This is a genomic window from Tangfeifania diversioriginum (genome assembly GCF_900141875.1).
Lineage (GTDB): Bacteria > Bacteroidota > Bacteroidia > Bacteroidales > Prolixibacteraceae > Tangfeifania > Tangfeifania diversioriginum.
Window position 1 is genome coordinate 1 of the sequence record NZ_FQZE01000023.1, and the last position, 57671, is coordinate 57671.

50 protein-coding genes, 3 tRNA genes and 1 riboswitch (1 of these 54 running past the window's edge) are annotated in these 57671 nt (G+C 43.1%); of the genes, 33 read left to right on the plus strand and 20 right to left on the minus strand.

Translation table 11 applies throughout. The features are described 5' to 3' along the window. Window positions 1-153 precede the first annotated feature (153 nt). The 4 genes from glmM to BUC07_RS14090 form a co-directional block, all read right to left on the minus strand. Window positions 154-1536, minus strand: coding sequence for a phosphoglucosamine mutase (glmM, locus tag BUC07_RS14075; RefSeq protein WP_073170725.1), 1383 nt, complete (start codon window positions 1534-1536; stop codon window positions 154-156). 70 nt (window positions 1537-1606) lie between these two features. After that, window positions 1607-2248, minus strand: coding sequence for a hypothetical protein (locus BUC07_RS14080; RefSeq protein WP_139279595.1), 642 nt, complete (start codon window positions 2246-2248; stop codon window positions 1607-1609). A 38-nt stretch (window positions 2249-2286) separates the two neighbouring features. Beyond that, on the minus strand, window positions 2287-2778 hold the full coding sequence (locus BUC07_RS14085; RefSeq protein WP_073170731.1) for an RNA polymerase sigma factor: 492 nt from the start codon (window positions 2776-2778) through the stop codon (window positions 2287-2289). A 72-nt stretch (window positions 2779-2850) separates the two neighbouring features. Then, window positions 2851-3747 carry a pseudouridine synthase gene (locus BUC07_RS14090; RefSeq protein WP_217652707.1) on the minus strand — a complete coding sequence of 299 codons (897 nt, stop codon included), beginning with the start codon at window positions 3745-3747 and terminating at the stop codon, window positions 2851-2853. Between the two features lie 110 nt (window positions 3748-3857). Between BUC07_RS14090 and BUC07_RS14095 the strand changes: the two genes are divergently transcribed. Then, window positions 3858-4628: a TIGR00266 family protein gene (locus tag BUC07_RS14095; protein ID WP_073170734.1), complete on the plus strand. Its 771-nt coding sequence runs from the start codon at window positions 3858-3860 to the stop codon at window positions 4626-4628. Between the two features lie 94 nt (window positions 4629-4722). Here BUC07_RS14095 and BUC07_RS14100 read toward each other — a convergent pair whose 3' ends face one another. Further along, window positions 4723-6057 (minus strand): deoxyguanosinetriphosphate triphosphohydrolase, encoded by a 1335-nt coding sequence (locus BUC07_RS14100; RefSeq protein WP_073170737.1) that lies wholly within the window; start codon window positions 6055-6057, stop codon window positions 4723-4725. Between the two features lie 152 nt (window positions 6058-6209). Continuing rightward, complete coding sequence (locus BUC07_RS14105; RefSeq protein WP_073170740.1) at window positions 6210-6911, minus strand: M48 family metallopeptidase; 702 nt, start codon at window positions 6909-6911, stop codon at window positions 6210-6212. A gap of 37 nt (window positions 6912-6948) precedes the next feature. On the opposite strand from BUC07_RS14105, the gene BUC07_RS14110 reads away from it, so the two are divergent. The 6 genes from BUC07_RS14110 (at window position 6949) to BUC07_RS14135 (ending at window position 12299) form a co-directional block, all read left to right on the plus strand. Then, window positions 6949-7653 carry a hypothetical protein gene (locus BUC07_RS14110; protein WP_073170742.1) on the plus strand — a complete coding sequence of 235 codons (705 nt, stop codon included), beginning with the start codon at window positions 6949-6951 and terminating at the stop codon, window positions 7651-7653. 167 nt (window positions 7654-7820) lie between these two features. After that, window positions 7821-9044: an efflux RND transporter periplasmic adaptor subunit gene (locus tag BUC07_RS14115; protein ID WP_073170745.1), complete on the plus strand. Its 1224-nt coding sequence runs from the start codon at window positions 7821-7823 to the stop codon at window positions 9042-9044. 9 nt (window positions 9045-9053) lie between these two features. Then, on the plus strand, window positions 9054-10562 hold the full coding sequence (locus BUC07_RS14120; RefSeq protein WP_073170748.1) for a TolC family protein: 1509 nt from the start codon (window positions 9054-9056) through the stop codon (window positions 10560-10562). A 306-nt stretch (window positions 10563-10868) separates the two neighbouring features. After that, the gene (locus BUC07_RS14125) at window positions 10869-11300 is read left to right on the plus strand and encodes a hypothetical protein (protein WP_073170751.1); all 432 of its coding nucleotides are present in this window, start codon (window positions 10869-10871) and stop codon (window positions 11298-11300) included. Further along, on the plus strand, window positions 11257-11880 hold the full coding sequence (locus tag BUC07_RS14130; protein WP_139279596.1) for a hypothetical protein: 624 nt from the start codon (window positions 11257-11259) through the stop codon (window positions 11878-11880). The genes BUC07_RS14125 and BUC07_RS14130 overlap by 44 nt, the downstream gene beginning before the upstream one ends. Then, window positions 11877-12299, plus strand: a complete 423-nt coding sequence (locus BUC07_RS14135; RefSeq protein ID WP_073170756.1) for a protein-export chaperone SecB — start codon at window positions 11877-11879, stop codon at window positions 12297-12299. Before BUC07_RS14130 ends, BUC07_RS14135 begins: the two co-directional genes overlap by 4 nt. An 87-nt stretch (window positions 12300-12386) precedes the next feature. Here the strand turns inward: BUC07_RS14135 and BUC07_RS14140 are convergent. Then, window positions 12387-12460, minus strand: a tRNA-Ala gene (locus tag BUC07_RS14140). Between the two features lie 252 nt (window positions 12461-12712). Between BUC07_RS14140 and BUC07_RS14150 the strand changes: the two genes are divergently transcribed. Both BUC07_RS14150 and hflX read left to right on the plus strand, forming a co-directional pair. After that, window positions 12713-13402 carry an energy transducer TonB gene (locus BUC07_RS14150; protein WP_073170762.1) on the plus strand — a complete coding sequence of 230 codons (690 nt, stop codon included), beginning with the start codon at window positions 12713-12715 and terminating at the stop codon, window positions 13400-13402. Between the two features lie 111 nt (window positions 13403-13513). Next, window positions 13514-14719: a GTPase HflX gene (hflX, locus tag BUC07_RS14155; RefSeq protein ID WP_073170765.1), complete on the plus strand. Its 1206-nt coding sequence runs from the start codon at window positions 13514-13516 to the stop codon at window positions 14717-14719. 42 nt (window positions 14720-14761) lie between these two features. Here hflX and BUC07_RS14160 read toward each other — a convergent pair whose 3' ends face one another. Together BUC07_RS14160 and BUC07_RS14165 are read right to left on the minus strand one after the other, a co-directional pair. Continuing rightward, window positions 14762-16315, minus strand: a complete 1554-nt coding sequence (locus BUC07_RS14160) for a bifunctional GNAT family N-acetyltransferase/carbon-nitrogen hydrolase family protein (protein ID WP_175552538.1) — start codon at window positions 16313-16315, stop codon at window positions 14762-14764. A gap of 104 nt (window positions 16316-16419) precedes the next feature. Next, complete coding sequence (locus BUC07_RS14165; protein WP_073170768.1) at window positions 16420-17430, minus strand: aspartate-semialdehyde dehydrogenase; 1011 nt, start codon at window positions 17428-17430, stop codon at window positions 16420-16422. An 82-nt stretch (window positions 17431-17512) separates the two neighbouring features. Between BUC07_RS14165 and BUC07_RS14170 the strand changes: the two genes are divergently transcribed. The 7 genes from BUC07_RS14170 to BUC07_RS14200 all read left to right on the plus strand — a co-directional run bounded on the left by BUC07_RS14170 (window position 17513) and on the right by BUC07_RS14200 (window position 25192). Next, window positions 17513-18955, plus strand: a complete 1443-nt coding sequence (locus tag BUC07_RS14170) for a T9SS type B sorting domain-containing protein (RefSeq protein WP_073170771.1) — start codon at window positions 17513-17515, stop codon at window positions 18953-18955. Window positions 18956-19052: 97 nt separating this feature from the next. Beyond that, window positions 19053-20525, plus strand: coding sequence for a DUF5687 family protein (locus BUC07_RS14175; protein WP_073170773.1), 1473 nt, complete (start codon window positions 19053-19055; stop codon window positions 20523-20525). 13 nt (window positions 20526-20538) lie between these two features. Beyond that, on the plus strand, window positions 20539-21267 hold the full coding sequence (locus tag BUC07_RS14180) for an ABC transporter ATP-binding protein (RefSeq protein ID WP_073170944.1): 729 nt from the start codon (window positions 20539-20541) through the stop codon (window positions 21265-21267). A 50-nt stretch (window positions 21268-21317) separates the two neighbouring features. Further along, window positions 21318-21884 (plus strand): hypothetical protein, encoded by a 567-nt coding sequence (locus tag BUC07_RS14185; RefSeq protein ID WP_073170776.1) that lies wholly within the window; start codon window positions 21318-21320, stop codon window positions 21882-21884. 55 nt (window positions 21885-21939) lie between these two features. Next, the gene (locus BUC07_RS14190; RefSeq protein ID WP_073170779.1) at window positions 21940-23355 is read left to right on the plus strand and encodes an outer membrane beta-barrel protein; all 1416 of its coding nucleotides are present in this window, start codon (window positions 21940-21942) and stop codon (window positions 23353-23355) included. A 13-nt stretch (window positions 23356-23368) separates the two neighbouring features. Next, on the plus strand, window positions 23369-24664 hold the full coding sequence (locus BUC07_RS14195; protein WP_073170782.1) for a sialidase family protein: 1296 nt from the start codon (window positions 23369-23371) through the stop codon (window positions 24662-24664). 57 nt (window positions 24665-24721) lie between these two features. Next, window positions 24722-25192, plus strand: a complete 471-nt coding sequence (locus BUC07_RS14200; RefSeq protein ID WP_073170785.1) for a regulatory protein RecX — start codon at window positions 24722-24724, stop codon at window positions 25190-25192. A gap of 14 nt (window positions 25193-25206) precedes the next feature. Here the strand turns inward: BUC07_RS14200 and BUC07_RS14205 are convergent, their stop codons facing one another. From BUC07_RS14205 to BUC07_RS14215, 3 genes are all read right to left on the minus strand, one after another. Continuing rightward, window positions 25207-25905, minus strand: a complete 699-nt coding sequence (locus BUC07_RS14205) for a nucleotidyl transferase AbiEii/AbiGii toxin family protein (protein ID WP_073170787.1) — start codon at window positions 25903-25905, stop codon at window positions 25207-25209. Then, complete coding sequence (locus BUC07_RS14210; protein ID WP_073170790.1) at window positions 25898-26485, minus strand: type IV toxin-antitoxin system AbiEi family antitoxin domain-containing protein; 588 nt, start codon at window positions 26483-26485, stop codon at window positions 25898-25900. The genes BUC07_RS14205 and BUC07_RS14210 overlap by 8 nt, the downstream gene beginning before the upstream one ends. 92 nt (window positions 26486-26577) lie before the next feature. After that, window positions 26578-26841: a hypothetical protein gene (locus BUC07_RS14215; protein ID WP_073170793.1), complete on the minus strand. Its 264-nt coding sequence runs from the start codon at window positions 26839-26841 to the stop codon at window positions 26578-26580. Between the two features lie 45 nt (window positions 26842-26886). On the opposite strand from BUC07_RS14215, the gene prfB reads away from it, so the two are divergent. Both prfB and ppk1 read left to right on the plus strand, forming a co-directional pair. Beyond that, window positions 26887-27976, plus strand: a protein-coding gene (gene prfB, locus BUC07_RS14220) for a peptide chain release factor 2 (protein ID WP_139279597.1) whose coding sequence is annotated in 2 segments (ribosomal slippage) — window positions 26887-26949 and window positions 26951-27976 — 1089 coding nt in all. Because the reading frame shifts where the segments join, the coding sequence is not laid out codon by codon here. 98 nt (window positions 27977-28074) lie between these two features. Further along, window positions 28075-30477 carry a polyphosphate kinase 1 gene (gene ppk1, locus BUC07_RS14225; protein ID WP_073170799.1) on the plus strand — a complete coding sequence of 801 codons (2403 nt, stop codon included), beginning with the start codon at window positions 28075-28077 and terminating at the stop codon, window positions 30475-30477. 128 nt (window positions 30478-30605) lie between these two features. Here ppk1 and BUC07_RS14230 read toward each other — a convergent pair whose 3' ends face one another. After that, window positions 30606-31400 carry a hypothetical protein gene (locus BUC07_RS14230; protein WP_073170801.1) on the minus strand — a complete coding sequence of 265 codons (795 nt, stop codon included), beginning with the start codon at window positions 31398-31400 and terminating at the stop codon, window positions 30606-30608. A 59-nt stretch (window positions 31401-31459) separates the two neighbouring features. On the opposite strand from BUC07_RS14230, the gene BUC07_RS14235 reads away from it, so the two are divergent. The 9 genes from BUC07_RS14235 (at window position 31460) to BUC07_RS14275 (ending at window position 39975) form a co-directional block, all read left to right on the plus strand. Further along, a complete protein-coding gene (locus tag BUC07_RS14235; protein WP_073170804.1) occupies window positions 31460-31972 on the plus strand; it encodes a TrmH family RNA methyltransferase in 513 nt (170 codons plus the stop codon). A gap of 211 nt (window positions 31973-32183) precedes the next feature. Further along, window positions 32184-33524, plus strand: coding sequence for a carboxypeptidase-like regulatory domain-containing protein (locus BUC07_RS14240; RefSeq protein WP_073170807.1), 1341 nt, complete (start codon window positions 32184-32186; stop codon window positions 33522-33524). Then, window positions 33505-34146, plus strand: coding sequence for a hypothetical protein (locus BUC07_RS14245; RefSeq protein WP_073170810.1), 642 nt, complete (start codon window positions 33505-33507; stop codon window positions 34144-34146). The genes BUC07_RS14240 and BUC07_RS14245 overlap by 20 nt, the downstream gene beginning before the upstream one ends. Window positions 34147-34529: 383 nt before the next feature. Further along, entirely contained in the window at window positions 34530-35471 is a 942-nt protein-coding gene (locus BUC07_RS14250; RefSeq protein WP_175552539.1) for a hydrogen peroxide-inducible genes activator, read from the plus strand. A gap of 45 nt (window positions 35472-35516) precedes the next feature. Next, window positions 35517-35601, plus strand: a tRNA-Leu gene (locus BUC07_RS14255). Between the two features lie 79 nt (window positions 35602-35680). After that, complete coding sequence (gene tig, locus BUC07_RS14260; protein ID WP_073170813.1) at window positions 35681-37033, plus strand: trigger factor; 1353 nt, start codon at window positions 35681-35683, stop codon at window positions 37031-37033. Window positions 37034-37127: 94 nt separating this feature from the next. Continuing rightward, window positions 37128-37808, plus strand: coding sequence for an ATP-dependent Clp endopeptidase proteolytic subunit ClpP (gene clpP, locus BUC07_RS14265; RefSeq protein WP_073170816.1), 681 nt, complete (start codon window positions 37128-37130; stop codon window positions 37806-37808). Continuing rightward, complete coding sequence (clpX, locus tag BUC07_RS14270) at window positions 37808-39040, plus strand: ATP-dependent Clp protease ATP-binding subunit ClpX (RefSeq protein ID WP_245792711.1); 1233 nt, start codon at window positions 37808-37810, stop codon at window positions 39038-39040. The genes clpP and clpX overlap by 1 nt, the downstream gene beginning before the upstream one ends. Before the next feature lie 251 nt (window positions 39041-39291). Next, window positions 39292-39975 carry a fasciclin domain-containing protein gene (locus tag BUC07_RS14275; RefSeq protein ID WP_073170819.1) on the plus strand — a complete coding sequence of 228 codons (684 nt, stop codon included), beginning with the start codon at window positions 39292-39294 and terminating at the stop codon, window positions 39973-39975. 70 nt (window positions 39976-40045) lie between these two features. Here the strand turns inward: BUC07_RS14275 and BUC07_RS14280 are convergent, their stop codons facing one another. The 3 genes from BUC07_RS14280 to BUC07_RS14290 form a co-directional block, all read right to left on the minus strand. Then, the gene (locus BUC07_RS14280) at window positions 40046-40873 is read right to left on the minus strand and encodes an SAM-dependent methyltransferase (RefSeq protein ID WP_073170822.1); all 828 of its coding nucleotides are present in this window, start codon (window positions 40871-40873) and stop codon (window positions 40046-40048) included. A 188-nt stretch (window positions 40874-41061) separates the two neighbouring features. After that, a complete protein-coding gene (locus BUC07_RS21670; RefSeq protein ID WP_073170825.1) occupies window positions 41062-41358 on the minus strand; it encodes a GIY-YIG nuclease family protein in 297 nt (98 codons plus the stop codon). 77 nt (window positions 41359-41435) lie between these two features. After that, window positions 41436-41509: transfer RNA gene (locus BUC07_RS14290), tRNA-Ile, on the minus strand. A gap of 221 nt (window positions 41510-41730) precedes the next feature. Then, window positions 41731-41843: riboswitch (SAM riboswitch) on the plus strand. A gap of 220 nt (window positions 41844-42063) precedes the next feature. Between BUC07_RS14290 and BUC07_RS14295 the strand changes: the two genes are divergently transcribed. From BUC07_RS14295 to BUC07_RS14320, 6 genes are all read left to right on the plus strand, one after another. Continuing rightward, the gene (locus tag BUC07_RS14295; protein ID WP_073170828.1) at window positions 42064-43227 is read left to right on the plus strand and encodes a homocysteine biosynthesis protein; all 1164 of its coding nucleotides are present in this window, start codon (window positions 42064-42066) and stop codon (window positions 43225-43227) included. Beyond that, window positions 43220-43630: an NIL domain-containing protein gene (locus BUC07_RS14300; RefSeq protein WP_073170831.1), complete on the plus strand. Its 411-nt coding sequence runs from the start codon at window positions 43220-43222 to the stop codon at window positions 43628-43630. Before BUC07_RS14295 ends, BUC07_RS14300 begins: the two co-directional genes overlap by 8 nt. Then, window positions 43627-44406: a UPF0280 family protein gene (locus BUC07_RS14305; protein ID WP_073170834.1), complete on the plus strand. Its 780-nt coding sequence runs from the start codon at window positions 43627-43629 to the stop codon at window positions 44404-44406. The genes BUC07_RS14300 and BUC07_RS14305 overlap by 4 nt, the downstream gene beginning before the upstream one ends. A 76-nt stretch (window positions 44407-44482) precedes the next feature. Further along, the gene (gene metH / locus BUC07_RS14310; RefSeq protein WP_073170840.1) at window positions 44483-48139 is read left to right on the plus strand and encodes a methionine synthase; all 3657 of its coding nucleotides are present in this window, start codon (window positions 44483-44485) and stop codon (window positions 48137-48139) included. Window positions 48140-48375: 236 nt separating this feature from the next. Continuing rightward, the gene (locus tag BUC07_RS14315; protein WP_083578274.1) at window positions 48376-49518 is read left to right on the plus strand and encodes an ATP-binding protein; all 1143 of its coding nucleotides are present in this window, start codon (window positions 48376-48378) and stop codon (window positions 49516-49518) included. A 195-nt stretch (window positions 49519-49713) separates the two neighbouring features. Next, the gene (locus BUC07_RS14320) at window positions 49714-50658 is read left to right on the plus strand and encodes a CPBP family intramembrane glutamic endopeptidase (protein ID WP_073170843.1); all 945 of its coding nucleotides are present in this window, start codon (window positions 49714-49716) and stop codon (window positions 50656-50658) included. 8 nt (window positions 50659-50666) lie between these two features. On the opposite strand, the gene BUC07_RS14325 is transcribed toward BUC07_RS14320, so the two are convergent. From BUC07_RS14325 to BUC07_RS14340, 4 genes are all read right to left on the minus strand, one after another. After that, complete coding sequence (locus tag BUC07_RS14325) at window positions 50667-52532, minus strand: hypothetical protein (RefSeq protein WP_217652708.1); 1866 nt, start codon at window positions 52530-52532, stop codon at window positions 50667-50669. 14 nt (window positions 52533-52546) lie between these two features. Further along, window positions 52547-54934: a glycoside hydrolase family 31 protein gene (locus BUC07_RS14330; protein WP_073170849.1), complete on the minus strand. Its 2388-nt coding sequence runs from the start codon at window positions 54932-54934 to the stop codon at window positions 52547-52549. Window positions 54935-55017: 83 nt separating this feature from the next. Beyond that, window positions 55018-57540: a glycoside hydrolase family 2 TIM barrel-domain containing protein gene (locus tag BUC07_RS14335; RefSeq protein WP_073170851.1), complete on the minus strand. Its 2523-nt coding sequence runs from the start codon at window positions 57538-57540 to the stop codon at window positions 55018-55020. A gap of 85 nt (window positions 57541-57625) precedes the next feature. Next, window positions 57626-57671, minus strand: partial view of a hypothetical protein gene (locus BUC07_RS14340; RefSeq protein WP_073170854.1) — the final stretch only. Its footprint extends 695 nt past the window's final position; 46 of the gene's 741 nt are visible here — the last part of the coding sequence; its start codon lies beyond the right edge, outside the window; its stop codon occupies window positions 57626-57628.

Sequence of the window (57671 nt, forward strand, 5' to 3'; positions counted from 1 at the left end):
GCCACTTTTGGAGAGACTGAACTATTCATAAATTTTAAAAATATGAATAAAGTTCAGGTTAATCCCGACTTAGATGAAGTTGAACTTTTAAAAAAAGTTTTACTGAATCTTAGTCGCTATCGCGAGATAGGGATTATTTGTGAATAATCCGGGCTAAACGATCGATTTGATTTCTTCAATCATTTTTTGCGCCAACTTCTCCGTTTCCTCAACCGATCTTGCTTCGGAATAAATGCGGATAATCGGTTCGGTATTCGATTTGCGCAAATGCACCCACGAATTTTCAAAATCAATTTTCACCCCGTCGATGTCGTTTACCTTTTCGTGGCTGTATTTCTCTTTCATTTTTAGCAAAATAACATCCACATCAATTTCAGGTGTGAGTTCAATTTTATTTTTCGACATGAAATAGTCAGGGTAGGTTTTCCGCAGTTCTGAACATTTCATCCCCGATTTGGCGAGGTGCGTGAGAAACAAAGCAGCACCAACCAGCGCATCGCGTCCGTAGTGACTGGCCGGATAAATAACGCCGCCATTTCCTTCGCCGCCAATCACAGCGTTTGTTTCTTTCATTTTGGCCACCACATTTACTTCGCCAACTGCAGATGCAGTGTAAGTTTTCCCGTGCTTTTCGGTTACATCGCGCAGCACGCGGCTCGATGAAAGATTGGAAACTGTGCTGCCGGGAGTCTGGCTCAACACGTAATCGCTTACGGCGGCCAGCGTGTATTCTTCGCTGAACATGCTGCCATCTTCATTAATAATCACCAGCCGGTCCACATCCGGATCGACTACAAATCCCACATCCACATTGCTTTTGCCAATTATCGATGAAGTTTCTTTCAGGTTCTCCGGAATAGGTTCGGGTGTGTGTGCAAAATGGCCGGTGGTTTCGCAATTGATTTCCACTACGTTTTTTATTCCGAGTGCACTGAAAAGCGCCGGCATGGCAATTCCACCCACCGAATTCACGGCATCCACAGCCACGGAGAAACCGGCTTTTTGAATGGCTTCCACATCTACCAACTCCAAGTCCAGCACTTTCTGAACATGGATTTGCGTGTAATCTTTTTCAGAAACTTCTCCCAAATCATCCACTTCGGCAAATTCAAAATTTTCTGCTTCGGCATATTCAAGAATTTGAACGCCTTCTTCGGCATTCAAAAATTCGCCTTTTGAGTTCAGCAGTTTCAGGGCGTTCCACTGTTTCGGATTGTGGCTCGCCGTAAGAATCAGTCCGCCATCGGCATTTTCTTCGGTAACAGCAATTTCGGTAGTGGGTGTTGTGGCCAGCCCGATATTTACCACATTGCAGCCCATACCGGTTAAAGTGGCCACAACAAGCGCACTTACCATTTCGCCTGAAATGCGTGCATCGCGGCCTACAACTACTTTTATTTTTTGATTGTTTGAGTTTTGTTTGGCCCAGGTGGCATAGGCAGCAGTGAATTTCACCACGTCGAGCGGACTGAGACCTTCGCCGGGTTTGCCGCCAATTGTACCTCTGATCCCGGAAATTGATTTTATTAACGCCATTTTTGTTCCATTTTAGTTTAAGGAAACAAAATTAACAACCTTCCCCGAAATTCAGGAATTGAACAGGCAATTAAATAATCTCGTCGAGTTCGTTTAGCGTATTTTTCAGTTTATGAATGTAATTTCCGTAAAGGCGGCGAAATCCCCAGCGCATGAGCAGGAATATTCCGCCTACCATCAGTACCAAAACCACAAATCCCACCAGGATGGTAAGCAGTAGCATTGGCAGCGGAATATCGGACATGAGGACACCGTTGTCGGCGGCACTCTCTTCCATTCCGTTGTACAAACCGGTTATAAAAGAAACCGTCATGGCTGCCGACAGGAAAATAAGCGCCAGGAAAAACAACCGTTGATAAATTTTGAGGGTTTTAATTATTTTCACGAGCGTTTCGCGGAGGTTGCAGCTAATATCGCAGCTTTTCTTCACCCGGTAATATTTCACCACAAAATAGATGAATGTTACAAAAATTAATGCATTGGTGAAAATGCTCAGGAAGTTAAGCCACAGGGGTATTTCAAAGTCGCTTCCCATGCTCTCCAGTAACATGGGCGAAAAGAAAAAGTCGTCTAAAATAAAAAGGGCGATCAGGATAAAAAGTATTCCGAATCCAATTTTAATATTTCGGTCGATTCGTTCGATCAGATTACTGGTATGCTTACGGAGCATCTCTTCGATCTGGCTTTCGTTAAGTTCCTCTTTGGAACTCATTTTTTGCCAGGCCTTTTTTAAGTCATTCAGTTCCATAATCAATCCTCTTCTTTAACCATCAGTTTTTTTAGTTTCTTTTTAATGCGGTTCATTTTCACCCGCACATAGTTTTGTGTAATGCCAGTAATCTCCGCAATTTCTTCGTACTTTTTATTTTCCAGAAACAACAGGATTATCGATTTTTCAATTCCGCTCAGTTGTTTTACAGCCTTGTGCAAAAGTTTAATACTTTCTTCGGTTTCGGTATCGTAATTCTCATCCGCAATCTGAAAATTCTGGGACGACAAGCGGCTTTGATCGGGCCGGCGTTTACTTTTTTTGAACGAAGTGATAGCCGTATTCAGCGCCACTCGGTACATCCATGTTGTTACCTTCGATTCTTTCCGAAACGAGGGATACGATTTCCACAACTGCGCCACGATTTCCTGGAACAGATCATCTCTGTCGTCCTGAGAATCGCAATACAGGCTGCACACTTTGTAAATGATACCCTGGTTCTTCTGAATTATTTGCAAAAATTCCTTCTCCAAAACTGAACTATTAGTAAAAGGATAGCTAAAAAATTACATTTAAAATTCGAATTTAGATGGAATGAAACCGGACTATTTCATTTTTAAAAATTGCACCTCTTTTTTTGAAAGGATACGCCACCTGCCGCGCGGCAGATTTTTTTTGGTGAGGCCGGCAAAATATACACGGTCGAGTTTTTTCACTTTGTACCCCAGGTGCTCGAATATACGGCGCACAATCCGGTTGCGCCCCGAATGGATTTCAAGGCCGATCTCGGTTTTGTCGGCCGGATCGATAAAACTGACGGCATCGGCGGCAATTTTACCGTCTTCCAGCTCAACGCCATCGGCAATCTGGAGCACGTCGTTTTTGGTCACCGGTTTATTGAGCGTTACCTGGTATATTTTTTTCACTTTGTGGCTCGGGTGGGTCAGTTTGTCGGAAAGCTCGCCGTCGTTGGTCAGCAGCAAAACGCCGGTTGTGTTGCGGTCGAGGCGGCCCACCGGGTAAATACGTTCGTCGCAGGCATCTTTCACCAAATCCATCACCGTGCGGTCGGCATGCGGATCCTGGGTGGTGGTCATAAAATCTTTCGGTTTGTTGAGCAAGACGTAAACCTTTTTTTCGGCATTCAGCCTGCGCCCGTCAAACCGCACATCGTCGGACATTTTCACCTTCACCCCCATTTCGGTAACCGGTTCGCCGTTAACGGTTACCAGCCCTGCTGCAATGTATTTATCGGCCTCGCGCCTCGAGCAAACGCCTGAGTTGGCAATAAATCGGTTCAGGCGCATTTCTCCGGTGGTGGCTGTCCTTTCGGGCCTGCTCCGTGGCAGTTTCCCTGTTTTGGGTTTAACCCCTTCCGGCCTTTTTTTCAGCCTGATTACTTTTTTCCCTGAAGCTCGCTCTTTTCCTAACGATCTTTCATTTTTACCCTTTCTCCTGTTGTCCGACGCATCCCTGCGTCCTTTTCCCTGATTCCTGTTCATATTGACTTTCAAATTTTTGCAAAGGTCGGAAAAAATCTGCATTTATTTTCCTTACCGGAATAAAAACAAAAATTATAACTTTAGCTCCGCAAAATATAAAACATAAAATTATGCAATCGCACGAAATTGATTATAAAATTCTGGGCCACGATGTGCAGCTGGTAGAAGTGGAGCTCGATCCGGGCGAAACGGTAATTGCCGAAGCCGGCGCTATGCTTTACATGGACGATGAAATTGAATATACCGCCCGCATGGGCGACGGTTCCAACCCGCAAGCCGGTTTTTTCGATAAAATCCTTTCAGCCGGTTCGCGGTTGATTACAGGCGAGTCGCTGTTCCTCACCCATTTTACCAACCAGGGTTTTGGCAAAAAGCATGTGGCTTTTGCAGCACCTTATCCCGGAACCATCATCCCGCTTAACCTGGCTGCTTTCGGTGGAAACATAATTGTGCAACGTGATGCCTTTTTGTGTGCTGCACTGGGCACAAAAATTTCCATCACTTTCAGTAAGAAACTGGGCGCGGGCTTTTTTGGCGGCGAAGGCTTTGTTTTGCAGCAGTTGCAGGGCGACGGAAATGCGTTTGTTCATGCCGGCGGAACTGTTATCGAAAAAGAACTGAACAACGAAGTACTGAAAGTGGATACCGGCTGCATTGTGGGTTTTGAACCCACCATCGATTACAGCATCGAGAAAGCAGGGAATTTGCGTTCCATGGTTTTTGGCGGCGAGGGAATTTTCCTGGCCACCCTGCGCGGCACCGGAAAAGTGTGGCTGCAAAGTATGCCCATCCGAAAACTGATTCGTGAACTTTCGCCTGCCGGAGGAAATACCCGGAAAGAATCGCGTGGCGGGTTGCTGAATAATTTACTGGAGGGATAACATAAGTTGACAGTCGCAGTCACAGTAGGCAGTAGAAATTAAATTGTTAACCGGAGGTTCGTTTATTGTGACTGCGACTGAGAACTGCGACTTCTTAAATTACCCCCGGCAAACTGATTCCTTTAATTTTCCGGTACAAATCGAGGGCGAAAATGTCGGTCATTCCCGAGATGAAATCCACGGCCGACTGGATTTTGTGGTACAGGCTGTCGCTTTGCGGATGGTACTGTGCAGGTAGCAACGACAGGATTTTTTTGTTGTACCTGTCCTCCGGATTGATGACTGCCCCCACAAACTCATCGAGCAAGGTGCCGATAATTTTATAACCGGCAATTTCAATTTCAACCACGGTGCGGTGGGCATACACTTCTGAAAAAGAGATTTCTTTCACCTGTTTCATGGCCGCTGCCTGCCGGTTTTGCAGTGAACCCACCAGGCTTTTCGAAAAACTTCCGGTTAAAATAGCGTCGTAGTTTTCTTCAAAAATCCGCATGCTTTCGTGAATCAGCTTGCCAATAACACCGGCGCGCAGAAAGCTGATCTTCTCATTTTGGTCAGCTACTTTCTGCAATGTATTTTCAATTCGTTGCAACGTTTTTTGGTCTTGGACAGGATCATAAAAATTCAGGAACAATTCTTTTACACGTTCATATTTCAGAATTCCCAGTTTAAAGGCATCTTCCAAATCCATAATCTGGTAACAAATATCATCGGCGGCCTCCACCAGGTAAACCAGCGGATAGCGCTGAAACGAAAGTTCTTCTTCTGTTTTTTTCGGCACCTGCAGTTCTGTGGCAATTTTTTGAAATTGATCTTTTTCCGACTGAAAAAAGCCGAATTTCTGCTTGGTAGCCAGCGGCGATTCAAACGGGTATTTTACAATGCTGGCCAGCGTGGGATAAGTAAGCGCAAAACCGCCGGGCCGTTTCCCGGCAAACTGGTGGGAAAGCAGCCGCAAAGCATTGGCATTCCCGTCGAACCGGATAAAATCGCTCCATTCTCCCGGGGAAAGCTGGTTTTCAAACTCCTTCCCCGCCCCATTTTGAAAGAAGTTGGAAATGGCCGATTCGCCCGAGTGGCCAAATGGCGGGTTGCCTAAATCGTGGGCCAGGCACGCGGCCGAAACAATGGTGCCAACTTCCGGGGCAAGTATATTTTCCGGGTTTTCATCTGTCACTTTTTCTGAAAGTAAATTTCCCAGCGAGCGCCCCACACTGGCTACTTCTAAACTGTGCGTGAGCCGGTTGTGCACAAAAATATGTTCGGGCAGCGGAAAAACCTGCGTTTTATTCTGCATCCTGCGGAAAGGCGACGAAAAGATTATGCGGTCGTAATCGCGCTGAAACTGCGTCCTGTCCTCTGGTCTGGACGAAGTTTTCCACTCTTCCATTCCTAACCGCTTTGTTGAAAGTAATTGATTCCAGTTCATGCTTTAAAAAAATTACAGTAATTCAAGCTCCAAAAAACAAATAAATTTCAAATCTCAAAATTCAATTATCGAAACATTCTCACTGAAAATTTGGAATTTGAGACGTTGAGCATTGGAATTTAATTGAGATTTGGATTTTGTTTTTTGGATTTTCACAATGTGTATGTCGAATATTTTTTCACCTGTCTGGCCAGTTCACGCGCCCGGCACTCTGTAGCCTGATCGAGTTTCTCCCAGAACTTTTCGCTGTGGTTTTTTATTTCGGTATGCACCAGCTCGTGCAGCAGAATGTAGTCGATAAGTTCGTCGGGAAGTTTCATCATTTGCAGGTTGAGGCTGATATTGTTGCGCGACGAACAGCTTCCCCAGTTGCGTTTGTTGTTGCGGATGGTTACATTGTTATAGCTGAACCCGTGCTTTTGTGCCAGTTCTTTCAAACGCGGGGGCAGCAGCAGATGTGCCTCAACCCTGTAAACTTGTGTGAGTATTTGTTCAACTGCCATTCGCGCATTTTCCGACTGAAAGTCCTGAATGAAAATAATTACATCATCATTTTGAACATCTACTTTACCGGTTACAGGCCCTTTTTTCAAAAAAACCGAATGCTTTTTTGTTTTCATGAAAAAACCTTCGGTAAATGAAACTTGTTTTGCCCCGGCTTTCTCCTGCTGCTTTCGAATCCATGCTTCACTTTGCTCAAGAAAAGAAAGCACCTCTTTTTCTGATACAAAAAAGGGAAATGAAACCAGCACCGACTTATCGGGTTTTACACTGATTTTTAACTTTTTAGACCTTCGGTTCCGGTAAAAAGTTACCGGACCAATGCTTTTAAAGTGAACTACTTTGTTTGGCATTCGTTTCTATTAAAAATAAAATCAAAGATACCATATTATGGAACAGAACAAAAAATCAGAAGTGTTTACTAATCTCACCAAACACGTTACCATTGTTGCTGTTGAAGATAAAGTGCTGCCCGGCAGCCTTGTTTTTGAAGCCCAAAACCAGTTCCCCGGTTATTATCACGAAACCCCTACCAATCCGGAACCGGTGTACATCTACCTTGTGCTCGACAGGCAATACCCGCTGGAAGAAGTGCTTCGCGCCACGCAAAACATCGAAAAAGAGTATAAATGGGAGTTTGATTCCGGTAAAGGATATATGCGCATTGGTTCGCAATTCCTGAATGTTATTCGCGTCCGGCACCTGCCCGAACTCGACCTGGTGGAAAAAATACAGGAAGCCTACCAAAAGCAGGGGATTCATTTTTTAATGAATAAAAAGCTGCAAGGAAAACTGGAAGCTGAAGTGAAAATTGTAAAGTTTTTGATGCTCAAAAAATTGGGTGAAGGTGTTTACATCGAATCAAAAGACGATAATTTTGGGTATATTGAAATACCAAAATACCTTCCGCACGATGCATTCATTAAAGTTACAATGGACGTAAAATACAACTGGAGCGGCCACGAATTTGATGCAGCCTCTTGTTCGTTTTACAAAGACGGTAAACTCTATGAATCTGTGCGCATTCTTTCCAACAAAATAGATGCGGATTATTTGCTAAAAATAAGAAAACTATACCTGGAGAAAATCAGATAATTACTTCCCTGTTTTACCCTGAACATTTTATGCCACATTTCATCTGATGTTGATATTGGAATAAAAAAGGTTTTATTATTTTTGCCTTTCGCGAATTGCAAGTCTCTAATATTATTAATCCATCAGTTTTTTACCTTTATGTTTTACCAAAACCAACTAAATTAAAAATGGGAAGCCAAAAAAAAATCAAAGTTTTCCTGCTTGTTGCATTTGCCCTTATTGCATTAGCAGCAATAGCTTACTACTCACGACTGTTTGTCCCCAATACCGTAAAACCAGGCAGTTTCACCACCCAAATTGTTGAACGCGGTCAGGTTATTTCGGCAACCGACGCTACCGGAATTGTTGAATCGGAGAATGAAGTTTTGGTCTTAAGCCCCGGCACCGGCATAATTCAATCCATTTTGGCAGAGCCCGGAAGCCGTGTAAAAAAAGGAGATCTAATCCTGCAACTCAACACCGATGCGGTGAGCGATCAAATCGAAAACATTAAAGACCAGCTGGAAGTCAGGAGAAACAGCCTGAAACGAACCAGGTTAAACGCGCAAAGCACGCGGCTCGATTTGGAATATAACGAAGAAGTTAAAAAGTTAAGAATTGCCAATTTGGAATCGCAACTGGCCGATCAGAAACAACTGCTTGATGTGGGTGGTATTTCGCCCGCCCGGCTCGACCAGACCGAACAGGAAATTACGCTGGCAGAAAAAGATCTGAAAACTTTGGTTGAAAAGAATTCCATCAGGTTACAGCAGCTGGAAGCTGAAGAACAGGGCCTCCTGTTACAAATAGGAATGCAGGAGAAAAACCTGGACGAGCAAGAGCGCCTGCTGGAAAAAATGAGCATCAGGGCACCTTCTGACGGCATAATTCTTACCATAAACGGCCAGGAAGGAGAAAAAGTGGGAACCGACAACCTGCTGGTGCGTTTATCTGACCTTACTTCATTTAAAATTAGCGGTTCGGTTGAAGAACAACATGCCAAACAGCTAAAAACAGGGAACAAAGTAATTGTAATGGTTGACGGTGAACAACTGGAAGGAACTGTTGGAAATATTACACCACGCGTAGAAAACAATAAAGTTCAGTTCAATGTACATCTCCAACAGAGCAGCCACCCAAAACTTATTGCCAACCAGCAGGTACAAATCCAAATCATTAACAGCCTAAAAAACAACACACTAAGAATCAGAAAAATCCCGGATTTTGAAGACAGTAAAAAGCAGAAAAAATTTATAGTTGAAGGCGACAAAGCCATTCAGAAAGAATTTACCCTGGGCATTATTGGCAACGAATACTGTGAAATTCTGTCGGGACTGAACGAAGGAGATATAGTTGTAACGGAAGGCCTGAATGCGTTCAGGCACATCGATGAAATAGAAATTCAAAAGTAAACCCGAGAAATGAAAACGTTTTACTTACTGATAATAACGGGTTTAATATTTTTCACAAACCCGGTTTTCGCTCAAGTTGACAACATCAAAGACAGTTTAACATTAGAAGACGTAATTGATTTGGCGCTTACCCACTCACCCACTTCCAAGTACGTTCAAAACCAAAATGTGAACTATTTTTGGCGCTACCGGAATTTTAAAACCCGTTTCAGGCCACAGCTAACACTGTCGGGTGATTTGCCCAACTACACGCACACTACCCAGCCCATTACCCAACCCGACGGGAGTATCGAATTCAAACAGGTTTCCAATCTTGCAGCATCGGCCAACCTCTCGCTAAGCCAGTCCATCCCGCAGTTGGGAACAAATATTTGGGCAAGTACTTCAGCCCATGGAATCCGCAACTTAAACAAAAATGAAATCGGATTTTCAGGCAGTCCTTTTGTTATCGGTTTTAGCCAGCCCCTGTTTGCCTACAACTGGATGAAATGGTACCGAAAAACTGAACCCATGATTTACGACGAAGCCCAGAAACGTTACATTCAGCAAATTGAGGAAATTGCGCTGAATACTACCTACCGCTTTTTTAATTACCTGATGGTCCAGACCAATTATAAGCTGGCCGAAAATAATTTAAAAAACAGCAAGGATAACCTCCGGATTTCACAAACGAAAAAGGAACTGGGGCAAATTTCAGAAAATGATTTTTCACGAATCGAACTCTCGGTGTTAAATGCCCAAAAAGCCCTGAACCAGGCCAGCATGGACCTAAAAAATACTGATTTTGAACTAAAAAGATATGTTGGCCTTGAACAATCAATGGAAATCGATCTGGAAATCCCCCTGAACATCCGCTTTTTTGACATTGATGTGGACAAGGCGGTTCAAAAAGCAAGAGAAAACCGCCAGGAAACAACACTCTACCAGCGCCGCTTAATCAATGCCGACCGCGAACTGGCCCAGGCAAAAAACAGCACAGGCCTGAGCACCACCCTGCGCGGAAGCTTTGGATTATCGAACAGTGCCGAAACATTTACAGGCATTTACGACCAACCCGAACGCGACCGGATGTTACGCATTTCGTTAAGCATTCCCATTCTCGACTGGGGACGTTCGGCTTCAACTGTAAAACTGGCCGAATCGGAAAGAGAACTCACCATTTACAACGTAAATAAAGATATTGAAGAGTTTGACCGCTCGGTGATTGTGCAGGTTGAGCAGTTTGGCCTTTTGCAAGACCAGTTACGAACAGCCACTGAAGCTGATAAAGTTGCTGAGAACGGATACCAGATTGCACTCCGGAAATTCCAAAACGGAGAACTCAGTATCACCGATCTGAACATCGCCCTGCAGGAACGCGAGCAGGCAAAACGCGATTATATTCGTTCTATCCAAAGTTTCTGGGTGGCCTATTACCGGCTCAGGGTGCTTACCCTTTTCGATTTTGAAAAAGGACACAATATTACCTACGGAAACGAAATGCTCGATGACCAGAATGTGGGCGGGTTGTTTTTCTGAAAATGTATTTTTTCACTGAAAATAATAAGAGCTTAATGCGAAAAAATAAGGATGGCTCATTGAGCATCCTTCTTGTTTTATAACCAATTTTCAAAACAACTCCTTGAAAAAACATCCTGAATTTAAAGTGTTACAAGATAGTTTTGTTCGTGCCTGATTGAGTAAAATTGAATCTAATTTAGCAAATATTAAAACTATTGTGGTAATTTATTTTGTGCTGTCAATTATTGCAGGGGTAATTATTGGAATATCAATGGCAGGTATTTAAATTTTATTCTATATTTGTGAACTCCAATTTGAAGTTTTGTGAGTGAATTAATCCAAAAATCAAGCGAAAACTTTGACGCAATAGATAAGTTAATTGAACAGAATTTGAAAGCGCCTGTTATTCATTGTGCGTATTATAGTAGTCTTCAATTAATTATTCATTACAGTTATGAATATAGCAAATTAACAGAGGAAGAAGCACTTAGAGAAGTCAAATCAAAAGGTTCACACCTTTTTTATTTAAACATCTATGTAAAAGAAATAAGAAAGATAAATGCTCGAAATGCTTCTCAATTCTACAAATTTTTTACTAATTTTAAAAGAAAAAGAACTGAGGCAGACTATTACAACACTCAAATATTTGAATCTGACTTAAAACAGGCAAAGAAATTTGCGCAAGTTATTAGAGAATTTATAAGACTTATACATGATGAAGGAAAATGCGAAAACATATATAACATCAAAGCTTAAAGAACTGCTAAATTCAGTTCCTAATATTAAGGTCATATATAAAAATGATTCTCTTAGTCAAGAGCACTTAATTAAAGTTTTGCCGAAGGAGCAGTATGAGCACAATGAAGATTTTCATGAATTTGAAGAGAATATAATATTTGATTTTATTGATAATTATCCCACAGAAAGTCTTGTCTTTTTAACTGATGATGAATGGATTGATGTAAAGATTCCAGACGAAATATTTGTCGGTCAAGATTTTTACACTTACAAAGAACAAGAAGTCGAAGTTGAAATTATCGACAACAACGAAGAAGTAACCAAATTTGCTGACAATGAGTTGTTTGAATTTGACAGTGTTAATGAAGATGACATTGAGTTATCCGATGACATGTTTGAATCCTTTTATGGAATTTTTTCCAATTCAGTAGAGACAATAACAATTTCAAACGTTATTGATGAAGATTTTTATGGCACAGAAATTATTGAAGAATTTTGTTACTTTTTTAAAGAAAAAGACTTAAAAGAAAAAAATTCGGCAAATGATTCACAGTACGAATCCTCTTGTGAATATAACAACTACGCATTAGCAGCATGAAAAACGGACAAATAAGTCAGGCACCATTTAGATTAAAAAACTTTTTCTTTTCGGAAAGCAGCATAAAAATTGAACCTTCTACGAAGGCACAAAGTATAGATATTAGCATCCAGCCACAAGGACTAGTTAATGAATCTGAAAAAACTTTTGAACTTGAATTATTTGTTAATATTGAATCAAAAGATGGTCTCAAGATTTCAATTAAACTAATTGGAACCTTTGAATTTAAGGAAGTTGTCAAGAATGAAAATCTCAGTAATTATTTCTTCGTTAATGCTCCTGCAATTATTTTTCCTTATCTGAGAAGTTACATTTCTGCTCTCACTGCTCTCTCTGGAAGTAAAACAATTATTTTACCTCCAATGAACATGTCATCTTTAGGTAAACAATTAGAAGAAAACACCACCAGAAAAGAATAAAACACACCAAATTCTCATCTGGTTGCCTAAAAAGAAAAACGAACACCGTTAAAGTATTCATTTTCAATTCAATATAAAAATTATTCGTGGAGCATATCGGAATCGAACCGATGACCTCTTGACTGCCAGTCAAACGCTCTAGCCAACTGAGCTAATGCCCCAATAATTTTAGCGGCTGCAAATATAAAAAAATTCTTTCTCAAATAGAATTGTGGTAAAGTTTTTGTACCTTTTTAAAATAAAAACAACAAAAACAAAGTACGTTTCATGAACAGTGTTCATGGCTGACCGGTTGTCAGCATTTGAAATATAAAAAAATTTGATTTGTAAATGCCAATTATTTTTTATCTTTAACCCCTTCAATTTAGGGTTGCTTCAAAAGAAATTAATAAAATATAAAAAACAATAACGCTATGGAAGTAAAAAAATCACCAAAAGCCGATTTAGAGAACAAAAGGAACGTTTTCCTTTGGATCGGCCTTGTTGTTGCACTGGGCGTAGTACTTGCCGCTTTCGAGTACAAAACCAACCCCAAAGCAACCGAATCGCTGGGTGAGGTTCAAATGCAGGAAGTTGAGGAAGAAATTATCCCTATCACCCGCGAACAGGAAGTACAACCACCGCCACCACCACCACCGCCAAAAGTAGTTGAAGTACTCAACATTGTTGACGATGACGTGGAAATTGAAGACGAGCTGGTAATTGAAGATACGGAAGCAGATGATGAAACCATTGTGGATGTTGCTCCCGTAATTGAAACAGAAGAAGAAGAAGAGGAAGAAGAAGCAAAAGTATTCTTCATTGTTGAAGACATGCCTGAATTCCCGGGAGGAGAAATGGCCCTGAGGCAGTACATTGCCAACTCCATTAAATACCCGGTTATTGCACAGGAAAACGGAATCCAGGGGAAAGTGTATGTAACCTTTGTAGTAAACAAAGACGGTAGTGTAACCGATGCCCGCATTGCAAGGGGCGTTGACCCGTCGCTCGACAAAGAAGCACTGCGTGTGGTAAACACCCTACCGAAATGGAAACCCGGAAAACAACGTGGCGAACCGGTTCGCGTTTCTTATACAGTTCCGATAAACTTTGTATTACAATAAAAAGAAGAAACATATTATTGCACTCCTGGTCCCCGCGGGGCCGGGAGTTTTTTATGGTTTATACTGAACTTTTTCGGTGACAACCATATTATACTTTCAGAAACAGAATATATGATTGAAACCACTCCTGAAACAGAAAAAGCGGTTATTGTCGGACTGATTTATAAAGATCAGGACGAAAAACAGGCCACTGAATACCTCGACGAACTCGAATTTTTGGCCGATACCGCCGGCGCCGAGGTGGTGAAAAGATTCACCCAGAAACTCGACATGCCCAATGTGGCCACTTTTGTTGGACCCGGCAAGTTAGAAGAAATTGGCAACTACATAAAAGTAGTAGAAGCTGATACGATTATTTTCGACGATGAGCTATCTCCAACACAACTGCGGAACGTAGAACGAAAGCTGAGCTGCAAAGTACTCGACCGCACCAACCTCATTCTCGACATTTTTGCACGCCGTGCCAAAACAGCTCATGCCAAAACACAGGTTGAACTGGCGCAATATCAGTACCTTTTACCCAGGCTCACCCGCATGTGGACTCACCTTGAGCGGCAACGCGGGGGAATTGGGTTACGCGGCCCCGGGGAAACCCAGATTGAAACCGACCGCCGGATTATCCTCGATAAAATTTCGCGACTGAAAGAACAACTCAAAAAAATTGACAAGCAAAAAGCCACCCAGCGTAAAAACCGGGGCAAACTGGTACGTGTGGCTTTGGTAGGCTACACCAATGTAGGCAAATCAACCATTATGAATATGATGGCAAAATCGGATGTATTTGCCGAAAACAAACTTTTTGCCACGCTCGACACCACCGTGAGGAAAGTTGTAATTGTTAACCTCCCGTTTTTAATGGCCGACACCGTTGGGTTTATCCGCAAACTGCCGCATGATTTGGTAGAATCGTTCAAATCTACCCTCGACGAAGTACGCGAAGCTGACATTTTAGTGCATGTAGTGGATATTTCGCATCCGGGATTTGAGGAGCAAATTGATACGGTAAACAGTACCCTGGATGAAATCGAATCAGGAGAAAAGCCCGTTATTTATGCGTTCAATAAAATTGATGCCTACGAACATATTCATAAAGATGAAGATGACCTGACTCCAAAAACAAAGGAAAACTTCACGCTGGAGGAGTGGAAAAATTCGTGGATGGCAAAAAACAATACGCCTGCCATTTTCATTTCGGCAAAAAAGAAACAAAACATCGAAGAATTCAAAAAAATTATTTACGATGAGGTGAAACAAATTCACTCGCAACGCTTTCCGTTTAACGATTATCTTTACGATATAACCTGGGAAGAAGAATAACCTGCACAAAAACTTTCGTGACAAGTATTTTTTGACTGCAATCTAAACCCGCTTAGTATTTGCCGGCATTTTATCGGTATTGAGGCAAACCGAGTACAAATCGGTGCGCCGGTCTTTCAAATTACGGACTGCACCAAAATTGTGGAGCTCTTTCAGTAAATCCAAATCCACATCGGCAACCAGTATCATTTCCGTATTGGGTGTGGCTTCTGCTTTAATTCCGTTGGCCGGAAATGAAAAATCGCTTGGAGTAAATACCACCGACTGGGCAAACTGAATGTCCATATTTTCTACTTTTGGCAAATTGCCCACACAGCCGGCAATGGCCACGTAGCATTCATTTTCAATGGCACGCGAACGGGCACAGTACCTCACTCTCGAATAGCCGTTTTGCGTATCGGTAAGAAAGGGTACAAAAAGAATGCTCATCCCCTGCTGTGCCAAAATCCTCGACAGTTCGGGAAATTCCACGTCGTAACAAATCAGCACACCAACCGGTCCGCAGTCGGTTTCAAAAACTTCCACCAAATCACCGCCCGAAAGTCCCCACGTTTTAATTTCATCGGGCGTAACATGTACTTTTGTGTATGATTCATAGGTTCCGTTCCGGCGGCACAAGAACCCGGTATTGAAAAGCTTGTCGTCTTTCACCAGCGGAAAACTTCCGGTTACAATATTAATGTTGTAAGTAATGGCCAGGTTGATAAACCGCTCCAGAATTTCATCCGTATAATCGGCCAGCTTCCGGATGGCTTCGGCATAGCCCAGGTGGTTGTAATCGGCCATCAGCGGGGCATTAAAATACTCCGGGAAAAGAACAAAATCGCCGTTGTAACTGGCCACTGCATCCACAAAATATTCTACCTGGGTAAACAGTTCATCAATGTTATTGTAGAGCCGCATCTGCCACTGAACAAGTCCCAGCCGCACTACGGATTTATAACCGCTGGTCTTGTCCGAAACTTTCTGGTAATAAATATTGTCCCATTGCAACAGCACGGCATATTCCTCCGATTCCTTATCGCCTGATATATAACCCTTCAGGACTTTTTTTACGTGAAAATCGTTGGAAAGCTGAAAGTTAAGTACCGGATCATTGATTTCCTGGTATTTTACTTTCTGGATGTACTCTTTTGGCGACAGCTCAGAAGAATACTTGTAGTAGTTGGGAATGCGCCCGCCAAAAACAATTGCCTTCAGGTTCAGTTGCTCGCACAGTTCTTTTCGTGCATCGTACAACCGGCGGCCCAGCCTCATTCCACGGAATTCGGGCCGGATAAACACATCAATTCCGTAAAGTGTATTTCCCTTTGGGTTGTGCGTATTAAAGCTGTAATTGCCAATAATCTCTTCATATCTATGATCGTCGCCAAACAACTCATATTTTACAATAATAGATAACGCTGACCCCACAACAACTCCATCAACAACTACTGCGAGTTGGCCTTCCGGGAAAATTTTCACCAACTTCCGGATGTCCTTCTTCTCCCAGTAATCTTCCTGCCAGTTGGGATAGGCATCCAGCAACGATTTGTGCATTTCTTCATAATCGTCGATATTCAGCTGCCGCACTTCAACTTTACCAATATTATCCATGATTTGAGTGTTGTTTTTTATTTGTGTAAAAATAAAAAAGAAGCTGCCGGGAAAGTACTTTTCTGACAACTTCTTTTTTAAAAATTATTTCAATGAAGCTCTGGCTAACTCACTTCACCTTCTTTTATAAGCCATTCAGCTATTTGAACGGCATTTAATGCGGCCCCTTTTTTTATCTGATCGCCCACACACCAGTAAGTTATGTTATTCGGGTCGGCAATATCTTTACGGATGCGGCCCACATACACATCATCTTTACCAGCCACAAATAAAGGCATTGGATATTCATTTTTTGCAGGATTATCGATAACCGAAATGCCTTCGGTTTTTTCAAAAGCGTCTTTCACCTGCTCCACCGAAAGCGGTTGTTCTGTTTCTACCCAAATGGCCTCGGAGTGCGCACGGGCAACCGGAATGCGAACACAAGTTGCACTCACTTCGGCCTGGGTGTGCATAATTTTTTTGGTTTCCCAGTTCATTTTCATTTCCTCCTTGGTGTAATCGTTATCGAGGAAAACATCGATATGAGGAATAAGATTCATAGCAAGCTGGTACTGGAATTTGTTGGCTGTGGTTTCTTTTCCTTCGGCAACATCTTTCACCTGTTGTTCCAGCTCGGCAATTCCCTGTGCTCCGGCTCCGCTCGCGGCCTGGTAGGTGGCCACGCGAACTCGTTTTATTTTCGACAAATCTTCAATGGGTTTCAGCGACACAACCATTTGTATGGTTGAGCAGTTGGGATTGGCAATGATATTGCGCGGCCGGTTTCTCGAATCTTCCGCATTCACTTCGGGAACTACCAGCGGCACGTCATCGTCGTAACGAAAAGCGCTTGAATTGTCAATCATGATGGTTCCATGTTTGGTAATTGTTTCGGCAAACTCTTTGGATGTGCCTCCACCGGCCGATGTGAGGGCAATGTCAATCCCTTTAAAATCGTCGTTATGTTTTAATTCTTTCACGGTCAGTTTCTTTCCCCTGAACTCGTACTGTTTTCCGGCACTTCTCGACGAACCGAACAATACCAGTTCATCCAGCGGGAAATTCCGTTCATCCAAAACACGGAGAAATTCTTGTCCTACTGCTCCACTCACTCCTACAATTGCAACTTTCATTACGTAAACTTTTTAATTAAACTCAGTTTTCAGTTAAAATTAATTCCCGTAAAATTACTATTTTGCAATGAATTGAAACAAAATGACCCGTACTATTCTGAAAATATTAACAATCAGTTTTATGTGTTGTGGAAATTCGCTGGCAGCACAAGAAATCTGGCGCGAAAATTTTTCCGAGCCTGGAAAAGGGATTTGGGGAAGTGGAGAAAAATATATCGTATCCGATTTTTCCGGCATTACAACCTGGAACCTTGAATTTGATGAAAATGAACTGACACTAATTGATGCTGAGGATTATGCCAAAACGGTTTCTACTTCCGGCGGAAGGTTTGAAGTGCGTGATATTCATGGTGAAGTAGTGTGGCGCTCAGAATGGATTGATATCTCGGGTTTAGAAAAGGTGGATATTGAACTCACCGCTTCGGAAACGGGCAGTGGCGCCAACACCGAAACCAAATACCTGAAAACTTTTTACCGGTTGGATGAAGGTGAAGAAATTCCCTTTGCAGAATACAGCGCAAATGCCGGAAACTGGGGCTCGGTTCAGGCTGTCAGCAAAGGCCTGAAGGGCAATTCGCTGCAAATTGTTTGCTACCTTTCCAACCATTATGCCAACGATAAAGTGATTTTGGATGAAGTGGTGGTTGCTGCCGAAGAAAAATACTACCCGCCGGCTGAACCGGGCGAAATCATTTTAAATGAAATTTTGTTTAATCCGTTTCCCGATGGCGAAGATTATGTGGAGATTTACAATAATTCTAACCGTGTGATTCCTCTCGGAAAATTGTTTCTGGCGTCGCGCGACAAAGAATTTCAGCTGGAACAGATTTACGATTTATCTGGAAAAATCTACCTTATTCCCCCAAAAAGTTATGTGGCCATTACAAAAGATACGAGTGCTGTTTTTCCCTTTTTTCAGATTGAATGCAGCGAATGTTTTCAGCAGGTTGCGCGAATTCCATCATTCAACAACGACGACGATTACGTGGTTTTGCTGAATGAAAACCTCGAAATTCTGGATGAATTGTACTATAACGAAAGTATGCATACGCCGTTTCTGGCCGATGTGGAAGGCGTTTCGCTGGAACGGGTTTCCTTTTCAGAACCCACCAACGCCCCGGGCAACTGGCACTCGGCTTCTTCGGATGCAGGTTATGGGACACCGGGTTACGAAAACTCACAGACTGGCAGAGAATTGACCGGAAAACCAAAAGTGATTTTTGAGCCGGAAGCTTTTTCGCCCAACCTCGACGGGTACAACGATGAGTTTGTAGTTCGGTATGAAATGACGAAACCCGGTTACGTGGCCAACATCACTATTTTTGATGCAGCCGGGCGTTTTGTACAGCACCTGGCCAAAAATGAGATCCTGGGAACCACAGGAAAATTCGTCTGGAACGGTGAAGACGAAACCGGCAGCCGGCTACCGCTTGGCGTTTACGTGGTAATTGTGGAAATTTTTAATACCGAAGGGGAAGTTCACCGGTTTAAAGATGGCGTGGTGCTGACAGATATTTTGAAATAAAATGCGTTCCCGGAATTTGCCGTGTAATTATTTGCCAAAAATTGAACCAATAAAAAAATCATAGTTCTCAAATCAAACCAGTATTGTACTCAAAAACATGAAACGAAATTTTGCATTTTTTGCCTGGCGGGAATTTACCCGTTCGGCCTCCTTCGGGAAAAACATGGCCGCCAAAGGAGTACTCATTTTTCTGGCCATCTATTTTTCAGTATCCTTTCTATTTCTCGGTTTCAGTCTGAGCATGTTTCTCGCTGAAAAGTTTCCGGATCAGTCGGTTGTTTCCGCATTCAATTCCATGATTCTAATTTATGCAGGGACGGATTTGGTCATACGTATTTTCATTCAAAACCTGCCTACCTTCGGGTTTCAACCGTTTTTGGTGCTTCCGGTAAAAAAACGCCGCATCGCCCGGTACATGCTGAATAAATCGGTTTTCCATTTTTTCAACATTCTGCCGTTTTTCCTGGTGCTGCCTTTTATGTTTACTTCGGCGGTGAAAGAACTTTCGGGCATTAGTCTGCTGGTATGGTTTTCGGGGCTCTTCTTTTTGATTTTAATCAACCATTTTCTGGCCATTTTTTTAAAATGGAAAACCAACGAAGACGACCGGTTATTTTATGGTTTTCTGATACTGGCAGTGGCGATTTTTGCCCTCAATTATTTCGGAATAGTTGATTTTGCCGGAACTTTTGGGAATTTTTTCGATTGGGTAATTCAAAATCCTGTTGCCGTTTTTTTATTCCCGGGGACTGCTGCTTTGCTTTATTTTCTGAATGAGCAGTACATTCTTAACCGGTTTTACCCCGACGAGCTTTCGAAGAAGAAAAAACAAGCTGCGGCCCACGATTTTTCGTGGTTGGCACGGGTAGGAGAATACGGCAGAATGTTGTCGCTGGAGGTGAAAATGATTTTGCGCAACAAACGTCCGCGTACTTCGGCCATCATGTCGGTACTGTTTCTGCTTTATGGGTTGCTGCTTTACAAAGATTACGGCAACGAAATTCCGGAAATCATCCTGGTATTTGGCGGCATGTTTATGACGGGGATTTTCAGCATGTCGTACGGGCAGTTTTTTCCCGCCTGGCACAGCCGCTACTATCCGCTACTGATGACTCAGAACGTAAAAATGAAAGAGGTTTTGCAGTCGGCTTTTTTCCTGATGGCGGCCACCAATGTGGTGTTTTACCTGCTTTCGCTGGGCTACATGTTTATTTCACCAAAAGTACTGTACATTCATTTGGCCGTAATGCTTTACAATGTGGGCGTGAACTCGGTGGTGATTTTTGCGCTGGGCCTCAACAGCCGAAAATCCATCGACCTCGATACCCGCGCCATGTTCAACTACCAGGGAATGGGTGCCACACAGTGGCTTATCGCATTTCCCATTCTGCTTGGCCCCATGGCTGTTTACGGAATCATGGCTTTGGTTTTTGGAAAAATTGCGGCCTACTTCATTCTCGGCGGACTCGGTTTGGTTGGAATTATCCTGCACCCGCGTTTCATTACTTATTTTACCAGACAATATTTGCGCAAAAAACACAAAATGATTGCTGCTTACAAAAATTCTTAAAAAACAAAAAACTATGATACAAATAACTGATTTACAAAAGGCATACAACCAAAAAACGGTTTTGAACTTGCCCAAACTCACAATCAACCGCGGCGAAATTTTCGGGTTGGTAGGCAACAACGGTGCCGGAAAAACCACGCTGTTTTCACTCGTCCTCGACCTGATTCGTGCGACCAAAGGAAAAGTGACCAGCAACGAAGTGGAAGTGGCCCGCTTTGAAGAGTGGAAAACCTTCACCGGCGCGTACATCGACGAAAGTTTTACCATTGGCTACCTCACGCCCGATGAGTATTTTACATTTCTGGGCGAACTCCGGAATTTGAACAAAAATGACATTGAACTTTTCCTTTCAGGATTTGACGGTTTTTTTCATGACGAAATCCTGGGGAAAAAGAAGTTTATCCGCGACCTTTCCAAAGGAAACCAGAAAAAAGTGGGCGTGGCCGGCGCTTTTATGGGAAATCCCGATGTGGTCATTCTCGACGAACCTTTCGCCAACCTTGACCCCACTTCGCAATACAAACTGCGCGAACTGATAAAGGAATATGCAGCAAGCGGCGAAAAAACGCTGCTCATTTCCAGCCACGACCTCGACCACGTGGCCGATGTGTGTAGCCGTATCGTCATTCTTGAAAAAGGTGAAGTGGTAAAAGATGTACCCAAAACAGAAACCACACTGGCCGAACTGGAAGAATTTTTTACCGGAGAGAAAGAGGAAAAAACATTTTATGATGATTTGTAAAACTAAAGCAACCTTTTTGGCCTGCAAATCATCTTTCTGAAAAACCAAGAATGAAAAAACTGAAAACTTTACTTCTTGCAACTTTCCTCTTTTTCTGTGTTTTATCATCCAAAGCCGATGTCATTTACACTCCGGTTACCCACATGGGCGCTGTTGTTTCGCTGGAAGGAATTGCCAGCTACGAACTGGCTTTTTCGCGGTCAAACACATTGAATTTCTGGGGTGGTGCAGGTTTCGTTTTCCCGCTGGGCGGATTTTTTCATCCCGCTTACGGCACCGAGGCCGCAATTGAACTCCGGCAATATTTCAACAAAAACAGCTTTCAACGATTCAATCTGGGATTTTACGCGGGCCTGGCATACATGAATGCGCCGGAACTCTACCGCGGCAGTGCGATTGACCGGTACACTTCGGTAGGATTTGTACCCGGTTTAAAACTTACATACAAACTTCAACTGGCTCCCAAACTAATTGCTGAACCCTACATCAGCCTTTCGGTTCCTTTTTACGAAGAAAAATTCAGCGAAATTTTTGACGAAAATTCAGACGGCGGGTTTGTTGTAACACTTGGTTTGCGCATTGGTTTCAATCAGGTAAAAAAGCTTTTTGAAAAATAATGCCCCCAACGCAACCTCTTGTTCAATATTTGCATCTTGATTAAAAACGAAAAAAATGCGCTTTAAATTTATCCTTTGGGTTTTTCTGCTTTTAACGATTTTTCATAAGTATTCAATAGCTCAGGAACTGACTTTCGGGCCGGTCAACGGAATTAATTTTTCCAATATACGGGGCGAAATGACATACGATACCTGGAGTGCCAAACCCGGCCCGGTTAATGGCATTTTTGCCAAAGCTTCACTGGGCAACTGGCTGGCCCTGCGAACCGGCGCAGAATTTACAAGTTTTTATTACCAGGAAAAATGGAACTACACAAATTATTATGCCGATCCGGTTCCGTGGGATATTTCGTATAGCAGCAGTTCTTTTATGCCGGGCGGTTGTATCATAGGACCTTCTTCACCAGCCAAATGGGATTATCATTTTCTGCGGGTGCCGCTTATGCTGGAATGGAAAACCCCGGGAAAACTCAGCTTTGGCTTTGGTGCCGGGGCGCACTATTCTTTTCTGATGAATGATGAATATACCGGAAAAGACAAAGAACTGCATTCGGAAGAGCTTCGGGAAGAAAATTCTCCGCCCGGAACCGATTGGGGCTGGATGCTTTCGGCATCGCTGAATTATGCGTTAAACAGCCGGTGGAATATTTTTTTGGAAGGGCGTACAACTTATGGGAAAGAGGTTTATCGGGAAAGAATAAAGGGGAAAAACGGTTCTTCCGAATTGCTGTTCGGTGTGGGATTTTCTCCGTTTTCAAAACCGGTGAAAGAGCAGCAAGGCCCTGCGCCCGGTCGCCGGATTGAAATTATGCCCCACGCGGGTATCTCTTTTTCAAAATCGGCAGACCCGGACAAAAAAAGCGATTATGCTGTATTTTCGGGCTTAAATTCGGGTGTTTCTGTGAAAATTCGTGTTGACAGCTCTTTTTCAATAATTTCCGGAACATGGATTGAACCAAAAGGCTACCGTATTGAAAAGCCAAGTCAATCAAGAGTTTATTACAATTACACGCAAAACTCCGAACAGACAGTCAATTTTCGGTCGGATGTTTCACTCGGTTACCTGACCATTCCGCTGCTGGGAGAAGTTTCGTTCGGAAACCGGTTCACCACGAATATTCAGTTCGGATTGTATTATTCGTTGCTGCAAAATGCGATGGCAAAAGGAGAAGAAACCCGGGAATACAACTACGGAAACGGCTATCAAAAGCAGCGGGAATATTTCGCTCAAAATGTGGAAGGCTGGTTCAGAAACGATGATTTGGGCGCAATAACCGGTCTGCGATTTGAATACCGGATTCTTCCGAAAATCAAAATCTATACTGCTTTACAGGCAGCACTGGGATTTATTAAATTAGGCGATGACTCAGAGGATGAGACATCTGGACCTACTCCCACACAACTTAAGAATTTCAAAAACCGTACTGTAACGGCTTCTTTCGGACTGGCAATTCCTGTGGTTCAAAACTAAAAATTAACTCACAATGAAACGAATTCTTTTCTTCATACTTTCCATCCTGGTTTTTACCGCATGTGAACAATATCCAACACCAGGCACTCAGATTCTGAAACAATTCAGTTTTCAAATTATTGGAGCAAACCAATTTGCTGAAGCTGGAAATTATTTACCCGACAGCGTAGGAATTATTATCGATTTTAAGTCGCTCGTTCCAGCCGGAGAAAGACAATTTACAATGGAAATAGAAGTTGCTGAAGGTGGAGGCACAGTGGACCAAACGGTAGTTTATTCCGACAAAATCGGCATAATGAAAACCCGCTGGAAAGTGGGCTATACATCGAACGAACAAATTTTGAAAGTAAAAATTTACGATACGGAAGGTTTGTTTTCTGCAGAAACTGAAATTCGGGCAACTTCCTATTTTACCGACAAGCTGAACACAATTGATAAAGGATTTTTAGTGGGTATTGGTGGCATGGTGCGCGATACCATAAACCAACGTTCTATGCTCATTTCAGGTAGAAACCTGTATGTATTAACAGATGATTTTTTAAATTGGAAACGAATTGGTTATCCGTTCAGCACTTCGCTAAAGGAACTGGAAATAAACAGTAAAGGAGAAGTTTTTGCCGCCGGATGGAATGGGAATTTATACAAAACAAGCGATTGGGGTGAAAACTGGTATGATCTGGGTAAACCCATCCCCGAAAATCCTTACCATTATGAACTTACCATCACCAAAGACGACTACATCTGGGCAAATAAGTGGGAACACGGCATTTATTGTTCCAAAGACAATGGAATTACCTGGCAAAAAGATATTTCCGGTTTGGAGAAGCAGGAAGAACTGGGCCGTATTTTTACGTTTGCAGATACCTCACACATGGCCATTTCGTATCATAATTTAAACATTCTGCAAACATCGGATGATGGGCTAACCTGGAAACCGATAAATACACCGGAATATTCGTTAACCATGTTTGTTACCGATGAGAATGCTATCATTGCCCAAAATCAGGGTGGTTTCCGGTTGCATAAATCAACAGATGGGGGGCAAACATACAAGCAGTTTTTTTCACCACATGTGGCTTATGGCACTTCCTCTAAACATTTATACGACAAATTCGGAAACGATTATTATGTGCTGGCGCCGGGAGGCGGAGTCTGGAAAACAAAAGATTTTGAAGAATTTACAGAACTGTTTACATTTTCAAAACAACGCAATTTGTTTATCGACCATCAGGGAAATATTTATGCAAGTGGTTATAGTTATTCAAATGCAGCCAACGATCCTACCTTAATTTTGCCTGTTACAAATTAATTACGAAAGTTATTTACTTTTTGTAACTTGAGGCCAAATTTATCAATCCTTTTTCCGATGGAAACCGAACAAAAAACCGCACAGGAAATATTTGAGAAAATGGCCGCCCATTGCAGCCGCTCCGAGCAGTGCTCAACCGATATTCATAAAAAAATTACAACTGCCGGGCTGAGCAGTGATGAGGCAGATGAAATTATCGAAAAGCTGAAAGCCGAAAAGTTTATCGACGATGAGCGATATGTGCGTTCTTATGTTTCCGATAAATTCAAATTCAACAAATGGGGAAAGGTAAAAATACGCCACTACCTGAAAATGAAAGGCCTTTCGGATGAATTAATCCAGGCCGGGCTGAATAAAATTGAGACGGACAAGTACCACGAAACTCTCATCAAAACGATGAAAGAAAAAGCCCGCAAGGTGAAAAAGAAAAACAAATACGAAAAAATGGGGCAGATTATCCGGTTTGCCCAGAACCGCGGCTTCGAGCCCGAAATGATTCACCGCTATTTGAATGAGGTGGTGGATTGATGCGCATATCCTGCTTATTCAAAAATTGGAAATTTCTGATAAAACCTCAACAATTCAATGGTTTCTGGTCGCAACCTGGTGCGGACAAACTTTTTTAAATCATCTTCCATCAAATCACCCATTCCGTGTAAAATTCGTTTGTCGTCAATTTTATCCAGCCTGTCAATACATTTCTGAATATATTTCTCAAATGGCATTTCCATTCTGGATTCAACAATTTCTTTATTTACAGGCGTTTGGTTTTTCATAAAAAACCAGCTATCGAAAATATCACGGTTGGCAATAACTTCCCTGTCAAGAAGTGTACATAGTTTATGGGCAAACATGTCTTGTTTAACCATCACTTTCATGTTGATTCCCAGCAGATTTTTTATTTCGTAACGGTCATTGAAAACCCGCTTTGAAATTTCGATCTTCAGTTTCCGCTCACCAATTCCGTAATCCAAGACTATAACCGGCCCATTAAACTTTTTGGCTTCATCAAATATTTTCCCATGTTTTAATACAATGTTTCTAACCTTCTCATAAACCAGATTTTCTTTTTCTATATGAAGGAGGTTAAAATCCAAATCGACAGAAAAACGGGGTAAATCATAAAAATACATCAGTGCGGTACCTCCCTTAAATCCTAAACTTCCAGCCAGTTCAATATCGGAATAAATGGCTTTGAGCAATTGCACCAGAAAAAATTTATGTTTGTTGACATCAACCATTTTTAAAAATTTTGGTTACCCGTTCCGTCAGGGCTTTCGACTGATATCCGCTCAATAATTTATCAATTTTTTCTTTATCCAGTGGGTTTAAGTTATCGAAAAAAAAACCAGGATCAAGGTAAAGCAAGTCCAGAAAGGCTCTTTCAGGAGTGGCCATATTCACAAAATCTGGTTTTTGAACGATTCCTGAAGTATTCACGAGTACATTGTCCTTGATTTTACGAAACCGGTAAATCTGACCGTTTATCTCAATTTCCCGGCTCAGATAACTGACTGATGTTATGAACGAAGTGTATTGAAAAATAACGCCCGACCTTTGCAACACATATTCCAGGGAGATATATGAAGGTGTATAAACCGAACAGGCCAGCTCTTCCGGATTAAATCCCGGTTTGGCATAAATTCCTTTTCGCGGATTTTCCAGTTTTCCGGTACGTATATAATAATTCAGTTTTTGATTAAGCGAAATAAAATTCGTTTCTCCGGAAAGCATAGCAATTTCATTCAACCGAAATACCGATTTATTTGATTGATAAATGATAAAAAGTATTTCCCCTTTTATTATTTGTGAACTGAACATTTCAATATTTCATATATATAGTTCACAAATGTAAAATAATCTTAATTCATGAACAACTTTTACAAAAAGTTAATTTAAACATTTCTAAGGATTTACCCTTCAAGCCCGGCAAGAAACTCCCTGGTTGGCTGAATTACCAGGTGGCTGAAAGAATAGTCTTTCGTACTGCGCGTAACGATAGTCGTTAATTTTCCTTCCTCTGCACAAAATTTTTGCAACCCGTCTTCAAAATTCCTGAAATCAGAAAAAAGCAACTTTTTGACCGTCGATTTTCCTACCAGCAAAATTTCAATCAACTCAAGCAGCGCCATCAGCTGCCTTTTGGCTATTTTCGCCGATTCAAGTTTGCTTACCACGTAATTAATTGCTTACCTTTGCCATCCACAAAAAATTAGAAGAATATGATTTTAAAAGACCAGGTAAAAGACCTCCTGGAGCGCCGGGATGCGCTAAGGAGGCATCTTTGACTACGATGCAAAGTTAATTCAGCTAAAAGAAGAAGAACTCAAAACACAGGATCCTGAGTTTTGGTCGAACCCGAAAGAGGCCGAAGCCCAGATGAAAAACATCAAGTCGATAAAAGACTGGACAAAAGGCTTCGACGCGGTAAACCAGGCAGTTGAAGATTTTGAGGTGCTTTATGATTTTTTTGAAGAAGACGAAGCATCAGAAGAAGAAGTGGACAAAGCCTACCATTCAGCTGCCCTGAAAGTGGAAGCACTCGAAACCAAAAACATGCTGCGCAACGAAGAGGACAAACTCAGTGCTGTGCTGAAAATCAATGCCGGTGCCGGCGGAACCGAAAGCAACGACTGGGCCGAAATGCTTTTCCGCATGTACACCCGCTGGTGCGAAAACAACAACTACAAAGTTAAAATCGACAATATGCAGCACGGCGACGAAGCCGGAATTAAAAGCTGCACCATAGAAGTAGAAGGCGAATATGCCTACGGGTACCTGAAAAGCGAAAACGGCGTGCACCGCCTGGTGCGGTTGTCGCCTTTCAACGCCCAAAACAAGCGCATGACTTCATTCACCTCGGTGTATGTAGCTCCACTGGTGGACGATTCCATCGATATAGAAATCAACCCGGCGGATATTACCTGGGATACTTTTCGCAGTGGTGGTGCCGGCGGCCAGAATGTGAACAAAGTGGAAACCGGCGTGCGTTTGCACCACGAACCCACAGGCATTGTAATTGAAAACACCGAAAGCCGCTCGCAGGGCGGGAATAAAGAAAATGCACTGCGCCTGCTGAAATCGCAACTCTACGAAATGGAACTCCGGAAGCGCCAGGAAAAAACCATGGAAATTGAGTCGCAGAAAAAGAAGATTGAGTGGGGCTCGCAAATCCGGTCGTACGTGCTGCAACCCTACAAAATGGTAAAAGACCTGCGCACCAACTACGAAACCGGGAATGTGGATGCGGTGCTCGACGGCGAGCTCGACGGCCTGATAAAGGCCTATCTCATGGAATTTGGCGGGCAGTAATTACCTCAAATCTTTGCCGATCAGCTTTCTTTTCCTATTTTTAAGAAGAAATCAACAAGAACAAGGATTATTCGTTTACTTCTTAAAAGTAATCTGGTATGTATTCAAATGAAAACTTCATAAACAGGGAAATCAGCTGGCTTTCGTTTAACGAGCGGGTCTTGCAGGAAGCAGAAGACCCGAAGACACCCTTGTTCGAACGCATTCGGTTTATCGGGATCTTTTCCAATAACCTCGATGAGTTTTTCCGTGTGCGCGTGGCTACAGTACGCCGCATGGTTGACATTGGCAAAGACGAAGAAAACCTGCTGGGAGACCTCACCCCCCGCGAGCTTCACGATAAAATTCATGAAATAGTACTGGAGCAGCAGTATAAAGTGCAGTCCATTTTCAGAGACATTCTCGACGAACTGAACAAAAACAATATTTTCATTTTAGATGAAAAAGAGCTGAACCTCTCGCAGGGAATATTTGTGAAAAAATATTTTTATGAAAAAGTATTGCCCAACCTGGTGCCCATCATGTTGAGCAAAAAAAACAAATTCCCTTACCTGCGCGATCGCTCGGTTTACCTGGCCGTAAAACTCTCGAAAAAAAACGACCCATCAGATTTTGCCTATTCGCTAATCAGGATTCCCGGCATTTCTGTTCCCCGGTTTCTGGTGCTTCCCAAAGAGCGCAAAAAAAATTATGTGATGATGCTCGACGATGTCATCCGCTACTGTTTCGACGATCTGTTTTTCTATTTCGATTACGATGCGTATGAAGCCTACACCGTAAAAATTACACGCGACGCCGAATTGGATATTGACGACGATATTTCGAAAAGTTTCATTGAAAAAATGAGCAGCAGCGTAAAAAAACGCAAAAAAGGAAAACCCGTGCGCTTGCTTTACGACAGGGAAATCCCCAAAGACCTGCTGGATTTCATCCTGAAAAAGATGAAACTGACCAACCAGGAAAATTCCGTTCCGGGAGGAAGGTACCACAATCATAAAGATTTTATGAACTTCCCCGAAGTTGGCGAAAAGAAACATTACTATCCCAAACTGCCACCATTCAGGAACAGGCAACTGCCGCCACATACCAGTATTTTGCGCGTTCTCCGCCAAAAAGATGTAATGCTGCACTTCCCTTATCAAACATTCAATCATTTTATCGACTTTTTACGCGAAGCGGCCATCGATCCACAGGTGAAAGAAATTGGTCTGACCGTTTACCGCGTGGCCGAAGGTTCGAAAGTGATGAACGCTCTGCTCAATGCAATTCGAAATGGGAAAGTGGTGACGGTAGTAGTTGAACTTCAGGCACGATTCGACGAAGAGAACAACATCTACTGGTCCAATAAACTCCAGGAAGAAGGCGCCTACGTAATCAACGGAGTGCCGGGGGTAAAAGTCCACAGCAAGCTGGCGTGGGTGAAACGCGAAGAAGACGGCAACTACCGAAATTATGCCTATATCGGGACAGGAAATTTCCACGAAGGAACGGCCAATGTGTATGCCGACGACGGGCTGCTCACTGCCGATCCGCGCCTGGCTGACGAGGTGGAGCAAGTGTTCGATTTTTTCAAGCACAACTACAAACATTACCATTACAAACATTTGGTAGTTAGCCCGTTTTACATGCGCGATCATTTCATTCAGAATATCGAGCGGGAAATTGAACTGGCCAAACAAGGAAAAGATGCCTGGATAATTTTGAAAATGAACAGCCTCATCGATCCGGGAATGATGAAAAAAATCTACAAAGCTGCCGAAGCCGGAGTAAAAATAGAATTGATTGTCAGAGGCATTTTCGGGCTTCAGCTGGATAAAGAAAAATTCAGAAAGAATATTTCTGCCATAAGTATTGTGGACAAGTATTTGGAGCACTCACGTATATTTCTGTTTGGAAACGATGGCGATGAAAAAATGTACATCTCATCGGCCGACTGGATGCCCCGAAACCTGAACCGCCGGATTGAAGTGGCCTGCCCCGTTTACAACGATGAAATTAAATCGGAATTGAAAGAGATGCTGAAAATTCAGCTGAGAGACAATACCAAAGCCCGCATTCTCGACCCTCAGCTTCAAAATAATTACAATAACCGGAGCCAGGATTCAAAATACCGGGCCCAGGAAGATTACTACAATTACATTAAAAAGAAACATCATTTTATTATGAAACTTTATCATAATCCACGTTGTGCAAAAAGCCGTGCCGGGTTGAAATACCTCGAAGAAAAAGGCTATGATGTAGAAATTAAAAAATACCTGACCGAAGGCATAACCGAAAATGAACTGCGCGAACTGGTTGAAAAAACCGGTAAAAAGCCGTTCGAATTTGTGCGTACCCAGGAAAAAATTTTCAAAGAAAATTACAAAGGAAAAGAATATTTGGATAAAGAATGGCTGAAAATACTGGCCAAAAATCCACGGCTGCTAAAACGCCCCATAGTTGTGAACGGCGACAAGGCTGTGCTCGCCGACCCGCCGCAGGCTGTGGAAGAAATAATTTAGTGGCTGTATATAACAATATTGCATTTATTACACAATAGCCCTCCCCATGATTTTCGCAGAAAAGCCATTTTAAAATCTGCGTTTATCAGCGCAATCAGCGGGAACATAATAGTTGGGACAGACATAAATTAATTAACATTCAACTGTCTCTGCAGCACCGCAATTTCAGCTTCCAGCTGATTTCTTTGCTTTAAAGCTTTTGAAAGCTCAAGCGCATCTTTAACGGCTTGCTTGTCGTAACTTTCAAGAATAATGTAATAATATTCATCGCCCAGGAAAACGGCTTTCAGGCGGCGGTCGATATTGTTCGCAATAAATTCCATCACGCCGTTGTCCTTTCCGTTGCGGTAGGTCACTTTTTCCCATTTGGCTTCCATAAAATCACTCCGGTGATTGTCCACGGTCCCAATGGGAATTTCTTCGGTTTTGGCATCATCTCCCTGATCGTAAACGCGCAACGCCGTGTGATTCAGCCAGTTTTCACCGTGATAATTACTGCTCAAATATATTTCGCCGCGCTCATCGAGGTGCACTTTTATGTAGGAGCGATCCCACGCCCGCTCAAAATTTTGCCGTTTGTGAATGTACTGCGTATATCGGTCAAACTCGGTTTTCTCTTTTTGAAAAGGTTTTTCAAGCTCTTCAATATTCACATTCAATGAATCGAGTTGTGCTTCTTTGCGGTGAAGCAAATCGAACTGCACTTCAGTCCTCAGGTTTTTTGCTGCGTTAACCGCATAAGCCGCTTTGGGGTACAATTGTGGGATGCTGTCGAGGTGGCGCAACGCAGCAGTGGTGTCATTTTTTTGCAGAAGCGATTGTGCCTGTTGCATTTTCTGCCTGGCTTTGTCTTCGTCGGAAGGGCCGCAGGAAACCATGAAAATGGCAACAAAAAATAAAATTGTATAATCTGAAATCCTCATTTTTTCGTTGTTTTGTACAAAATTACTATTTTATCCTGATAACAAAACATAGCAGCAGCATGAATACCAACTCGGTGAGATTTTTTCAGGAGAAACAGCTTAACCCTGTTTCCCAAAACTGCGAGCTCATTCTGGCTGCATGGGAAATTAAAAATCCTTCCAACCTGGGGCAAACCATCAGGCTTGCACACAATGCGGGAGCCCAAAAAGTTTATTTCATAAACAACTGCCCGGTTTTCAGGGAGTCGAAAATCAAAAAAACAGCCGGGTTTTCATTCGACCAAATGAACTGGAAAATCTTATCAGAAGAAGAATTTTTCGCGGGAATTGAGGAAGACCAGCAACTTGTTGTGCTGGAAACCTGTTCCGGTTCCGAAAATATTTTTGAAGCAGATCTCCCTGAAAAGATAATCCTGCTGGCCGGCAACGAATCGCACGGCCTGCCACCCGAAATCATTCAAAAAAGCAAAAAGAAAATTTTCATTCCCATGCCGGGAGGTTGCAAATCGATGAATATTTCGCATGCGTTGGCAGTTGCTTCCTTTGAATGGTACCGGCAACAAACTGTTTGAGTAAAACTGACACACATCCGACCATTAAAAAAAATTTGTTTTTATTGCTTGAATGCCATAAATTTATATAGCAGTTAAAAGATGTTAAACCCTGTTTTGGCACCCTAAGAACAGGATAACAACCAAAGATAATGCAAATTATTTTTCCAAATATCAACAAACTTACTGGGTAAGCCTCCCTGCCTGGTGAAATCATTTAAAAATAAACGCTATGACCAAAACAAATCTTTTCTTTTTGTACCAAAAATTTATGCGGATTACCCTGTTACTATTTTTAGTATTACATGCAAATACCTCTTACGCCCAGTGGCTGAAGTTTGTTGGCAGTGTAGTTGACATTGAAACCAACCAACCGATTCCGTACGCCAATATTTCGGTTTTTAATATGCCGGTTGGAACCTGTACAAATTCCTACGGAGACTTTATGCTGAACCTGCCGGACAGCCTGGCGAGAGACAGACTGGATATTTCGTGTATCGGGTATAAAAGCCGATCCTTACCCATAGATTCACTTATTGGGAATGATACCCTGCTTTTTTTGCTTGAACCCAAAGCATATCAGATTGAAGATGTGGTGGTTGTACCCGGCGAAAATGATGTACATTCCCTCATAAAAAATGTAATCTCCAAAATCAACAACAACTATTCCCGAAGAAAATATTTTCTGGAAGCATTTTTCAGGCACAGGGTTTATAATATTAAGGAAAACAACAGGACAGTCCGGTTATCGGAAGCTGCCGTATCCATTCATCAAAACCACTATTCTGATGACCGGAAAAAGGTGCAAATTAATGAAATAAGAAACAGTAACAACTATGCCGAACTAAGTACTTCTGCAGGGCAAAAACTTTTATACACTGCTTTGGGCGGAAATCAAAACCCCATCTACCGGTCATTGAAGGTGGAGCGGTTGGCACAAAAACGTTTTCTACGAAAACTATCTAAAAACAAACATTACTCGGTATCGTTGAAAGACATTAGTTTTTTTGACGATGCCCTGATGTATGTAATAGAATTTAAACAGGAATCCTGGGAGTTTCTGTTTAAAAAATATTACACAACACATACCTACAGAAAGTATCGTTATTATGTGAATGCAAATGACTTTGCCATTTTAAAAGCTGAAGATATTGATATTAGTTATAATTCCCAGATGATTGGTATGAAAAATGATTCCGTTGGCAGAAACGATTTTATCCAGTACAGGAAATTTGATGAAAAGTATTACCCTACGTATGTCCATTTCTACGGAATGATACCTGATATGGTGGCTAAAAACGACACGGCAAATTTCTACATGCATGAAGCAGATCTTATGGTAAATGAAATTGCCAGGCGCAGGAGAGACTATGACCGGATTAAAAGCAGGAATATTATGAATAAAAATACAACCCTTTGGGATTTGGAATACGAGTATAATCCTGAATTCTGGGAAAATTACAACCTGTTGCTCGACCACCCGTTAAATCCGGAATACAAAAAAGACCTTGAATTTGAAGAACCACTGGATAAACAGTTTAAACAAGAAACCCATGTTAAAAGCAGAAATTAAAGACATACTGGAAAAACCGGCCTGGGTGTTATTAATCGCGGCAACACTGTTTTATCTAACCGGGCTTTTCCTGTTCAGCCATTTTGTTTGGAGTAGCAATATCTATGAATATAATTATACGGCAGAGACCGGATTTGAGAATTATATCGATATGGTGAGGAGGATTGATTTTGTCAGGTATGTATTGTCTCCTGTGTATATTTTTTCCCTTTCAGGAATTGCAATGGGGTTAATCAAAATCGGGTTAATGGTGCACAATATTGAATTGGGAAATAAGCTTTTATTCAAAATTATTCTCATTGCTACCTTTTTCCTTTCACTTCCGCTTTTGGTAAAATCGGTATGGTTTGTACTTATACAGGGAAGTTACACGATGAACGAGGTCAAGTATTCTTACCCGCTGTCGGTATTATATTTTTTTGACCCCGCCGAGTTGCATGAAAAACTGGTGAAGGCATTGGGAAGGTTGAACCTTTACCACCTGGCATTTATGCTATTTATTGCCTGGTGTATCAGAATTTATACCAACCACTCTTTAGTGCGTCTTTTCGGCATTGTGATTTATACTTACGGATTGGGCTTTTTGCTGCTTCAAATGATAATGATCCTTATTTTTATGTAGTTATGAAAAAAATTTATGTGCGATCATTATACTTTATTACGGCTAAGAGCTGATTTTCCGGCCCGCTTTCGAAGAATTGGTCCTCTGTTAAATATTCACCTGGTAGCAGGTACCTCGCCCCCGTCCCGTAACCATAAAAGCGTTGATGTCAGCGAGATATTGAAGATTTTGCCAGTTATAAATCTCCATGAGCCGAATACAGATTATTTGCGGCTCAAACAGATTAAATTTCATGAGCCGAAAACACGAATGAATCGGCTCATTACCGGATTATCTTTCACATGGAATTGCCAGTTAATATTTTGTTGCCAAACCACTTTATCCCACCTTTCTTATTGCATCAGGCAATTAATTTCTATTTTTAGGGTCAAATTTTATACGCCATGATTACGCTGACCCAGTTGGAATATATTGTAGCGGTGGATACGTATCGCCATTTTGGCAAAGCCGCCGAGTCGTGTTTTATCACCCAGCCCACACTTTCCATGCAAATAAAAAAGCTGGAAGAGGAACTTGAGATCATCATTTTCGACCGCAGCAAACAACCGCTGATACCAACCGATGTGGGACAGCGAATTATCGATCAGGCACGGGTAATCCTGAAACAATCGGAAGAAATCGACAACATCGTAAAAGAACACAAAAACCAGGTTACCGGGCTGTTGCGCATTGGAATAATTCCCACACTCGCCCCTTACCTGCTGCCGGTTTTTATTGGCAGGTACAAAAAAAATTATCCCAACATTTTTATAAAAGTTGTTGAGCAAACCACCGATAATATTGTTGACCTGCTGAACCGCGACCTGATTGATGTAGGAATTTTGGTTACTCCGCTGAAAGAGGAAAAAATTATTGAAAAGCCGATATTTTACGAGGAAATGTTGATTTACACCAATCCCAGCCATAAGCTCCACAGGCAAAAACAAATTACCATAAAAGACATTGCCACCCCGGAAATATGGCTGCTTAGCGACGGGCACTGCTTTCGCGATCAAGTGGTCAACCTCTGCTCCTTCCTCGGGACGGTTGACAGTGAATTGCCTTTCCATTTTGAAGCCGGCTCGCTGGAAACCCTCATGAACATTGTTGATCGCGAAGGCGGAATTACCCTTATCCCGGAGCTGGCTAAATTCAGCATGCACGAAACTCGTTTGACCAATGTTCGCTCGTTTACAAATTTTCATCCGTTACGCGAAGTGAGCCTGGTCTATTCCCGCCATTTTGCCAAACATAAACTCATCAACCTGCTCTGGCGCGAAATACAGGAAGACATTCCGAAAAATATGAAGGACGACTCCAGGGGCACTGTGGTTGAGTGGAAATAATTTTCCGCATTCAAAAAAAATATTTACCTTTGCGCCCTGTTTTTCGCGGACGTGGCGGAATTGGTAGACGCGCCAGACTTAGGATCTGGTGCCTTTCGGCGTGGGGGTTCGAGTCCCTTCGTCCGCACCAGCACCGCCGGCATTCATTTTAAAAAACGATTGCCGGCGGTGATTTATGTATTTACAGGAATTAATATTTAATAGTCAATATGAACATCACCAGGGAAAATACCGACAATGTTAATGCAGTTTTAAAAGTGCTGATTGAAAAACCGGATTACGAGAAACCGGTTGAAAACAAACTTAAAGAGTACCGGCAAAAAGCCGATATTCCGGGGTTCAGACCCGGAAAAGCACCAATGGGGCTCATTAAGAAACGATTTGGAAAATCTGTGCTCCTCGACGAAGTGAACAACCTGCTGTCGCAAAAACTCACCAGTTATTTGATGGAAGAAAAACTCCAGATACTGGGCGAACCGCTTGCCAACGAAGATCAGCAAAAAGCCATTGACTGGGATAATGATGAAAACTTCGAATTTGTTTTCGACATTGCCCTGGCACCCGAAATTGAGGTTCCGTTAGATGAAAAAGACAAAATCAACTACTATAAAATCAAGGTTTCCGACGACATGGTCAATGAACAGATTGACATGATTAAATCGCAAATGGGCCAAAACAAGGAAATCGATGAAGTAAAAGAAGATGGATTGGTACGCGGCGATTTTGTTGAACTCGACAATGAAGGCAACGAAAAAGAAGACGGTATAAAACCGGAAGGTGTTTTGCTTGCCATCGATTTAATCAAAGATAAAGACATTCAGAAAGAATTTATCGGCAAGAAGAAAGGTGATGTCATCGTTTTCGATCCTGTAAAAGCTTACGAGGACGTGCACGAGGTGCAGCACATGCTGAACATCAGCCACGAGCAGGCACACGATTTGAACAGCGAATTCAAGTTCACTATTAATGAAACCCTTGAATTTGAGAAAGCTGAACTGAACGAAGAACTCTACAAAAAAATATATGGCGAAGACACTGACATTAAAACAGAAGAAGATCTCCGCAACCGCCTGAAAGAAGAACTGGCTTCAAACCTTGTTCACTCTTCAGAACAACGCTTTGCCATGGACGTGCGCGACACATTGATTGAAAAAGTGAACCCCGAACTGCCGGAAGCTTTTCTGAAACGCTGGCTGAGGGTGGCCAACAAAGATGTTACCGAAGAGCAAATTGAAAATGATTTCGACGGTTTCCTGAAAGACCTGAGATGGCAACTGATTAAAGACTTCATTATTAAAGAAAATGAATTGAAAGTGGAGGAAGAAGAAGCTTTTAACTTTGCCAAACAACTGGCACAGGCACAATATGCCCAGTACGGCATTCCAAATGTTCCGGACGACCAGCTCGAATCGTTTGCTAAAATGATTCTTGAAAAACAGGAAGAAAAAGAACGCCTTTACAACAAACTGCTTGAAGATAAGGTAGTGGGTGTAGTAAAAGACAAAGTTTCGCTAAATGAAAAAGAGGTAACGCAGGAAGAATTTACCGAACTATCTAAATAAACTTTGCTGCACGTATCAGCAAACAACTTTTTTGTAACTTTGTAGTTTAGCGAAATTAAATTGCAAAGTTACTTTCATTATAAGAGAGAATAACATGGACAAACATAACGAATTTAGAAAATACGCAACAAAACACGAAGGCATCAGCAGTTCAACGCTCGACCGTTTCAGCTCAGCCTACGGAAATTACATTTCGCCCACCATTATTGAAGAGCGACAACTGAACGTGGCTTCAATGGATGTGTTTTCACGGTTAATGATGGATCGCATTATTTTCCTCGGTGTTCCGATTGACGATACGGTGGCCAACATTATTCAGGCACAGTTGCTGTTCCTGGAATCAACCGATCCCTCGAAAGATATCCAGATATATTTCAACACCCCGGGCGGTCATGTACATGCCGGATTGGGAATTTACGACACCATGCAGTACATTTCGGCCGATGTGGCTACCATTTGTACCGGGATGGCCGCCTCAATGGGCGCAGTTTTGCTTACCGCCGGAGCCAAAGGAAAACGTTCGGCACTGCGCCATTCACGTGTGATGATTCACCAGCCGATGGGTGGTGCCCAGGGACAAGCATCCGACATTGAAATTACGGCACGCGAGATTCTGAAAATTAAAAAAGAGTTGTATGCCATCATTGCCAAACATTCAGGAAAATCTATCAAACAGGTGGAAAAAGATGCCGACCGCGATTACTGGATGACTTCTGAAGAAGCAGTGAAATATGGCATGATCGACGAAATTCTGGAAAGAGAAAAGAAAATATAATGGCAACAAAAAAAGAAATGGATAAGTGTTCATTTTGTGGCCGCGAAAAAAAGGAAGTTAACCTGTTAATTGCCGGGATTGACGGGCACATCTGCGACCGTTGTGCCGAGCAGGCCTATTCCATCATTCAGGAAGAAATAAAACAAGACAGTTCTTTCAACCTCGATGGGGTGCAGCTTTTAAAACCAAGGCAAATAAAGGAATTTGTCGATCAATATGTTATCGGTCAGGATGAAGCAAAAAAAATTATTTCGGTAGCGGTTTACAACCACTACAAACGGCTCACCCAGCCTGTTGATGAAGATGAAACAGAGATTGAAAAATCGAACATCATTTTGGTGGGTGAAACCGGGACAGGAAAAACACTGCTGGCGCGCACCATTGCCAAAATGCTGCATGTGCCGTTTACCATTGTAGATGCCACTGTTTTAACCGAAGCCGGATACGTAGGCGAAGACATCGAAAGCATTTTAACACGCCTTCTGCAAGCTGCCGATTACAACACCGAAGCAGCTGAACGCGGGATTGTTTTTGTGGATGAAATCGATAAAATCGCCCGCAAAAGCGATAACCCGTCAATCACCCGCGATGTTTCGGGAGAAGGCGTTCAACAGGGACTGCTGAAACTTTTGGAAGGTTCGGTTATTAACGTGCCGCCACAGGGAGGCCGCAAACACCCGGAACAAAAACTCATTCCGGTGGACACCAAAAATATACTGTTTATCTGCGGCGGGGCATTCGATGGCATAGAGCGAAAAATAGCCAACCGCCTGAACACCAAAGTGATTGGCTACAGCGCCGCCAAAGAAGTGGATCGTATCGAGCGCGAAAACCTGCTGCAGTACATCGCTCCGCAGGATTTAAAATCGTTCGGGCTGATTCCCGAAATCATTGGCCGTTTGCCGGTGCTGGTCCACCTCGATCCGCTCAACAGAGAAGTACTCCGGAACATTCTCACCGAACCTAAAAATTCGGTCATAAAGCAATACAAAAAACTGTTCCAGATTGACAACATTGAGCTGGAATTCGAGGAGGAAGCACTGCAGTATATTGTTGAAAAAGCGGTGGAGTTCAAACTGGGTGCACGCGGATTGCGTTCAATTTGCGAAAGCATTATGAACGATGCCATGTATGAAATGCCTTCGGAAAAAACCGACAAGCTTAGCATCTCAAAAGAATATGCTAAAAACAAAATGGATCGGACGAGTATTCGCAGGCTAAAAGCAAGTTAATTATCAGCTTAAAATATTAATTGAAGAAACCGGGATTTACGTTCCGGTTTTTTTCTTTCCAAACATGCGAAACCTTATCTAAAACTACAAAATGCATATTTAACATTTTTTAACAATCAATTGATTGCCCAGTAAAATATGAGAAATTAATTAGTAATTAACTTTTTATTAGAATACTATTAGGATTTTATAAAACTTTTTATCATCCATTATCGTTCTTTTGTTGGTTTTTAAATATAAATTATTAAACAATGAAAAAACAGAATTTTAAAAAGATGATGAACTTAAGAAGTTTTGCTCTTATCGCAATTTTTGCCGTTGCCGTATTCGCAACAAGTTGTAACAAGGCTGATGACGGGTACATACCCGAAGATGTAGCTGCCAGTCAGGATTTGGAGCTTAAAAAAGGGAAACCAGACAATGTTGGCCCAAAAGGTGCGCCGGCTCCCGGTGAATTCACCATTGCCGAGATTGTTGTCGCATCTGCTAATCCAAAAGCCCCAAATAAAGAGGCAGAATTTACATTACTTCTCGCAGCTCTTGAGTATACCAATCTTACCGGAGTTTTTACTGGTGGAGGGCAATATACTGTATTTGCACCAACAGATCAGGCGTTTATAAATTTAGCGACTACGCTCGGAGTAGATCCAAGTAATCCTTTTGAAGAAATTGATAACTTATTAGGTGAAGGAACTGTTGCCAATGTGCTTCTCTACCATGTAACCGAAGGGCGCAGAGCGGCAAACAGTGTTGTGCCACCGAGGGGAACAAAAACTATTGAAACGTTGCTTGAAGGTGCTTCTTTTTCGGTTTTCACTGAAGATGGAAATGTATTCATTGATGCAATCGGAAATGAAGCTCAAATACTTGCTACTAATATTTCCGCCTCAAATGGTATTGTTCATGAGATTAACACAGTTCTTTTACCGCTTTAATAATTCAACCATAATATGATACTAAATGAAGGCTGTCTGGATTTACCGGGCAGCCTTTTTCACAAAACAGCTATTCCAAAACAGCCTTCCAGTTTTCTACTGTTTTGTTTTCCCCGGCATGAATCTGGATAATTCCTTCAATTTTCTCACCCTTCACCTGACCGCTGTAAATAAATTTCTTTTGAGTTGAACTATCAGTTGCAGTGAAACTGATTCTCTCGCCCGAAAGAAAATTGTTTTCAACTTTTAAAGATGAATCGTCTGACAAAACAGTGAGATAAATATCCTGAAATTTTTGCCGGGCTCTCATTTCAAATCTTTCGCCACCGGACTCCCAGCTCCAGGTACCTTCCACATTTGCCGGGATTACCCAGAAGAATACTGAGTGGTCGTTCACCCTCACATGTTTATCAGCTTTCCAGTCGTCCATGCTAAAATCGTGTGAAACAAGGCGCGAACCCGGTTCAAGTTTTTCAAGCAGTGAAGGACGCAGTTTAATGTTAATGGTAGGAAAAAGGTACATGGTAATCACATTGGCTTTGCTGAAATCGGTATCGTAAATATTTTCTTCCACAAATACCACTTTATCAGTCACGCCCTCTTTTTCGGCATTTTCACGCGCTTCCTTAATACGCTGCGGATCCAAATCCACCCCATGCGCAAAAGCGCCACGTTTTGCAGCAGCTATAACAATCCGGCCGTCGCCGCATCCAAGGTCAATGACATAATCGCCCGGACCAACACCCGCCATGTCGAGTATTTCTTCAACCACAAAATCGGGTGTGGGCACATAAGCTACATCCAGGCTCTGGGCAGGTGAATAGATGAAGAAAAACAGAAATGCAATCAGGCCGAAAAATGATTTGATTTTTAAATTTAGCAAATTTCGATTTCTCATAATACGGAAGCTAGTTCATACAAATTTAAAAACCTGTTTTTACATTTTCCTTTTTATTATCAGAAAATTGCATTCAGCAGCGAACAAAAAAAAAGAGATGCAAAATCATAATTTGCAACTCTTTGATTTTCTGTGGGCCCACCTGGGCTTGAACCAGGGACCACCTGTTCCGATAGCTATCGGAAGAGTCAGGTGCTCGTCTCGTAATTCAGCTTGCTTTGAAGTTCCGGGTATTGTTTTAGGTTTCTGATAAATATTTTACTCTTCATTGATTTTATTTTTCGCTCCATTCGGATTGCATGAGGATAGTCATTCGCTTCAATCGAGAGAAAAACTTCCCAATCATTAGCCATTGCAGTATACCGGTGTTTACCGTAACTATGATCATTGTGTTTTTCAAGCCGTTTTTCAACATTGTCATTTGTTGCGCCAACATAGAACTTGTTTAATTTTTCACTAAACAGGATATAGCATGAAGCGCTCATAGGTTAATAGTTGAAATTATAAAAGTCATAAAATAATAAAAGCATTTCCATATCTGAAAATGCTTTGTTGTTTTCTGTGGGCCCACCTGGGCTTGAACCAGGGACCACCTGATTATGAGTCAGGTGCTCTAACCAACTGAGCTATAGGCCCTATAAGTTTCGGGATTAATGTTCAAAATTTAAAAAATATAAATCCTGAACTTAAATCCGAAATTCGGAGTGCAAGTTTACAACTTTGTACGAAAATACACAAGCAAAATTTCTGAAAACAAAGCCTCCGGCACACTTTTCTTTTTCAAAATCAAAAATATTTGATTTCCCGAAAAATCAGCTAACTTTGTAATATATCAAATATTCTTCGCACAGGGTGTTTGATTATACAGAAGAGTGGAGAGATCGGGCTCTGTGAAACTCTGGCAACCAACCGTCTGTCGGATGACGGATGACAAGGTGCCAATACCCGGCCGGAAACGGAATTATAATTGAAACGCTATCATGAAACAACTGCATTACAAATTATTTTACTCTACTTATTTACACGGGGCAAATATGTGCATGCACCGGCGGTTTTAACCGCGTTACAGAATATTACCATTATTATTATCATTATTACGATATTGAAGAAAGAAGACAAAAATAAATGACCAATGATTCCTTCAGCAGGCATCTTCGGGCTCCCGTCTTCCGACTTCCAACTTTTCTATTATGTCAAAAATAAAAACCTACGCAGAAATTAATCAGAAACTCAAAAGCGGCAAAGCTGTGGTATTAACTGCCGAAGAAGTTTCAAAACTGGCACAAACAGCCAGCCCGGAAGAGATTGTTGAAAGAGTAGATGTGGTAACCACTGCCACCTTTGGCGCGATGTGCTCATCCGGTGCCATAATCAATTTTGGCCATGCCAGTCCACCCATCCGCATGGAAAAAATCAGGTTAAACGGCGTGCCCTGCTACGAAGGACTGGCTGCTGTGGATTCCTACATCGGCGCAGCGGCCTGCAATCCCGACAACCCTGAATATGGCGGTGCACACGTTATTCAGGACCTGCTGGAAGGGAAAGATGTGCTGCTTGAAGCATGGGGCAAGGGAACCGACTGCTATCCGCGAAAATACATCAAAACAAAAATCAACATCGAAACCATTAACGAATTTACGCTTTTCAACCCGCGAAATGCCTACCAGAACTACAACGTGGCGGTGAACACTACAAAAAAAATGATTCACACTTACATGGGAACATTGCTGCCCAATCTTCGAAATGCAACCTACTCAACATCAGGCGAATTGAGCCCACTCCTGAATGATCCGGATCTCAGAACAATCGGCATTGGTACACGAATATTCCTGGGTGGTGCACAAGGATTTGTAGTTTGGAACGGCACCCAGTTTCACACCACCAAACCGAAAAATGAATTCGGCGTTCCCGTTACCAATGCAGCTACAATTTCGGTAATTGGAAATCTGAAAGAGATGTCGTCCGGGTACATTCAGGGCGCTTATTACGAAAAATACGGCGTGAGCATGTTCGTAGGAATCGGGGTTCCTATTCCGGTTTTGGATGCCGACATTGCCCGCCGCGTTTCAATCAACAACAGTCAGATAGAAACTTCGGTACTCGATTACGGGACAGTCGGTCAACCCAAACTCGGACAGGTTTCCTATGAAGAACTGCAATCGGGATTCATAAAAATAAAAGGTAAGAAAGTACGGACAGCACCGGTGGCCAGTTTATCGAAAGCACGGGAAATTGCCGGGGAACTGAAAGAGTGGCTGCAAAACGGAAAGTTCGAAATCACACAACCTGTGCAACATTTCCCGCAAAACACTTCGCTGAATAGTTTAAAAGAAACGGAGGCCGACAATGATTAAGAAAAGATACATCCTGAATTTTCCACCCGAAAGCGGAGACAAGGCTTTTACCTATCACCTCGTAAAAGATTACGACATTCGCATTAACATTCTCAAAGCCGAAGTTTTTCCCGGAAAAAGAGGAAGCTTACTTCTTGAACTTCAAGGCAAAAGAAATAACATTGAGAATGGGGTAAAGTACATTCAGTCGCATAAAATTACATGTGAACCACTCGATAAACGCATTCATTTTAAAGAAGAAAATTGCATCGATTGCGGCAACTGCACCGCCGTGTGCTTTGCCGGTGCCCTCACCATGAACAGGGAATCGTGGAAGCTTGAATTTGACAAAAACAAATGTGTGGTTTGTGAGTTGTGTATTCCGGCCTGCCCGTTAAACCTTTTTGAAATTGATTTTAGATGAATAAAGATTTAGAAAAACTATTTCAGCAAAAATTTGAAGAACGGACCTATCGCAGCCAGTTCAACACTTCCCGTTTTGCAGGTTTCAAAATTAAATTTCAGGAAACCGATTTGTGGATTGGCGTTGATCCGGAGTCTTTCAAACCCGGGATGAAAAATGTGGCGCTGAATAAAATAAAAGAATTGCGCGATAAACTCGACAACTACATCCAATCCGACCCCTTTTTTAAGAAAAGCCTGAAACCGTTTCAGCCCAATGAAAATGCACCCGGGGAAGCAATTGAAATGGCTCAGGCAGCCGGCAAGGCCGGAATCGGGCCAATGGCAACAGTGGCAGGACTCTTTGCCCGCGAAGTGGGGAATGAAATTATTCAGAACTTTTCGGTTGGGGAGTTGGTTATTGAAAACGGCGGTGACATTTTTGCCTTGTTGAAAAAAAACCTCGTTCTTTCCGTTTTTGCAGGTGATTCCCCATTGTCAGAACGAATCGGGCTCGAAATAACAACGGGAACCAGTCCGCTGGGAATTTGCACATCAGCCGGCACAGTGGGACCATCGCTAAGTTATGGAAAAGCCGATGCGGTAGTTGTGGTTGCTGAAGATGCGTTGACAGCCGATGCTTTTGCCACCGCATTTGGCAACAAGGTAAAATCGCCCAATGATGTGGAAAAAGTGATTAGCCTCGCAGAAAAATCTCCCGAAATACTTTCATTGTTAATTATTTGTGAAGACAAAATTGGAGTACGGGGTGAATTTGAAATAAAAATATTGAAATAGAAAATTTAACCGCAAAGGCGCTGTGACGCAAAGAAAAACTCCGCGAAATTGTGTCTCTGCAGTAAAAAACAGGAAAATGGTTATTCAAAAAGAACTTCAATCCCGGGTATTGGTGATGGACGGCGCAATGGGGACACTTATTCAGGAATATAAACTGACGGAAGCAGATTACCGGGGTGAAAAGCTCAAAAATGCGGAACACGATCAACAGGGAAATAACGACATCCTCTCGTTGACGCATCCTGAAATAATTTCTGCGATTCACGAAAAATACCTGGAGGCGGGTGCGGATATCATTTTAACAAACACGTTCAATGCCAACCGTATTTCGCAGTCCGATTACAACACGCAGGATTTGGTGTATGAGATGAACAAAGCCTCGGCCATGATTGCCCGCAAAGCAGCAGATAATTTCACCAAAAATAATCCAGAAAAACCCCGGTTTGCAGCCGGCACACTCGGCCCCACCAACAAAACGTTGTCGCTTTCCCCTGACGTAAACGACCCGGGTTACCGGGCAGTCACATTCGACGATATCAAAACCGCTTACCGCGAACAGGTTGAAGGGCTTATTGACGGAGGCGCTGATCTGATTCTTATTGAAACGATATTCGACACATTGAATGCCAAGGCAGCCATTTTTGCTGTTGAAGAAGCGCTGGAAGAACGCGGAATGCGCCTGCCACTAATGATTTCGGGCACCATTACTGATGCCAGCGGAAGAACACTTTCGGGACAAACGCTCGGTGCGTTTCTGAATTCGCTTTCACACATCGACCTGCTGAGTATCGGGTTGAACTGTTCACTGGGGGCCAGCGAACTGGAACCTTACGTAAAAGAATTGTCGCAAAAAGCACCATTTAATATCAGCGCCCACCCCAATGCCGGACTGCCCAATCAGTTTGGCGAGTATGATGAGACACCTGAAATTATGAGTGCCCACATAAAAGATTACCTCGACAACAGTTATGTCAATATCATTGGCGGTTGCTGCGGAACCACACCCGACCACATCCGGGAATTCGCCAAAATGGCTGCAATGGCAAAGCCACATCATTTAGCCGACAAAAGCAGCAATACAAAACTAAGTGGCCTTGAACCGGTAGAACTCACCAGCGAAACCAATTTTGTAAATATTGGCGAACGCTGCAATGTGGCCGGTTCGCGTAAATTTGCACGTCTTATCCGCGAACAAAAATACGAGGAAGCGTTGGCAATTGCCCGCGATCAGGTGGAAAACGGAGCACAGGTAATCGATGTGAACATGGACGACGCCATGCTTGATGCCGAAAAAGAGATGGTTACTTTTCTGAACCTGATGATGGCAGAACCCGACATTGCCAAACTTCCCGTAATGGTCGATTCTTCAAAGTGGCATGTTATTGAAGCCGGATTGAAATGCCTGCAGGGAAAGGCAATTGTCAATTCCATCAGCATGAAAGAGGGCGAAGAAAGTTTTATTGAACAGGCAAAAAAAATAAAGCGCTATGGAGCAGCTGTTGTAGTAATGGCTTTCGACGAAAAAGGCCAGGCCGATTCGTATGAACGACGAATCGAAATTTGCAGGCGCGCCTACAACCTTCTTACTGAAAAAGTAAATTTCCCGCCCCAGGACATCATTTTCGATCCGAACGTACTGACTATCGGAACCGGAATTGAGGAGCACAACAACTACGCTGTCGATTTTATTGAAACAGTAAAATGGATTAAGGAAAATCTGCCACACGCCAAAACCAGCGGGGGCATCAGCAATGTTTCGTTTTCGTTCAGGGGAAACAATTTGGTTCGAGAAGCCATGCACTCCGTTTTCCTGTTTCACGCCATTAAGGCGGGGCTCGATATGGGAATCGTAAACCCGGGAATGTTGCAAATTTATGATGAAATTCCAAAAGAGCTGCTCGAAAAAACAGAGGACCTCGTACTGAACCGCCGGCCAGATGCAACGGAACGCTTACTCGAATTTGCCGAAGACTACAAAAGCGAAGGCAAAAAAGAGGAGAAAAAAGATGTGTGGCGCGAAAAACCACTGGAAAAACGGATTTCCCACTCGCTTGTAAAAGGAATTCCTGATTTTGTCAATGAAGACATGGCCGAAGCCATTAAAATATATCAGCCGGCACTGAATGTAATCGAAGGTCCGCTGATGGACGGGATGAACATTGTGGGCGATTTGTTTGGCAGCGGAAAAATGTTCCTGCCGCAGGTAATTAAATCGGCCCGCGTAATGAAAAAAGCAGTGGCCTACCTCCTGCCCTACATTGAAGCCGACAAAGCCAAAATGAAAGACACCAGCAAGCAAAAGAAAGTGCTGCTGGCCACCGTAAAAGGCGATGTGCACGACATCGGGAAAAACATTGTGGGCGTGGTTTTGGGTTGCAACAATTACGAAATCATCGATTTGGGCGTGATGGTCCCCACCGAGAAAATACTCGACACTGCCCAAAAAGAGGAAGTGGATATTATTGGGTTGAGCGGATTGATCACTCCTTCCCTGGAAATTATGGTGGACATTGCCAAAGAGATGGAACGCCGGAAAATGGATTTGCCGCTGCTGATAGGCGGTGCTACCACATCAAAAATTCATACCGCTGTTAAAATCGAGCCTGAATATTCGCACCCGGTCGTTCATGTAAAAGATGCATCCCTGGCAGTTAACGTCACCTCGAATTTAATTGCCCGGAATGAAAAGTACATACAGAAAATAAAAGACGATTACAACCAGATGCGCAAATTCCAGGGGCAGCGTAAACCCAAAGAATACCTGACACTGGAGCAGGCGCGCGAAAACAAACAGCAAATTGACTGGGACAGTTCGCCACTCTACAAACCCAATTTTACCGGGGTGAAGCATCTCGTTGATTATCCGTTGGAAGAATTACGGGAATACATCGACTGGACCTTCTTTTTCCTCACCTGGGGAATGAAAGGAATCTATCCGCAAATTTTTGATGATGAAAAACAGGGCGAACAGGCGCGGAAGTTGTATGCCGAAGCCAACGAATTTCTGGATGAAATTATTGAAAAGAAAATGCTGCAGGCCAATGCTTCTTTTGCCATCTGGCCGGCTAATGCTGACGGAGACGATGTCGTTCTTTTTGAGGATGAAAACCGGCAAAATGAAATCGGTCGTTTTTTGCATTTCCGACAACAGGAAAAGAAAAAAGGAGGTTCACCCAACCTCTGCCTCTCCGATTTTGTAGCACCAATACATTCCAATAAAGCGGATTACGTTGGTGGATTTGCCACTACGGCCGGCATTGGCATTGAACCATGGAAGGAGGAATTCCGCAAAGACCACAACGACTACAAAGCCATTATGCTGGAAGCGCTGGCCGACCGGCTGAGTGAAGCGTTTGCAGAGTTGCTGCATTTACGCGTTCGTAAAGAGTTCTGGGGGTATGCACCCGACGAAAACCTTTCGCACGAAGAACTGCTGAAAGTGAAATACCAGGGAATCCGCCCGGCATTGGGTTACCCGGCCTGCCCGGAACATTCAGAAAAAGAGAGTTTGTTTGATTTGCTAAAAGCTGAGGAGATCGGCATGAAACTGACGGAACATTATGCCATGTATCCCAACGCCTCGGTTTCGGGGCAGTATTTTGCGCATCCCGAATCGCGCTATTTCAGCCTCGAAAAAGTGAGCCGCGACCAGGTGGCCGATTATGCCCGCCGTAAAGGAAAACCGGTGGAGTTTGTGGAGAAATTTCTGCCAACTAATTTGAATTACAAATAGCGCCCCCTCCAACTCCCGCAAGCTGGCGGGGAGGGAAAGAAAAAATGGCCAGCATGTGCTTCATAAGTCAAATGAAGGTGTAAAATAAAAAATAATAACCACTTCTCAACCTTGAAAATCTAAAGTCTGACTTTAGGATTTCAAGGTTAATTTTTATTATTTACTGTGAAAATCTAAAATTTAGATTTAGAATTTCACAAAATTTACCTACTTTTGATACAAATGACAAAGAAAAAATGGAAATTTTCAGGCCAGATTTTTTAAAAGAAATTGAAATTTCAATTCGGAATAATCCGGTTACGGCGATTATGGGACCACGACAATGTGGAAAAACGACCCTGGCACGGGTTGTTGCCCAATCAACAGAAAGTACCATATTCGACCTAGAAGACCCGGCAGATTTCGATTTGTTGAGCAATACTCCCAAAATCATTCTGCAGCAACAAAAAGGGTTGATCATTTTAGATGAAATACAGCGTATTCCGGAGTTATTTCCCCTTCTCCGGGTTCTGGCCGATGAAGCTGACTCCACCAGAAAATTTCTGATACTTGGCAGCGCTTCCCCCGAATTAATTCAAAAATCATCGGAAAGCCTCGCCGGACGAATTGGATTTATTAACCTTACAGGATTCAAGTTGAATGAAGTAGGGACTGAAAACCTGGAAAAGCTTTGGGAAAGGGGTGGTTTCCCCCGCTCCTACCTTGCACCGGATGATGAGCAAAGTTTTTTATGGAGAGAAAATTTCATACAAACATTTCTGGAAAGGGACATTTCAAATTATGGATTCAACATACCTGCTGTAACATTGCGACGATTCTGGCTGATGCTTGCGCACTATCATGGTCAGGTTTGGAATGGCGCTGAATTTGCCCGGTCGATGGGAGTTTCGGAGCCTACTGCAAAAAAATACCTCGATATTCTTACCGGAACATTTATGATACGCCAGCTTCAACCCTGGCATGAAAATTTAAAAAAAAGGCAGGTAAAGTCTCCCAAAATTTACATCCGCGACAGTGGCGTATTACATGCCCTTTTGTCGCTCGAAGGAAATAAAATATTCACGCACATAAAAGTTGGCGCTTCGTGGGAAGGATTTGTAATTGAACAGCTTCTTCAACAATTAAAATCACGCGATTATTATTTCTGGCGGACCCACTCAGGGCTGGAGCTCGATTTGATGGTAGTAAAAAATGCAAAAAAACTGGGTTTCGAAATTAAATTTTCTGAATCGCCGAAAGTAACCCGTTCCATGCATTCTGTTATTGAAAACCTAAACCTCGATAAACTTTACCTGGTTTACAGAGGTGAACGGAGATTGATGCTGGCCGAAAACATTTATGCGCTGCCGGCAGCAGCTATTCCCGGACATAAGTTTTAATGGCCTTTTTCCAATAATTCCAATTGTTTTTCAAACTGAGCCTTAAGTGAAATTTTTAAAATACAAGGGTTAATGCCCACGTAGTGATCCCTTCGGGACGATAGACAATTGAAAAGGCTTAAAGAATGAAATGATTTCAAGGCTCATTCAATTGCTAATCGGTATAAAAACTATCTTTGCCTCAAAATTTTTAATATGGTTTTTACTGCTTTTCGGGGAATGAAACCGTTCCCGCAACTGATGTTTTCGGCATTTGTAATTATTGTAAGCTTTTTGCTGTTCATGCTCGTTTCGCTGGTGGCGGCCATCCCGCTTTTCGGTCTCGATTCCATGATGAGTATTCCCTCCGCAAGCAACATGAACGATCCGGAGAGCATTAAAATGCTGAAATACTTTCAGGTTGTTCAATCGTTCGGGCTTTTCATTGTTCCCCCAATTATTCTGGGCTGGCTTTTTCACGGCAAAATTACCAACTACCTGAACCTGGACAAAAGAACAAACGCTGCGTCCATATTTCTGGTAACACTCCTGATAATATTCGCCCTGCCACTCATCAATTTTATTGGCGAATGGAACACCCAAATGAATTTTCCGGAATGGTTATCGGGTGTGGAACGCTGGATGAAAAATGCCGAGGAAAACGCTGCCGAACTTACCGAAGTCTTTTTGAAAGTTGAGACCACCAGCGGGTTGTTGTTCAACCTGTTTATGATTGCTTTGCTGCCGGCCATTGGTGAGGAGTTGCTGTTTCGGGGAGTAATTCAGCGTATTTTTACAAGAATGATGCAAAACCACCACTGGGGTATTTGGATTTCAGCTATCCTGTTCAGTGCACTGCATATGCAGTTTTATGGTTTTGTACCTCGCATGCTGCTGGGTGTTTTGTTCGGCTACCTACTGGTTTGGAGCGGGTCCATGTGGCTGCCCATTATTGCTCATTTTATCAACAACGGGTTCGCGGTGATTGCCATGTATTTGGTCGATAAAAATATGGTCAATCCGAAAGTGGAAAGCATCGGTTCCTCGCCGGATGAATACCTCGCCATCGGTTTCAGCCTGATTGCAGTAGTCCTTATAATGTGGCTCATAAAAAAAGAGAACCGAAAAAATGCTTTCGGCTCCCTTCAATCAAACAAGTAATTTATTTTTCAGAAAGTAAACGCCCTGAACGAATGCGGTTTGATTTTCACCTCAAACACTTTGGCATCTTCGCCCATCTTCCGGTTTCTGAAAACCGGAGCTTCGCGCAGGGTCCCCTCAATTTTTTCTCCCGAAGCAATATCGGTAATTTTAGCAGCATTTCTATTCAGCAGAACACTCACTGTAACTTCTTTATCCAAAAACGAATGCACTACAAATGAATTGTTGTCGTACACAAACAGGCTCACTTCGCCCGGACCTTCCAGCTTCACACTTAAATGCCCCGCAACAGTTTGACGCAAACTGTTCAGCACCGGAGCAGGCAACCGGTATAAATCGATAAAATTATCGGGAATGGTCCACACAAAAAATTTCCCTTTTGAATAATCAGCCGAATGCAAAATCGGCCAGCCGTTGGTATCGTCGAGTGCCGAAATAATTTCCCATGAATCGTTGGTCAGGTAATGCATCTGCGGAATCAACATCTCCTTTTCAGAAAAAGAGGATGGCCCCCAACCGGCGGCAAACTCCTTCACACTGGCCTTGCGGTCGGTTACCCGCAGTTCCACGATGTCCTCAATTCCTTTTCCCTGCATGGCTTTGTAGAATCCCGAGGTCACTACCACATTTCCGCCACGCTGAAGTTGTGCTTCAATTTTTCCCACAATCTCCGGGTCGAATGAAGCCGTTTCGGTAAGCAGTACCACGGGCTCATTTTCGGGGAACTCAGGGACCAGGTCAATGGGAATACCAATCATTCCGAAATAATTTTGCAGAAAATCTTCACCTACGGAATGAAATGGTTTGTAGCTTTTTACGCCCACCGGATTTTCCAGTTCGCCCAACACTTCGTCCACAATTTCGAGGGAATAACCGGCAGCACGAGCCATTTTGGTGGGGGTAAACAGGGTGCCGTCTTCCTGCTCAACCGGCTTTTTCATTTCGTCGAAATCAAAAATTCCCTGCCACTGCGGACGCAGGTTTTCTCGCAGCGGATAATTCATCTGCCGGATGTCGAACAGCGTAATTTCCGGCGCTTTGGCAAATAATGTCAGCCACAGTTGTTCGGCATAGCGGTCCATATAACGCAAACCGCCGGTATCAACCCAGCCGCCGCGGTTTTCGCCGGGTTTCAGGTTTTCAAAATACCTGAACACAGCATAACTCAAATACTGCTGCAAGTGCTGGTTTCCGGAGCGGTCGCGGGTTTCGGTACCGGTGTACAAACCATCAAAAAGTGCCGGTTCTTCCTCCAGATTAAATCCCAGCCCCTGAAAATGCTCGTACCAGTTGGGGTATTTAATCACCACTTCGGTTTTGGGATTGACCGCTTTTGCCGGGTTGATAACCAAATCGACGGCAGCATTTTTCATCAGCTCCAGCCGGTATTCTGTCCAGCTTTTTTCGCCTTTGGCCGCAATGCACAAATCGCATTTGCAACTGGTGAAAAAGAAATCGTCGAGAATAAACTCGTTAAAATGTTTGGCGGTGTGCTCTGCAATCTCCTGCACTTTTTGCCTGTGTTCAGGATTGGTGTAGCAAAAGGTTTCAAAGTTGTTGCTTTCGTCAATGGTGTAGGTAATTCCTCCGCCCACCTCAATGCCTTTTTCGCGGAAAAACTTTTTGGCAAACTCCAGCGTTTCGTCACTCACAATCAGCAGGTCGCGGTGGGTTTCCAGATAAATTTTATCCACATGCACCTGTTTCGACAGTGTATCCCACACTGATTCGAGCCAGCCCGGCTGCCCCATTTTTTCCACTTCGTAGGCGCGGCAGTAAACGGCAACTTCGAAGTTTTTATATTTCTGACCAGATACCGCAAAACAGCAGGAACCAAGTATCAAGGTTATTAAAATGGTTTGTAGTTTTTTCATGATCATAGGTTTAATTAATTTACTTTAAATTTCACTCCGTTATCCTGCAGTGGGTTGGTATTCAGCCTGAATGAATTGCCCGATTTACTAAGGTTTACTTCCACCAGATTCTGGTCGGAAGGTAGGCAAACGAAACCTTTGGCTGCGTTGGCATCTGAGGCAAAAACCTTCAGTTCCAATTCCGACCAGTTCATTTCCTTAGTGGATTGCGCCAGTTTGATGTGCGGAATCACTGCGCCGTCGCGCACCAGCACGACCGCCGGAATTTCGCCGGCTTCAATGTGATGCCAGCCTTTTTCATACACATTGCCGGTTTGGTAATCAATCCATTTTCCTCCGGGAAGATACACATCGCGACTGGTTACATTTTCGAAAAGCGGCGCCACCAACATGTCCTGTCCAAAAAGATATGCATCATCCACCAGCCACGAACCGGCATCATCCGGGTATTCCACAAACAAAGCGCGCATCATCGGCAGGCCGTTTTCGCTGGAATGTTTGGCTTGTGCGTAAATGTAAGGCATTAATTTGTAACGCTTTTCGGTTGCCAGACGGAACGCATCATTGAAACTCTCGTTGTATTCCCAAGGTTCTTTGGGCGGCGCTCCGTGCGTGCGCGAGTGTGAAGAAAGCAATCCGAACGGCAGCCAGCGGCGGTAAATGTCTTCGGGTGTGCGCTGCACAAATCCGCCAATATCGTGGCTCCAGAAGGTGAATCCCGAAAGCCCCAATGAAAGACCGGCTCTCAGCGTGGCAGCCATAGCGGTGTTGGTGTTGGCAGCGTCTCCACCCCAGTGCAGCGGATAGCGTTGGCTTCCGGCCCAGGTGGAACGTGCCCAGATGATATTTTCGCCGGTTACTTCTTTGGTGATGTCGGCCACTGCTTTGTTGTAACGCAGCGGATACAAATTGTGTTCGTAAAAACCTGTTTTGCCCGACGCATAAAGTCCGTCGAACGGTGCTGCTTCACCAAAATCCACTTTAATGGCACCTACTCCCAGGTCGAGTAATCCTTTAATTTTATTCTGGTACCAGTCAACTGCTTCCGGATTAGAGAAATCGAGCACGGCATCTTCGTACGGAACATTTCCTTTTTTATTTTTTACATACAATCCTTTGTTGAGAATTTCAGGAAAAAGGTCGTTTTGGGGCACAAAATAGGGCAACTGCCACAAACTCACTTTAAATCCCAGATCGTCCAAATCGCCGATCATATCTTCAGGATCGCTAAAACGCGACGGCGCAAATTTGTAGTCGCTGCGCCAGTCCACCTCAAACCAGCCGGTATCGAAATGAATCACATCGCTGGGAATGCGGTTTTCGCGCAACTCCGCAGCCACTCTGCGCCCATCTTCTTCGGAAAAATAGGTGATGCGGCTCATCCACAATCCAAACGACCAAAGTGGCGGCATTTGTGCTTTTCCGGTGAGCTCCGTGTATTCATCCAGAATGTCTTTCGGTTCACCCAGAAATACAAACAAATCGAGCGCTTCATCGCCAATCATCAGCGAATTGGTGCCGTTAAAATATTTTCCGAAATCGCAGGTAATAGGCGACGAAGTGTGCATAAATATACCGTAACCGCGACTGCTCATGAAAAAAGGGATGGGCTTGTACATGGTTTCGTTTTGCACGCCATTCGGGTCGTCGATATACAACACTACTTTTTGACCGCGCTTGTTTAGCCCCTTGAAATTCTCACCAGTTCCGTAAATTTTTTCTCCGGGTGATAAGTTGAAAACCGCGTTCATACTGCGTGAATAATCGGATGCACGCCGTACAAACGAAAACGGATTCACAGGCGTGTACGTTCCCTGGTTGTCCGACGGATGGTTGGTTTTGGTCAGCAGTTTTCCTTTAGCATCATAAAATTCCACATGCCACGGAAATTTGCGCAAGATAACTGCTCCGAACGGGCTGGTGTATTTGTGCCCGCCGTCAATTTTTGAATATTCCCATGAATGATCTTTTGGGGCGAAACCGTTCACCAGCATCAGCGATTCTTCTTCTGGTCTGACTTCAACGCCCGATTTCATGCGAATTCGAACTGTTTTTGGGGAAACAAATTCCAGAGCAAACGGCAATGTTGGATGCGCTTCATATTCCACACCAGGAAATTCGTTGCCTTCCACCTGTGTTAATCCCGCCAGCGTGTTATCAAAAGCATGACGTGTTCTGAACTGGTGACGCATCCATTTTACTTCTCCCTCTCCGGTTTCAGGATTGAAAGAAGTGAGGCTGTCGGCTACGAAGTAAGTGTTCGAAAAGTTATAAAAATCGGCACTAATATCCACCGGGTCGTTGAGCAACCGGTGATTTTCTGCCGGAGACGACAGCGGCAACTGGGCAAAAATTTCAGAAGCGCCCAAAAGCAAAATAAAAAGAATTACTAATTTCTTCATTTTTATCTGTTTTTATTTTATTTGCTCATTTTTTAACGCTGACAGATCCGACGGACGCTGTCAGGTTTTAAATGAAAATTACTTTAATTCATTTTAATTTTCACGCTCGTTGAATCCAGCCCTTCAGAAGCAGCTGTTAAAGTTACATTTCCGGGCTCGTTGTCGGCCTTCACCACAACAAGGCATTTTCCGTTGAATGCATCTATTTCCTTTCCTTTCAAAGGTTGATGGCCAACCGGATTTCCGTTGTCCACACCAAAAATTTCTGCATTCCCTTCAATCGAAAACTGAACCAAATTTTCAGCTGTCGGCACAAAATTGCCTTCTTTGTCGAGCACTTCAACGGTGATGTATGACAAATCGTAACCATCAGCAGAAATTGTCTTCCGGTCGGGAGTTCCTTTCAACTGCTCCGGTTCACCGGCAGTTGTGATTTCCTTTTCCATCACCACTTTGCCGTCTTCGCGCGAAACGGCTTCCAGTGTTCCCGGTTCAAACGGAACCCGCCACATCAGGTGCAGGTCTTCGGGGCCTTTGGTTTTTGAGCCCAACGATTCGCCGTTCAGAAAAAGCTCTACTTCAGGTGCGCTGGAATAGGCCCAGATATCAACCGTTTGTCCCGGTTCCCAATTCCAGTGGGGGAAAACGTGGAGCACATCTTTATCCGTCCATTCGCTTTGGTACATGTAGTAAATATCTTTCGGAAAGCCAGCCAAATCAATAATTCCAAAATAGGAACTCCGCGACGGCCACCAGTAAGGAGTGGGTTCGCCGAGGTAATCAAAACCGGTCCAGATGTAAGTTCCGGCGATGTGATCATATTTTTTCACAATCTTCCAGCTTTCTTCGTGTGTCGATCCCCACGGAACATGGCAATTGTCGTAGGAAGAACACTGCTGCTCCTCGTTGCCGTAAGGCTTTCCGGTGGGCGGGTAACTGTCGGGCCAGATAAACATGCTGTCGGACGGCATCTGGTAAAACCCGCGTGACATCAGGCCGGAAGTGGATTCGCTCACGAGAAAAGCTTTTCCCGGATAATTTTCAGGAAAACCGGCAAAATTTTCGTGATGGTAATTGAACCCGTAAATATCGAGTGCGTCCGATTGAAACAGGTTGTTCCAGGGATTTACTTCGTTGCAACCGGCGGTAACCGGACGGGTTGGATCGAGCTCTTTTACAATGTTTGCCAGCTTGGTAGTAAGCAATGAATTTACCGACATTTCGCCTGAATTGATTATGCTTTCATCCACATTCTTTTCGAAATTCAACAAATGATTGGCTTTCTGAATATTGAGCGTGTCGGCCTCCACATGTTCCCATTGTTCGAGCACTTCGTTGCCGATGCTCCACATCATTACCGAGGCGTGGTTGCGGTCGCGGAGGATGTGATCGGTTAAATCACGTTCGTGCCACTCTGGAAAGTAACGCGAATAATCGTATTCGGTTTTCTTTTTGCGCCACATGTCAAAGGTCTCGTCCTGCACTACAAATCCCATTTTGTCGCATAACTCGAGCAACTCAGGTGCCGGCGGGTTGTGGGCCGTGCGAATGGAATTGCAGCCCATTTCTTTCAGGATTTCCAATTGCCGCTCAATGGCACGGGTATTGACCGCAGCACCCAGGCAACCCAAATCGTGGTGGTTGCAAACGCCCAATAGTTTCACATGTTCGCCATTCAGAAAAAATCCTTTCTCCGGATCGAAACGAAAGGTGCGGATGCCGAAAGTTGTTTTGTAGGTGTCGGTCAGGTTACCTTCTTCATCATAAACTTCGGAAACGGCCTTGTACAGTGCCGGATTTTCGATGCTCCACAAATCGGGATTTTCCACTTTCATGTTTTGCTGATAAACCATTTTCTCGCCTGCGCCAACAGGTTGCGCCAATTCTGTTTCGGTTACCAATTTATTATCCGGACTGTAAATCTCTGTTTTCAAAGTCACATTGCTGATGTCGGGCAAGCGGTTTGCCAGTGTGGTTTCTACCGAAACGGTTGCACTCTCTTCGCTCACATTTGGAGTAGTAACGTAAGTCCCCCAATGATCAACAAAAATTTCACCTGTTTTTACCAGCCAAACATTCCGGTAAATTCCGGAGCCGGAATACCAGCGGGAATTAGGCTGTTCGGAGTTATCGACTTTCACGGCCAGCACGTTTTCCTCGTCGCCGAAATTTAAATGTTGTGTGAGTTCATAACGCACAGAACTGTAACCATAGGGCCGCATCCCGAGCCGGTGGCCGTTAATCCACACTTCACCTTTCTGGTAAATGCCATCGAAATCGATAAAAACCAGTTTGTTTTTGTCGGATTCCGGAAGTTGAAATGTTTTGCGGTACCAGCCAATTCCGCCGGGTAGCGCTCCCCCACCGGGCGAAGCAGGATGTTCTTCACTAAATTCACCTTCGACGCTCCAGTCGTGCGGGAGATTCAACACCCGCCAGTCTGAGTCATCGAAATCGGGAGAAAAAAAAGATTCTGAATTACTCCGTGTGAATTTCCAGTCGGTGGTAAAACGGGTACGTTCTCGGGGATTTTGCTCATTTTTGGGATTGCAGGAAATTAGAAATGAGAAAACAAAAACACCAATTATCAGCCGGTAATAATTCATTTTTACAGGTTTTGGTTACCCGCAAAAATATAAAAATGCATTAAATGTTATTGTTGTTTATACAATATAATTCCTTTAAAAAAGGTTAATTAAATTCGAATAGCAAATCAACCTGCAGATCTTCCATCCTT

Coding starts and splice junctions, on each gene's coding strand:
- glmM (WP_073170725.1), bottom strand. CDS start 1,536: ATGGCGTTAATAAAATCAATTTCCGGGATCAGAGGTACAATTGGCGGC.
- BUC07_RS14080 (WP_139279595.1), bottom strand. CDS start 2,248: ATGAGTTCCAAAGAGGAACTTAACGAAAGCCAGATCGAAGAGATGCTC.
- BUC07_RS14090 (WP_217652707.1), bottom strand. CDS start 3,747: ATGAACAGGAATCAGGGAAAAGGACGCAGGGATGCGTCGGACAACAGG.
- BUC07_RS14095 (WP_073170734.1), top strand. CDS start 3,858: ATGCAATCGCACGAAATTGATTATAAAATTCTGGGCCACGATGTGCAG.
- BUC07_RS14100 (WP_073170737.1), bottom strand. CDS start 6,057: ATGAACTGGAATCAATTACTTTCAACAAAGCGGTTAGGAATGGAAGAG.
- BUC07_RS14105 (WP_073170740.1), bottom strand. CDS start 6,911: ATGCCAAACAAAGTAGTTCACTTTAAAAGCATTGGTCCGGTAACTTTT.
- BUC07_RS14110 (WP_073170742.1), top strand. CDS start 6,949: ATGGAACAGAACAAAAAATCAGAAGTGTTTACTAATCTCACCAAACAC.
- BUC07_RS14115 (WP_073170745.1), top strand. CDS start 7,821: ATGGGAAGCCAAAAAAAAATCAAAGTTTTCCTGCTTGTTGCATTTGCC.
- BUC07_RS14120 (WP_073170748.1), top strand. CDS start 9,054: ATGAAAACGTTTTACTTACTGATAATAACGGGTTTAATATTTTTCACA.
- BUC07_RS14130 (WP_139279596.1), top strand. CDS start 11,257: ATGATGAAGGAAAATGCGAAAACATATATAACATCAAAGCTTAAAGAA.
- BUC07_RS14135 (WP_073170756.1), top strand. CDS start 11,877: ATGAAAAACGGACAAATAAGTCAGGCACCATTTAGATTAAAAAACTTT.
- BUC07_RS14150 (WP_073170762.1), top strand. CDS start 12,713: ATGGAAGTAAAAAAATCACCAAAAGCCGATTTAGAGAACAAAAGGAAC.
- hflX (WP_073170765.1), top strand. CDS start 13,514: ATGATTGAAACCACTCCTGAAACAGAAAAAGCGGTTATTGTCGGACTG.
- BUC07_RS14160 (WP_175552538.1), bottom strand. CDS start 16,315: ATGGATAATATTGGTAAAGTTGAAGTGCGGCAGCTGAATATCGACGAT.
- BUC07_RS14165 (WP_073170768.1), bottom strand. CDS start 17,430: ATGAAAGTTGCAATTGTAGGAGTGAGTGGAGCAGTAGGACAAGAATTT.
- BUC07_RS14170 (WP_073170771.1), top strand. CDS start 17,513: ATGACCCGTACTATTCTGAAAATATTAACAATCAGTTTTATGTGTTGT.
- BUC07_RS14175 (WP_073170773.1), top strand. CDS start 19,053: ATGAAACGAAATTTTGCATTTTTTGCCTGGCGGGAATTTACCCGTTCG.
- BUC07_RS14180 (WP_073170944.1), top strand. CDS start 20,539: ATGATACAAATAACTGATTTACAAAAGGCATACAACCAAAAAACGGTT.
- BUC07_RS14185 (WP_073170776.1), top strand. CDS start 21,318: ATGAAAAAACTGAAAACTTTACTTCTTGCAACTTTCCTCTTTTTCTGT.
- BUC07_RS14190 (WP_073170779.1), top strand. CDS start 21,940: ATGCGCTTTAAATTTATCCTTTGGGTTTTTCTGCTTTTAACGATTTTT.
- BUC07_RS14195 (WP_073170782.1), top strand. CDS start 23,369: ATGAAACGAATTCTTTTCTTCATACTTTCCATCCTGGTTTTTACCGCA.
- BUC07_RS14200 (WP_073170785.1), top strand. CDS start 24,722: ATGGAAACCGAACAAAAAACCGCACAGGAAATATTTGAGAAAATGGCC.
- BUC07_RS14205 (WP_073170787.1), bottom strand. CDS start 25,905: ATGGTTGATGTCAACAAACATAAATTTTTTCTGGTGCAATTGCTCAAA.
- BUC07_RS14210 (WP_073170790.1), bottom strand. CDS start 26,485: ATGTTCAGTTCACAAATAATAAAAGGGGAAATACTTTTTATCATTTAT.
- ppk1 (WP_073170799.1), top strand. CDS start 28,075: ATGTATTCAAATGAAAACTTCATAAACAGGGAAATCAGCTGGCTTTCG.
- BUC07_RS14230 (WP_073170801.1), bottom strand. CDS start 31,400: ATGAGGATTTCAGATTATACAATTTTATTTTTTGTTGCCATTTTCATG.
- BUC07_RS14235 (WP_073170804.1), top strand. CDS start 31,460: ATGAATACCAACTCGGTGAGATTTTTTCAGGAGAAACAGCTTAACCCT.
- BUC07_RS14240 (WP_073170807.1), top strand. CDS start 32,184: ATGACCAAAACAAATCTTTTCTTTTTGTACCAAAAATTTATGCGGATT.
- BUC07_RS14245 (WP_073170810.1), top strand. CDS start 33,505: ATGTTAAAAGCAGAAATTAAAGACATACTGGAAAAACCGGCCTGGGTG.
- BUC07_RS14250 (WP_175552539.1), top strand. CDS start 34,530: ATGATTACGCTGACCCAGTTGGAATATATTGTAGCGGTGGATACGTAT.
- tig (WP_073170813.1), top strand. CDS start 35,681: ATGAACATCACCAGGGAAAATACCGACAATGTTAATGCAGTTTTAAAA.
- clpP (WP_073170816.1), top strand. CDS start 37,128: ATGGACAAACATAACGAATTTAGAAAATACGCAACAAAACACGAAGGC.
- clpX (WP_245792711.1), top strand. CDS start 37,808: ATGGCAACAAAAAAAGAAATGGATAAGTGTTCATTTTGTGGCCGCGAA.
- BUC07_RS14275 (WP_073170819.1), top strand. CDS start 39,292: ATGAAAAAACAGAATTTTAAAAAGATGATGAACTTAAGAAGTTTTGCT.
- BUC07_RS14280 (WP_073170822.1), bottom strand. CDS start 40,873: ATGAGAAATCGAAATTTGCTAAATTTAAAAATCAAATCATTTTTCGGC.
- BUC07_RS21670 (WP_073170825.1), bottom strand. CDS start 41,358: ATGAGCGCTTCATGCTATATCCTGTTTAGTGAAAAATTAAACAAGTTC.
- BUC07_RS14295 (WP_073170828.1), top strand. CDS start 42,064: ATGTCAAAAATAAAAACCTACGCAGAAATTAATCAGAAACTCAAAAGC.
- BUC07_RS14300 (WP_073170831.1), top strand. CDS start 43,220: ATGATTAAGAAAAGATACATCCTGAATTTTCCACCCGAAAGCGGAGAC.
- BUC07_RS14305 (WP_073170834.1), top strand. CDS start 43,627: ATGAATAAAGATTTAGAAAAACTATTTCAGCAAAAATTTGAAGAACGG.
- metH (WP_073170840.1), top strand. CDS start 44,483: ATGGTTATTCAAAAAGAACTTCAATCCCGGGTATTGGTGATGGACGGC.
- BUC07_RS14315 (WP_083578274.1), top strand. CDS start 48,376: ATGGAAATTTTCAGGCCAGATTTTTTAAAAGAAATTGAAATTTCAATT.
- BUC07_RS14320 (WP_073170843.1), top strand. CDS start 49,714: ATGGTTTTTACTGCTTTTCGGGGAATGAAACCGTTCCCGCAACTGATG.
- BUC07_RS14325 (WP_217652708.1), bottom strand. CDS start 52,532: ATGAAAAAACTACAAACCATTTTAATAACCTTGATACTTGGTTCCTGC.
- BUC07_RS14330 (WP_073170849.1), bottom strand. CDS start 54,934: ATGAAGAAATTAGTAATTCTTTTTATTTTGCTTTTGGGCGCTTCTGAA.
- BUC07_RS14335 (WP_073170851.1), bottom strand. CDS start 57,540: ATGAATTATTACCGGCTGATAATTGGTGTTTTTGTTTTCTCATTTCTA.